Source organism: Paenibacillus sp. J2TS4, assembly GCF_018403245.1.
In the GTDB taxonomy this organism is placed as follows: domain Bacteria; phylum Bacillota; class Bacilli; order Paenibacillales; family NBRC-103111; genus Paenibacillus_L.
Map to the genome: position 1 here is coordinate 115,344 of NZ_BOSH01000008.1, position 57,671 is coordinate 173,014.

The 57,671-nt window shown below is 48.2% G+C and carries 48 protein-coding genes, 1 tRNA gene and 1 riboswitch (2 of these 50 cut by a window edge); of the genes, 18 read left to right on the forward strand and 31 right to left on the reverse strand.

The features are described from left to right. The 5 genes in view from KJS69_RS17730 to KJS69_RS17750 are tightly spaced (at most 35 nt apart) and all read right to left on the reverse strand, a layout consistent with a single transcriptional unit that may run on beyond the window. Positions 1–128: the start of a DUF4432 family protein gene (locus tag KJS69_RS17730; RefSeq protein WP_213585127.1), read on the reverse strand. It extends 907 nt beyond the left edge of the window; only the first 128 of its 1,035 coding nucleotides appear in the window; it begins with the start codon at positions 126–128; the stop codon falls past the left edge of the window. Continuing rightward, on the reverse strand, positions 125–748 hold the full coding sequence (locus KJS69_RS17735; RefSeq protein WP_213585128.1) for a YesL family protein: 624 nt from the start codon (positions 746–748) through the stop codon (positions 125–127). The genes KJS69_RS17730 and KJS69_RS17735 overlap by 4 nt, the downstream gene beginning before the upstream one ends. 18 nt (positions 749–766) lie before the next feature. Continuing rightward, on the reverse strand, positions 767–2,062 hold the full coding sequence (locus KJS69_RS17740) for an ABC transporter substrate-binding protein (RefSeq protein WP_213585129.1): 1,296 nt from the start codon (positions 2,060–2,062) through the stop codon (positions 767–769). Between the two features lie 35 nt (positions 2,063–2,097). Next, positions 2,098–2,928 carry a carbohydrate ABC transporter permease gene (locus tag KJS69_RS17745; RefSeq protein WP_213585130.1) on the reverse strand — a complete coding sequence of 277 codons (831 nt, stop codon included), beginning with the start codon at positions 2,926–2,928 and terminating at the stop codon, positions 2,098–2,100. A 29-nt stretch (positions 2,929–2,957) separates the two neighbouring features. Further along, positions 2,958–3,866: a carbohydrate ABC transporter permease gene (locus KJS69_RS17750; RefSeq protein WP_213585131.1), complete on the reverse strand. Its 909-nt coding sequence runs from the start codon at positions 3,864–3,866 to the stop codon at positions 2,958–2,960. A gap of 449 nt (positions 3,867–4,315) precedes the next feature. Here KJS69_RS17750 and KJS69_RS17755 point away from each other — a divergent pair, with 449 nt between their 5' ends. Continuing rightward, the gene (locus KJS69_RS17755) at positions 4,316–5,149 is read left to right on the forward strand and encodes a transglycosylase domain-containing protein (protein WP_213585132.1); all 834 of its coding nucleotides are present in this window, start codon (positions 4,316–4,318) and stop codon (positions 5,147–5,149) included. A gap of 204 nt (positions 5,150–5,353) precedes the next feature. On the opposite strand, the gene KJS69_RS17760 is transcribed toward KJS69_RS17755, so the two are convergent. After that, positions 5,354–5,424: transfer RNA gene (locus tag KJS69_RS17760), tRNA-Gly, on the reverse strand. 270 nt (positions 5,425–5,694) lie between these two features. Here KJS69_RS17760 and KJS69_RS17765 point away from each other — a divergent pair. Further along, positions 5,695–6,159 (forward strand): GNAT family N-acetyltransferase, encoded by a 465-nt coding sequence (locus tag KJS69_RS17765; RefSeq protein ID WP_213585133.1) that lies wholly within the window; start codon positions 5,695–5,697, stop codon positions 6,157–6,159. Positions 6,160–6,240: 81 nt separating this feature from the next. Here KJS69_RS17765 and KJS69_RS17770 read toward each other — a convergent pair whose 3' ends face one another. Beyond that, positions 6,241–6,981, reverse strand: a complete 741-nt coding sequence (locus tag KJS69_RS17770) for a hypothetical protein (RefSeq protein ID WP_213585134.1) — start codon at positions 6,979–6,981, stop codon at positions 6,241–6,243. Positions 6,982–7,279: 298 nt separating this feature from the next. Between KJS69_RS17770 and KJS69_RS17775 the strand changes: the two genes are divergently transcribed. From KJS69_RS17775 to KJS69_RS17800, 6 genes are all read left to right on the forward strand, one after another. Then, on the forward strand, positions 7,280–8,629 hold the full coding sequence (locus KJS69_RS17775) for a right-handed parallel beta-helix repeat-containing protein (protein WP_213585135.1): 1,350 nt from the start codon (positions 7,280–7,282) through the stop codon (positions 8,627–8,629). Next, positions 8,626–9,369: a nitrous oxide reductase accessory protein NosL gene (locus KJS69_RS17780; protein WP_213585136.1), complete on the forward strand. Its 744-nt coding sequence runs from the start codon at positions 8,626–8,628 to the stop codon at positions 9,367–9,369. The genes KJS69_RS17775 and KJS69_RS17780 overlap by 4 nt, the downstream gene beginning before the upstream one ends. Positions 9,370–9,423: 54 nt before the next feature. Next, positions 9,424–10,242 (forward strand): ABC transporter permease, encoded by an 819-nt coding sequence (locus KJS69_RS17785; RefSeq protein WP_213585137.1) that lies wholly within the window; start codon positions 9,424–9,426, stop codon positions 10,240–10,242. After that, a complete protein-coding gene (locus KJS69_RS17790) occupies positions 10,235–10,966 on the forward strand; it encodes an ABC transporter ATP-binding protein (protein WP_249730580.1) in 732 nt (243 codons plus the stop codon). Before KJS69_RS17785 ends, KJS69_RS17790 begins: the two co-directional genes overlap by 8 nt. A gap of 94 nt (positions 10,967–11,060) precedes the next feature. After that, a complete protein-coding gene (locus KJS69_RS17795; RefSeq protein WP_213585138.1) occupies positions 11,061–11,456 on the forward strand; it encodes a hypothetical protein in 396 nt (131 codons plus the stop codon). A 93-nt stretch (positions 11,457–11,549) separates the two neighbouring features. Then, entirely contained in the window at positions 11,550–12,476 is a 927-nt protein-coding gene (locus KJS69_RS17800; RefSeq protein WP_213585139.1) for an aldo/keto reductase, read from the forward strand. A gap of 236 nt (positions 12,477–12,712) precedes the next feature. On the opposite strand, the gene KJS69_RS17805 is transcribed toward KJS69_RS17800, so the two are convergent. The 3 genes from KJS69_RS17805 to KJS69_RS17815 all read right to left on the reverse strand — a co-directional run bounded on the left by KJS69_RS17805 (position 12,713) and on the right by KJS69_RS17815 (position 16,943). Beyond that, entirely contained in the window at positions 12,713–13,120 is a 408-nt protein-coding gene (locus KJS69_RS17805; protein WP_249730581.1) for a DUF2203 domain-containing protein, read from the reverse strand. 142 nt (positions 13,121–13,262) lie between these two features. Beyond that, positions 13,263–13,916, reverse strand: coding sequence for an HAD family hydrolase (locus KJS69_RS17810; protein ID WP_213585141.1), 654 nt, complete (start codon positions 13,914–13,916; stop codon positions 13,263–13,265). Between the two features lie 1,503 nt (positions 13,917–15,419). Beyond that, positions 15,420–16,943: a cobyrinic acid a,c-diamide synthase CobB gene (locus tag KJS69_RS17815; RefSeq protein ID WP_213585142.1), complete on the reverse strand. Its 1,524-nt coding sequence runs from the start codon at positions 16,941–16,943 to the stop codon at positions 15,420–15,422. 1,001 nt (positions 16,944–17,944) lie between these two features. After that, positions 17,945–18,054, forward strand: a riboswitch (TPP riboswitch). 104 nt (positions 18,055–18,158) lie between these two features. Between KJS69_RS17815 and KJS69_RS17820 the strand changes: the two genes are divergently transcribed. From KJS69_RS17820 to KJS69_RS17830, 3 genes are read left to right on the forward strand one after another with little or no spacing between them, the layout of a single operon-like run. Then, complete coding sequence (locus KJS69_RS17820; RefSeq protein WP_213585143.1) at positions 18,159–19,184, forward strand: ABC transporter substrate-binding protein; 1,026 nt, start codon at positions 18,159–18,161, stop codon at positions 19,182–19,184. A gap of 23 nt (positions 19,185–19,207) precedes the next feature. Continuing rightward, the gene (locus tag KJS69_RS17825; RefSeq protein WP_213585144.1) at positions 19,208–19,489 is read left to right on the forward strand and encodes a thiamine-binding protein; all 282 of its coding nucleotides are present in this window, start codon (positions 19,208–19,210) and stop codon (positions 19,487–19,489) included. Then, entirely contained in the window at positions 19,489–20,253 is a 765-nt protein-coding gene (locus KJS69_RS17830) for an ABC transporter permease (RefSeq protein WP_213585145.1), read from the forward strand. The genes KJS69_RS17825 and KJS69_RS17830 overlap by 1 nt, the downstream gene beginning before the upstream one ends. 145 nt (positions 20,254–20,398) lie before the next feature. On the opposite strand, the gene KJS69_RS17835 is transcribed toward KJS69_RS17830, so the two are convergent. Further along, on the reverse strand, positions 20,399–20,689 hold the full coding sequence (locus KJS69_RS17835) for a CD3324 family protein (protein ID WP_213585146.1): 291 nt from the start codon (positions 20,687–20,689) through the stop codon (positions 20,399–20,401). A gap of 653 nt (positions 20,690–21,342) precedes the next feature. On the opposite strand from KJS69_RS17835, the gene KJS69_RS17840 reads away from it, so the two are divergent. Next, positions 21,343–23,703, forward strand: a complete 2,361-nt coding sequence (locus KJS69_RS17840; protein WP_213585147.1) for a YcdB/YcdC domain-containing protein — start codon at positions 21,343–21,345, stop codon at positions 23,701–23,703. 104 nt (positions 23,704–23,807) lie between these two features. Here the strand turns inward: KJS69_RS17840 and KJS69_RS17845 are convergent, their stop codons facing one another. After that, positions 23,808–24,311, reverse strand: a complete 504-nt coding sequence (locus KJS69_RS17845) for a zinc ribbon domain-containing protein (RefSeq protein WP_213585148.1) — start codon at positions 24,309–24,311, stop codon at positions 23,808–23,810. A gap of 1,059 nt (positions 24,312–25,370) precedes the next feature. Here KJS69_RS17845 and KJS69_RS17850 point away from each other — a divergent pair. Further along, a complete protein-coding gene (locus tag KJS69_RS17850) occupies positions 25,371–25,748 on the forward strand; it encodes a BlaI/MecI/CopY family transcriptional regulator (protein ID WP_213585149.1) in 378 nt (125 codons plus the stop codon). Positions 25,749–25,750: 2 nt separating this feature from the next. Then, a complete protein-coding gene (locus KJS69_RS17855) occupies positions 25,751–27,244 on the forward strand; it encodes a M56 family metallopeptidase (protein WP_213585150.1) in 1,494 nt (497 codons plus the stop codon). A 288-nt stretch (positions 27,245–27,532) separates the two neighbouring features. Here the strand turns inward: KJS69_RS17855 and KJS69_RS17860 are convergent, their stop codons facing one another. Continuing rightward, positions 27,533–28,366, reverse strand: a complete 834-nt coding sequence (locus tag KJS69_RS17860; protein ID WP_213585151.1) for a hypothetical protein — start codon at positions 28,364–28,366, stop codon at positions 27,533–27,535. An 802-nt stretch (positions 28,367–29,168) separates the two neighbouring features. On the opposite strand from KJS69_RS17860, the gene KJS69_RS17865 reads away from it, so the two are divergent. The 3 genes from KJS69_RS17865 (at position 29,169) to KJS69_RS17875 (ending at position 34,109) form a co-directional block, all read left to right on the forward strand. Then, positions 29,169–30,920 (forward strand): ABC transporter ATP-binding protein, encoded by a 1,752-nt coding sequence (locus KJS69_RS17865; RefSeq protein ID WP_213585152.1) that lies wholly within the window; start codon positions 29,169–29,171, stop codon positions 30,918–30,920. Beyond that, complete coding sequence (locus KJS69_RS17870) at positions 30,917–32,734, forward strand: ABC transporter ATP-binding protein (protein WP_213585153.1); 1,818 nt, start codon at positions 30,917–30,919, stop codon at positions 32,732–32,734. The genes KJS69_RS17865 and KJS69_RS17870 overlap by 4 nt, the downstream gene beginning before the upstream one ends. 268 nt (positions 32,735–33,002) lie before the next feature. After that, on the forward strand, positions 33,003–34,109 hold the full coding sequence (locus tag KJS69_RS17875) for an SGNH/GDSL hydrolase family protein (protein ID WP_213585154.1): 1,107 nt from the start codon (positions 33,003–33,005) through the stop codon (positions 34,107–34,109). Here the strand turns inward: KJS69_RS17875 and KJS69_RS17880 are convergent. From KJS69_RS17880 to leuB, 14 genes are all read right to left on the reverse strand, one after another. Further along, the gene (locus tag KJS69_RS17880; protein ID WP_213585155.1) at positions 34,104–35,525 is read right to left on the reverse strand and encodes a HAMP domain-containing sensor histidine kinase; all 1,422 of its coding nucleotides are present in this window, start codon (positions 35,523–35,525) and stop codon (positions 34,104–34,106) included. The genes KJS69_RS17875 and KJS69_RS17880 overlap by 6 nt on opposite strands. Next, positions 35,522–36,208: a response regulator transcription factor gene (locus tag KJS69_RS17885; RefSeq protein ID WP_213585156.1), complete on the reverse strand. Its 687-nt coding sequence runs from the start codon at positions 36,206–36,208 to the stop codon at positions 35,522–35,524. The genes KJS69_RS17880 and KJS69_RS17885 overlap by 4 nt, the downstream gene beginning before the upstream one ends. 148 nt (positions 36,209–36,356) lie before the next feature. After that, positions 36,357–37,724: a VCBS repeat-containing protein gene (locus KJS69_RS17890; protein WP_213585157.1), complete on the reverse strand. Its 1,368-nt coding sequence runs from the start codon at positions 37,722–37,724 to the stop codon at positions 36,357–36,359. 160 nt (positions 37,725–37,884) lie between these two features. Next, positions 37,885–38,844: a polysaccharide deacetylase family protein gene (locus KJS69_RS17895; protein WP_213585158.1), complete on the reverse strand. Its 960-nt coding sequence runs from the start codon at positions 38,842–38,844 to the stop codon at positions 37,885–37,887. Positions 38,845–38,907: 63 nt separating this feature from the next. Continuing rightward, on the reverse strand, positions 38,908–40,524 hold the full coding sequence (locus KJS69_RS17900; RefSeq protein WP_213585159.1) for a hypothetical protein: 1,617 nt from the start codon (positions 40,522–40,524) through the stop codon (positions 38,908–38,910). Between the two features lie 259 nt (positions 40,525–40,783). Next, positions 40,784–42,385 carry an ATP-binding protein gene (locus tag KJS69_RS17905; RefSeq protein WP_213585160.1) on the reverse strand — a complete coding sequence of 534 codons (1,602 nt, stop codon included), beginning with the start codon at positions 42,383–42,385 and terminating at the stop codon, positions 40,784–40,786. Between the two features lie 369 nt (positions 42,386–42,754). Beyond that, positions 42,755–43,675: a Gfo/Idh/MocA family protein gene (locus KJS69_RS17910; protein WP_213585161.1), complete on the reverse strand. Its 921-nt coding sequence runs from the start codon at positions 43,673–43,675 to the stop codon at positions 42,755–42,757. Positions 43,676–43,744: 69 nt separating this feature from the next. Then, positions 43,745–45,250, reverse strand: coding sequence for a leucyl aminopeptidase (locus KJS69_RS17915; RefSeq protein WP_213585162.1), 1,506 nt, complete (start codon positions 45,248–45,250; stop codon positions 43,745–43,747). A gap of 9 nt (positions 45,251–45,259) precedes the next feature. Continuing rightward, positions 45,260–46,279: an aldo/keto reductase gene (locus tag KJS69_RS17920; RefSeq protein WP_213585163.1), complete on the reverse strand. Its 1,020-nt coding sequence runs from the start codon at positions 46,277–46,279 to the stop codon at positions 45,260–45,262. A gap of 236 nt (positions 46,280–46,515) precedes the next feature. Next, positions 46,516–48,330 carry an anti-sigma factor domain-containing protein gene (locus KJS69_RS17925; protein ID WP_213585164.1) on the reverse strand — a complete coding sequence of 605 codons (1,815 nt, stop codon included), beginning with the start codon at positions 48,328–48,330 and terminating at the stop codon, positions 46,516–46,518. Beyond that, positions 48,327–49,127, reverse strand: a complete 801-nt coding sequence (gene sigI / locus KJS69_RS17930; RefSeq protein WP_213585165.1) for an RNA polymerase sigma factor SigI — start codon at positions 49,125–49,127, stop codon at positions 48,327–48,329. Before sigI ends, KJS69_RS17925 begins: the two co-directional genes overlap by 4 nt. A gap of 330 nt (positions 49,128–49,457) precedes the next feature. Beyond that, entirely contained in the window at positions 49,458–49,874 is a 417-nt protein-coding gene (locus tag KJS69_RS17935) for a hypothetical protein (protein ID WP_213585166.1), read from the reverse strand. 282 nt (positions 49,875–50,156) lie between these two features. Further along, positions 50,157–50,702, reverse strand: a complete 546-nt coding sequence (locus KJS69_RS17940; RefSeq protein WP_213585167.1) for a peroxiredoxin — start codon at positions 50,700–50,702, stop codon at positions 50,157–50,159. A 288-nt stretch (positions 50,703–50,990) separates the two neighbouring features. Then, the gene (gene leuB, locus KJS69_RS17945) at positions 50,991–52,070 is read right to left on the reverse strand and encodes a 3-isopropylmalate dehydrogenase (protein ID WP_213585168.1); all 1,080 of its coding nucleotides are present in this window, start codon (positions 52,068–52,070) and stop codon (positions 50,991–50,993) included. Between the two features lie 334 nt (positions 52,071–52,404). Between leuB and KJS69_RS17950 the strand changes: the two genes are divergently transcribed. Further along, a complete protein-coding gene (locus KJS69_RS17950; RefSeq protein WP_213585169.1) occupies positions 52,405–53,598 on the forward strand; it encodes an aminotransferase-like domain-containing protein in 1,194 nt (397 codons plus the stop codon). Between the two features lie 86 nt (positions 53,599–53,684). Here KJS69_RS17950 and KJS69_RS17955 read toward each other — a convergent pair whose 3' ends face one another. The 4 genes from KJS69_RS17955 to ilvB all read right to left on the reverse strand — a co-directional run. Further along, positions 53,685–55,235: a 2-isopropylmalate synthase gene (locus KJS69_RS17955; protein WP_213585170.1), complete on the reverse strand. Its 1,551-nt coding sequence runs from the start codon at positions 55,233–55,235 to the stop codon at positions 53,685–53,687. A gap of 153 nt (positions 55,236–55,388) precedes the next feature. Further along, a complete protein-coding gene (gene ilvC / locus KJS69_RS17960; RefSeq protein ID WP_213585171.1) occupies positions 55,389–56,381 on the reverse strand; it encodes a ketol-acid reductoisomerase in 993 nt (330 codons plus the stop codon). A gap of 172 nt (positions 56,382–56,553) precedes the next feature. After that, a complete protein-coding gene (ilvN, locus tag KJS69_RS17965; protein ID WP_213585172.1) occupies positions 56,554–57,045 on the reverse strand; it encodes an acetolactate synthase small subunit in 492 nt (163 codons plus the stop codon). Then, on the reverse strand, positions 57,042–57,671 hold the final stretch of the coding sequence (gene ilvB / locus KJS69_RS17970; RefSeq protein WP_213585173.1) for a biosynthetic-type acetolactate synthase large subunit. Its footprint extends 1,119 nt past the window's final position; the window shows 630 of its 1,749 coding nt (coding positions 1,120–1,749); its start codon lies off the right edge, out of view; it ends in the stop codon at positions 57,042–57,044. Before ilvB ends, ilvN begins: the two co-directional genes overlap by 4 nt.

Genomic DNA, 57,671 nt, shown 5'->3' on the forward strand with positions numbered 1-57,671 from the left:
TATATTCCTTTGGTCCCCTGTTCCAGTCCATCCGAGAAACGCAGCGGCTTCACACCGCATAACTGGCGGATGTCCCCAATACAGCGCTCCACTAGCCGACGTGTCCAATTCTCTCCGTATATTTTCATGATGCTGAAATCTCCATCGTGCTGGCGTGATTTCCCGATCGTACCGTCTTATCCGTATATTCGACAACAAGGAAAGCCAATAAGCTGATGCCAATGATCGGTATGAACACCGGGATAAAATAGTAGGCCAGCAAAATGCCCGTAAGTATACCAGCCATGGCAAGCGAATGCGGCAACTTCTGCAGTCCCAGTAAGAAAGCCGTCTTAATCGCGGCTGATACACCCTGCTCCTGCAGCGCTAATACAGGAAAGATAAATAGGAGAAGAGAGATATAAACGCTCCCGACAAAAATACTCCACGCCATTAATACAGCATATAGCCAAACAATTGCTGCAAATTGATTCGCAAAACTAAAGTTGGCGATGACGATCAGCAGAAGAAGCATCATGACAAGCCCCAGGCACGTTGCCGGAAGCAGTTGTCTGACAAAGCTCTTCCAGTATAGCGACATGATTCCTTCGCGATCCATTTCATTTCGATGCTGTTGAATCACCCGGCATAAGCCGGCACTTGCGGCAAATACAGTGATTACAGGCAAACTGAGTAAGATCCAAAGAAAATTAAGCAGTGCCAGATTCATTATCCATTCGAAGAATCGATTGACTTTTGCAGACTTCATGCTGATCCCTCCATCCTCCTATTTCTGCAGTAATTTGTTAACTTCTTCCGCAGCCTCGTCAAGAGCTTCTTTCGGTGTCAATTTTTGATACATCGCTTTGACGATGGCTTTCGAGATCGTTGTGCCCACCTTCGCATAATTTTCTGTCGGCGGCGGAGCGATGGCATGCATCAAAGAATCGGCGAACGGCTCGACGAGCGGTGTATTTTTAATGTAATCTTGATATTCCTTCGTCTCCATCGTCGATAATTGGGTCGGCAGACTGCCCATGCCAATGTTCCATGCGGCCGAATTTTCCGGCTGCAGCAGGAACTGAATAAATTCGTAGGCGCCATCTCTATTTTTGCCGCCTGAAGGAACGGTCAAGTACCAGCCTCCCAAGTAAGTAGCTTCTTTCTCGCGTTTCGGCAGCGGCGCTGTTTTAGTTACGAACGGAAAGTCCTTCGACTGGGTGATCCAGAGCGGGAAGCCAATAAACATACCTACTTTGCCTGTTGCGAAAGTCTGGGTGATCAAGTTTTCATCCATCTGCTGCAGAGGCGCTACTTTGTCCTTCTGTATCATATCTACCCACAATTGAAGAGCTTCGGCGCCTTGTTCACTATTGAAAGTAGCTTCTTTCAAATCTGAAGTGAAATAGTCCCCGCCATTCTGCCACAAGAACGTGGACCAAATATTATTGGTAAATAATACTTCTTTGGTAGGCAGCAGCAGCCCCCATTGGCCTTTGCCAGGGTCCGTCAGCTTCTTCGCATAGTCGAGCAGCTCTTCCCACGTCTCCGGTGCGCGAGTCAGCCCCGCTTCTTTGAACAAATCTTCATTATAATAAAGGCCGGCAATCCCTGCGCTAATCGGCACGCCCCACATCTTGCCGTCCATCTCTACTACTGGTCTTACACTTTCGATGAACATGGACGGATCGATTTGGTTTTCCTTATCTTTGGACAGCTCGTCGATCGTCATTAGCCCCTTGGTGCCCCGTAACACCGAAATATCCGGAGGCCCCGCAGTAAACAAATCCGGAGGCGATCCCGCGGCAATAGAGGTCGTTATCTGCTCCATCCGTTGGTCCGGCGGCACGAAGGTTGCGTTAACGGTATATTCATCTTGGGATTCGTTAAACTTCTTCACCAGAGATTGTACAACTTCCCCATTGGCTCCTGCCAGCGCGTATAGAAATTCAACCGTCTTCTTGTCGGTTGGTTTATTGCCCGAATTTCCTTTTCCTTCCGGTGTCTTATTTCCTCCGCCACAAGCCGATAGCATAACCGTAATTGCAAGACCCATTAGCAGGACCGATTTTCCTTTTTTCATCCCATTCACCCCATTTTAGTATCAACAACCAATAATTATCCTTTAACTCCCGATGAAACAGAGCCTTGCACAAAGAACTTCTGAAACGCAATATACACAATAAAGATCGGTAATGATGAAAGCACGGTTGTTGCCATTAACAACGGCCATTGCAGCAGAAACTCGCTTTTAATCAGCGCCAGCCCCACCTGAATCGTTCTCATTTCCGTCGATGTCGTCATGACAAGCGGCCAGAAGAAATCGTTCCAAATGTAGGTAAAGTTGAAGATGACAACGCTTGCAATGGCAGGCTTGGAAATCGGAACAATGATTTTGATCAAGGTTTGCAGCCGGTTGCAGCCGTCCAGATTAGCAGCCTCCTCCAGCTCCTTAGGAATCGACATAAAGAAGTTGCGAATCAAAAAGATAGCAAAGGGATATACCAGAAAAGGGATAATAAGCGCGTTATAGGTATTGACCCAACCAAATAACTTCATAAGCAAAAAATTCGGAACTATCGTAGCCTGATGCGGAATAAGCATCGTACCCAAAACAACAAGAAAGATTACATTTCTACCCGGGAACCGGAGTCTTGAAAGGGCATACCCCGCTAACAGCGAAGTAACAACAACGCCAAGCGTAGAGGTAACCGTGATGAACAATGAATTGTACAAGTAACGTAGTAAAGACGCTTTCTCAAACGCATTTATATAATTGCTCCAATTCAAGGCCTCTGGAATAATGTCAAGACCCGATGTCAATGCTTCTTGCTGATTTTTGAAAGAGGTGGAGACCATCCATAGAAACGGGAACAGTGTCAACAATCCGCCAACATAGGCAAGCACGTAGTTTACCGATTTCTTCAGCCCTTTTCCTTTCTCAACCATGAACGACCCTCCTTCTGTTTACAGAGTGATTAGAAATCCATCTTTTTGTCCATAAGCTTGAATTGTGCCAGTGTTACAATAAACATGATCAAAAATAAAACAAACCCAATGGCACTTGCATAGCCCATCTCAAAATGCTGGAACGCCACTTCGTACAGATAGTACACAATTACGTTGGTACTGCCGAGCGGCCCTCCTGCTGTCATGACATAAACTTGGGCGAAGACCTGAAAAGCGTGAATAACGGTCATAATGACAACAAGCATCGTCGCTGGCATGAGAAGCGGCCACGTAACATGAAAAAACTGTTTTACACCGGTTGCACCATCGATGGAAGCGGCTTCATAATAATCCTGGGATATTCCTTGAAGTGCCGCCAAATATATAACAGCGTAATAACCCATGTTCTTCCACACACTCATAATAATAATCGAATTCATGGCCCACTTCGGATCGTCCAGCCATTGCGGCGCTGTCAAACCGACCGCTTGAAACATCTGGGTGATCGGACCTACCTGCGGATCGAACAAGTATCCCCAAATCATGGCCGCCGCAATCATCGATACGACTACCGGTGAATAGAAGAATCCGCGAATAACGATAATGCCGCGAATTTTTTGATTAAGCAGCAAGGCAATCAACAAGGCCGCCACGATCGACAAGATGGATTTCCCCACGGTGAAATATAAGGTTTGATACACAGACCTGATGAAGTCATTGTCCTCGATCAGCCGGCTGTAATTGCCGAAGCCGATAAACGTCTTGACCGGGTCGACCATATTCCACTCAAAGAAGCTTAAGTAAATAATGTACAAGAGCGGAAAAACCATAAAAATACCCGTCCATAGAATGACCGGCGATAAAAATAAGTATCCGGAAATCGATTCAGAGAAATCATACCCCCGTCTTTTCAAAGACCTTTTCCATTTCGTAATCACCCATACACCCCCTTCCTCTACCCTTTTTTAATTTCACTATGAAATTATATTTTCTTAAATTACGGAATACCGATGTTGGATTCCGTGATTTATGTAAAAATACTATAACATCCGCTTCAATTATTTTCAACATGAAAATAATAACTTTATTAGATTACATGCCCATTCCTGTCGCCCTTTGTTATTTAGCTATTATGACCTGGGACCGGATTTCAAGCTGGACCTTTGTCCAGCTTATTTTTGATGCTGTTCCCATTATAATAGAACTATGCCCTACTGAGAGATAAGGGTCCCCAATGAGTTGTTGCGGGGACATTTCCCTTCCGGCTAACCTTACAAAAATTTAAGGTAATTGTAATACTAATCGATAGGTTTACCCTATCTAAATCATTTATAATAAAGCTACGGAATTTTAATTAGCCTTCCTACTCGGAAAGGAGGCATCTTCGATGCAGCGATTAATTACTTTATCTAAAAACATACGCAGCAATCCTACGGATAAAATTAGAGAACGGCTGGCGTCCTTTTCCTTGAGCCGGCTCCTGGTTTATGGCGCTGCAGCTTTTTTATTGTTCATGACATTCTGGTGCACGATGGTCATGACTGGCTATGTATTAATAGACCAACAGAAGCTTGCCGCCTATAGACATCCCAACACTATGCCGGTGCAAGGAATGTCGATTCCGGTTAACAGGGACTACGTCCATCTGAGCGAAATGCCGGAATATGTTCGGAGCGCATTCGTCGCAGTAGAAGATCACCGGTTTTACCACCATTTTGGAATCGATCCTATTGCCATTGCCCGTTCCGCATGGGTAGATCTCACCGAGGGCAGGAAATCTCAGGGAGGCAGCACGATCACCATGCAGCTGGCCCGCAACATGTTTCTGACCAACGACAAAACGTTTGATCGAAAATGGAAAGAAATCGCTATTGCCACTTACCTGGAATTAAAATTTTCCAAAGACGAAATTCTGGAGATGTATTTGAACAATATATACTACGGCCATGGAAAATACGGGATCGAAGAGGCCGCGAATTTTTATTTTAATAAAACAACCCGATACGGATCTTCTGCCGCAGAATGTGTGAACTTAAGCGAAGCGGCTATTCTGGCCTCCTTGCCTAAGGCGCCGGAATTCTATTCGCCTGTCAATCATTGGGATAAGGCCAAATCCCGCCAACAGCTTGTGCTTCGTCGGATGAATGATCTCGGTCTTATTACAGAGGTACAGCGGCAAATGGCAGCCGAACAGCCCGTCATCGTTCAATCAGCTTCCTAATAAAATTTAAAGCCGCTTCCGGCTACGGAGGCGGCTTTATCACATAGCTTAGCCTGGAATCAGGAACAGACTTACAACCACACCTGCAAACATGACGACAGCAACGATGTCGAACACGGAGATTTCTCTCCCTCTATTCTTCCTCCGTCGATCAGAAAAAAAGAAAAAACCCTCGCTCTGCAAAGGTTTATACTGTAAAAGATAAGCGGGTGATGGGAATCGAACCCACGCTACCAGCTTGGAAGGCTGGAGTTCTACCATTGAACTACACCCGCGCGAACTAACACGCCCATGATCAAGGTCTGCCGGTTTTCGCCATCCACCTGCACAAGTCAGTTGAATGGGTCTGCTTAACTTAAATTATGTTAAGAGCTCGTATAAGACCCTGCCGAGTGACAAAAAATAATATATCATGTCCAAACTGAAATTGCAATGACTAATTTTTAAGTATTTAAACTTTCATTAATGTCGTCGTATAATAATCTATAATACATTATAGGAACTGAATGATTTTCACGGATATCATGTGAAAGGGTGGACCGGTCATGCGATTGCTGGCATTGCAGCACAAAGAGGATTTTACGCCGGATATCCGGCGGATTCTGGAGCAGTGTCTATACCTTCCCGATGAAGATAAGTTGGATAAAATCGTCTGCTTGTATCTTTCCGACTCCTGCCGGTTTTTTTACACCTGGAATGATGGAACGGAGGAAGGGGTTCAAGCGATCATTGGCATTAGCGTTCGCGCGGAAACGCAATGTGCAGTCATTCTTCACATTGCCGTCAAGGAAGAGATGCGGGGACAAGGAATCGGACGGCGGATGATTGATGAAGTCATCTCGCGGCATGCGGTAGCCTCCATCCAGGCACAGACGGATCAGGATTCGGTAGCCTTTTACCAGTCATGCGGCTTTACAGCTACCAGTCTGGGGGAGCTCTATCCGGGGATAGAGCGTTTCCTGTGCGAGAAAAAAATGACATCGTATCCAATTGACCGTCCAAAGGAGTAATTTATACACGGGCAATCTTTATTGAGTCTATTTATTAAATCTATTGCCACAGCGCAGACGGAGCCTCCGTCTGTTTTTGATCTACAATCTTTCTAATATAGCGGCTTGCCGCTTGCCAATTTTGAGCGCTTCCAGCCGTTTGTAGCCTTCATGCCGAATCTTTTGTTTTTTGTCGGCAATAAGAACGAGCACGGAAGATGGATGGACTAGATGGAGCAATTGGTCCAGCATCCGATGCAGGGGGTCCTGACCTTCCCCTTCTCCCTCCCATTGAGCCGTCTGTCCGTAAGGCACGTCGGTAATAATGAGGTCGGCACGTGGGCAGAATGCGGAGGCCCGCTCCCCTTCGGACAAGATATCGGCTTGAAAGCTTACTGCTGGAATCGGGTTTCTTCTCTGAACTACACCTTCTCTAATTCGACAGGCCGCCTCCAATGCTTCTTTATGAGAAGCCTTTCCGTACTCCTGAACGTACTTGCCGATTTCGCCTATCCTTCGCTCTATTCCTTCGATCGTCAACAGGGATAGGTTTTGCCGGGAAAGCAGCACCGCTTCCTCCCGTATATCGGAAGCGTATACGGCCTCTACCTGATCTCCATGCAGCAAGCCGATCACGGTCAGCAAGTAACCGCAACCGGAGCACGGATCGTACACTGTATAGGGTCCGTTTACTCCCTTCTTCTGTAAATGGACGAGCCCCCTTTGAAAAAGTTCGCTTCCCAGCCTGACCGGAAAGGAAGTCATCCCTAGACGGCTCTCGATGACTTTGCCGCTGGCCAAGTCTTCATAGTTCATTTTAGTCGTAACGTGTTTATATTCCATAATCCATTCCCTTCCTCTTATTCCGCGTTCTAACAAAACTCACCCTGGAGACATCTTTCTCTCTTCACTCCATGAGCTATCCAATCTATATTGCCAACTTCTCTTCTTCAATCATTGCGGTAATCCCCTTTATCTTATCAACTATTTCTTTGACAAGCGACACACTTTGTTAACAACAATAGCTCTATTGAGTCATATCTGGCCGACCGAATTTGTAATAGACTCTAAAACAGCAAGGAACGCATACGCGTATGCGTTAAGTTAAGTGCGTTCTATTTTCTCCGGCGGAGGTGAATGGATGATATTGTTGCAGCGAAGCAAGCCGCGTTACCCGCTGCTAGGACTGGCCGCATTATGGATGGCGCTGATCTTTCCCTCCTTGTTACAGGCGGAAAGCGCTGTTGGTGCCGGGACTCCGCTGCAGCCGCTGATCGATCAGACGGAATCCGGAGGAACACTCGTGCTGGAGCCCGGCCATTATATCGGACCGGCAGTCATTACCCGACCTATCCATATAGAGGCGGCAGGGGCAGGTGTTCGAATCGACAATGATGGCGAGTCGCCGGCGATCACGCTGCAAGCGAGCGATTCGTCTATTACGGGCCTGCAGATCGTTGATGAAATGCGTGACCGAAAGATGGCCTCCGTTCTTGTGTCGGGCAGCCGCAATCGGCTGGAAAATCTCCACATTACGACTAGAGCCAGCGGAATTCAACTGCGGGAAGCACATACCAACGTGCTGGAAGGCTTGAAGATCGAACGTCCGCAGGAAGCGGGAACCGTTCGTCTGTCGAGCCGGGGGAACGGAATTGATCTGTGGGGCTCCCACGATAATCTCATTACTCAGAATTATGTCACCCACATGCATGATGGAATCTACCTGGAGAGCAGCGAATCGAATCGTGTGGAGAATAATAAGGTAGATTTCTCCCGTTACGGGTACCATTTCATGTTCACCAAAGACTCGTTTCTAATCGATAACGAAGGGGAGTATAACGTCACCGGGGGGATGGTCATGAGCTCGGATAATACGGAGGTGACCGGTAATTCGTTCACCGAGCAAAGTGAGAACGTCAACTCTCAGGGGCTCCTTCTGTACGATGTGAATCAGACGATTGTAACCGGTAATCGTGTAGAAGGCAATCGTGTCGGCTTTTATATCGAGCAAGCCAAAGATAGCAGGCTGGAGGATAACTGGATCGCCCGGAATTTCATCGGAATGGAGATGCTTCAATCGGAGAATAACGAAGTTTCCGGAAACCATTTCATCTCCAATGTCAACCAGGCACAGGCAACAACAAGTGCCAACAATGCAGTCCGCGCCAATTATTGGGACGATTTTCAAGGAGTGGATCTGGACGGCAGCGGCTTTAGCGATCTGGTGTATCGGACCCATCCTTTTTTCATCACCTTGACCCAAAGCGCCTCGGCTTATCAGCTTTTTTTTCAATCGCCCGGGATGGTTTTTCTGCAAGGCCTCTTTCCCATAGATTCCGCGCAATCGTTAACGGATGAGGCTCCCCTCATGAATCCCGTAATCGATACCGGGGGGAATGGCGGGTTAAACGGAATAACACTGGCGATTTGCGCTTTGCTTTTTGTATTCAGTATTATAATTATTTATGTGTGGGGGATTAGAAGACAATGAAAAAAATGATGCTGCTTATTTTATCGTCGCTGGTTGTGCTGGTCGCAGCCGGCTGTGGAAAGAAGGAAGACTACAAGCCTGTTGCGATCAACGAGGGAGTGGATCGCTGTGAAGTGTGCAACATGCTGATAGAGGATGATCACAATGCGACCCAGCTCATTCTAAAAGACGGCAAGCCGCTCAAATTTGACGATCTCGGCGATCTTTTCGTATGGACGAAGGAGCATGGACTGGACGAGGTCGGACAACGATTTGTTCGTGATTATCACAGTCTGGAATGGCTGAAGCTCGAAGAGGCCTACTATGTATATGATAAAACGTTCCAGACTCCGATGGCTTTCGGCGTCTATTCCTTCAAAGATAAAGCAAGCGCAGAAAAATTTATTGAAGAACAAGGCAAAGGGACGCTGATGTCGGCAAGCGAGCTGGACAGCCATTCCTGGGAGCCTAATATGGATATGATGAAAGGCCACGGCCACGATCATGAGGGGCACGGAAACGGACAGTCAGAAGGTTCTGAAGAGTCTCATGGCAGCGATAATAGCCATGGAGACGGTCATAAAGATGGTCTTGGGGACTCTCATGGCGATGGAGCAGAGCCCTCTCACGGAGACAGTCATAACAACGAAGGAGCCAAGGATGAGCATAAAGAAGGCACAGAACACTCTGATCCTTCCGATCATGGGGAGCACAAAGAAGACGCTGTTCTCAAGAAGGACAATGAGCATAGCGAAAAATAAAGAAGTGCAAAAATCATTACTTACTAATGCCTTCCTAATTGAGGATGTGATTTCATGCATTGGCTGACAGTGGCCGCACGCGAGGTCAAGCTTGGCTTCCGCAATCCTTGGGCCTATTCATTCATGGCTCTGTTCTCCTTCTTTAGTCTGGCGCTGCTATTGATCCAATCGCAAAGTCAAATGAGCGGCTACACCAGCTCTACGGGAACAATGCTCAATTTGATTTTGTATCTGCTGCCATTGATGACCTTGCTGCTGGGCTCGTTCTCCGTGACAGCGGAAAAGGAAGAGGGCGGATGGGAGCTGCTATCTACCTACTCTATAAGCACCTCCTCTTATTTGTTGGGCAAATATGGCGGGCTGGCCGTTGTTCTTTTTGCCATCGTTGGTTTTGGTTACGGGTTCTCCGGGATCATCGGCGCATGGATCGGCAAATCGTTCGCGGCGGATACATTCCTCCTCTTCCTCGCCTTCTCTGCAGGGCTGATCCTGCTCTTTCTGGCTTTGGCGATCGGAGTGGGAACGCTGTCGAAGAACCGCTGGCAGGCCTTGACCTATGGAGTAGGAATCTGGTTCTTCCTCATTATAGGCTGGCCTACTCTACTCCTTTCGGTCCTGGGCTTTCTGCCTTATTTATGGATTAAGCCTGCGCTAGTCGGCTTGACGTTCTTAAATCCGGCCGAGCTGATCCGTATTTTTATGATCGTCAAGATGGGAGGAGGAACCGTCTTCGGAGCCGAATACTATCAATGGGTGGATTGGATTCAACAACCATCCGGCACTCCGATCTTTATCGCAGTGTGCCTCGCATGGATAGGAGTCTGTCTCGGAGCGGCTATATTCGGATGGGAAAGAAGGCGATACCGTGGATAGACCCATGCTTGAGCTTCGTGATGTGAGCAAGCAAATAGATAAGCGTCCTATTGTCCAGCCTATTAGCCTCACCGTTCCCCCGGGGGAAGTTCTCGCCTTGTGCGGCGGGAACGGAGCAGGGAAAAGCACGATTCTGAGAATGATCGTAGGAATTACCCAACCGACTGCGGGAACCATTCAGGTGAACGGCTACGAGCGGAAAAAGAACCGCAAGGCTTATGCCGACAGCATTGGTTATATGCCTGACGATTTTCTGTTCGGCCAATCGTTGTCCGCCAAGGAAACCTTGCTTTTCTATGCCAAGCTGCGCCGCATTCCCCCAAGCAAGGCCTTGCAAACGTTGGAAAGGGTCGGCCTGCAACAGGTTCAGCACAAATCGGCCACTTCCTATTCTAAAGGAATGCGGCAAAGATTGTTGTTTGCCCAGGCACTGCTGGCCGATCCCGCTCTGCTCGTGCTGGACGAGCCGACCAACGGGCTGGATCCGTTCTGGATGGAAGCTTTCGTGCAATTTATGAAAGAGCTGAAAGCATCAGGCCAGACGGTCATCTTCTCCACCCATCAGTTGGAGGTGGCTGAGGAAGTAGCCGATCGCGTGCTGTTCCTGAACGAAGGCGAGGTGCTCCGCTCCGGATATACTCGTGAATATAAGGAGGAGTACGGGACAGCGGGCTTGAACGCCGCTTTCGCGGACCTGTTCAAGCAAAAATCGGGCAGGACTTAAATCTTCATGGGCACTTTCCTTCGCAATGGAAGGACGGCTTTCTTTAGTGCCACTTATATAGCCCTGCCACTTTATAAGAAATAGGGGGTCCATAATGAGAAATCGTACCTTTCAGCTCATGATTACGGGCTTGCTGCTTGCTGTTCTGGCGGCATGCGGTACCGTGCAGACTGATCTTCCCGACGGAATAGCCGTTCCCGAGGACAATATTTTTATAACTACCCAACCGGAGCCTCCAGTCGCCAAGCAGGAGACGACTTTAACCGTCGAGCTAAAAAAGCTCCCTGAGCCGGACGATACGACGGTCGATCTGGAAATTCGCAAGGAAGGATCCGTCCGCGGGAAATTTATCAAGACAAAGCCCGACAAAGGAGGAGAAAACTTCTCCACACAGACAACGTTTGACGATGCAGGAAAATATGAAGTCATTATCCACATCTATGCCCCTGACGTTCATCAAACCGTTCCGCGAGATTTGGAAGTTCAATAATGGAGAGAGGGAATTTCCATCTGCCAACCACACTCCGGGCACTTGAGAGTTGCTGGAAAGAACGGTAACATAAACGTGAGGAGGGATGTAAAGATGCATTATCGCAGGCTTGGTAAAACCGATCTTAAAGTTTCCGTCATTGGAATCGGGACCTGGCAATTCGGGGGAGAATGGGGCAAAGATTTTGCACAGGATGAAGTAGACCGGATTCTCGGGCGGGCCAAAGAACTCGGCATCAATCTAATAGATACAGCGGAATGCTATGGCGACCATCTATCGGAACGATTCATTGGAGAGTTTCTGCATAAGGACCGGCGGGAGGACTGGGTCGTCGCCACCAAGTTCGGGCATGAATTCCATGGACATCTCCATCGGACGGACCGTTATTCCGCTGAGGATGCGATCAAGCAATTGGAACAATCTCTCAAGGCGTTGAAGACGGACTACATTGACCTGTACCAGTTTCACTCCGGTCCGAATGAAGCTTTTGATAACGACGAGCTCTGGACGGTGTTAGACAAGCAGGTGCAGGCCGGAAAAATCCGCCATCTGGGAACCTCCATTGCCAAGAATGACAATCTTCATCAGACAGAGCAAGCAACGCGCGTGAATTCCAAGGTCATTCAGGTCATATACAACCGGCTTGACCGCCAGCCGGAGGGCCAAGTTTTCCCTTCCTGTATCGAACAAGATCTTGGAGTCTTGGCACGGGTCCCGCTGGCCAGCGGCTATTTGAGCGGCAAGTATAAGCCTGGCGCCGTATTTGAGAGCAACGACGTGAGGCATCGACATGACCCTGAGCAAACAAAGAAAAAACTGGCTCAAGTGGAGGAAATTCGCTTGAAGGAAGTGCCGGAAGGAATGGATATGGCTCAATGGGCGCTTGCCTGGTGCCTTAAACATGATGCGGTCACAAGCGTCATTCCCGGCTGCAAGAATGCAGAGCAGGTCGAGGCTAATGCAAGTGCTGTCCAGTGGGTGAGCGAGAAGCACCCCCAGGCGTGGAAGGCGGATGCTTAACCCGCCCTTGCTGTGTAAGCACCGCTCGGGATGATTTCTATCTGTCATCTATGAAAATCAGGTTAACGGTTATATCCTGAAGCGATAGTGGGCGAATAAGAACTACCCTTGCTATGGCCAAATACTATTGAGGGCCGCATTGAGGGCCACAAGGAAAGGCTTTCCTTTTACTCTCTGGAGTTAGGGAAAGCCTGTTTATTGGGCGGCCAGTGCTTGTCACAGTCTTGAGCCTGCTGCTAGGGCCCATCCTCTTCCAAGGGCTTTCTTCCAGCAAATCCATCCTCAGGACCATGATAATAGCTAATTTTCTCCTCTCCTTGCTTCCAGCAAAGCAGCACTTCCTCCCCATTCATCACCGACGGAAAATCAACGAGACCCAATTCAATATCTTTGAGCTCGGCTCCTTTATGAGTAATGCTGTTAGCAATGGTTTGCGCTTCAATTTGAAGAAATTCAAGCTCGCACTCCAAAGAAAAGAAAGGGTCCGACCGGTTTTCATCTGTGACAGGAGCAGTCTGCTTCAGGTGACGTAAATCGGCGTACATTCGCTCAAATTGATTTTTAATATTTTGCAATGCCTCCACTTCCTGGCGGATAATCGGCAGTATGGCATTGGCTTCCTCGGGTGTAAACCATTTTTTCACTGCCTCTTCCTCCTTTCTATCCTGCATTCTATATCTGCATTGCGGCAAAATTTTTTCTAATCTCCCCGGTCTTTTCCAGTCAATCCTCTGCCGAAGCTGTATTCACGGTTTGGAATCTTGGCTTGAAACCATGTCCATTATTTTAAAGATAATCGAACAGCTCGTCCATTCTGCTAATACAACCAATAACCGGCACATCATTGCTTTTCAGCTCGGCATTGTCCCCGCAATAAGAAAGAAACTGTGAGCCGCCTGCTTGCGCGGCTTTGCCGTCTATCCAGGAATCGCCTATAAACAACCATTCCTCAGGCGGAATCTGCGGATATAACTTATGGACATACCGGACTCCATCCGGAGCCGGTTTAAGCCGGATCATCTGCTCCCGGCCAATCACATGATCGAAATATGATTCCACCCCGGTTTCGACCAAAGCCGTCATAGCCGCAGAATATGCGTTGTTCGTCAATATAACTAAAGGATAACGGCCATGAAGCTCAGCCAATACTTCTCTAACTCCCGGCTCTAATCCCGCTCCCTTCATTCCTGCCTGCTCATATTCGGTCACGACCTTCCAGACACCCGGGAGCCATTGCTCTTCCCCGGAACCATATTCTCTGGCAAGCTCTATTAACTGGGAACTGGTGCAGCTAGTCCAACTAATGGAATCCGGCAGCAATCGATGCTCCTGCAAATAGGAATAAACCCCTTGTTTCATTCCGGGAAAATCAATCGAGGAACGAAGCACTGTATTATCCATATCAAACATGATCCCCCGGATGGACAGATGGTTAAGCAACCGATCATTCCTCCCCTCAATCTCTAATCCTTCTTTAATCACATAGGGCAAATTTAACATGAGAAAGCATAGGCTTTCAATATCGCAAGCAAATGTTTCCCGGAAGAGTTATTTCTATAATAATAAGGTCTTCAGAAAATAGTGTGTCCTAAATCTATATAAATTGAACTAAAGATTTCATAGATGGAGTGGAGAAAGAAAGATGCTTCCAGGGCGAGATTTGGCTTTGTATTCCTACCATCCGAAGGCCCATCCAATGAATAAGGAACGATTAGTTGAATCGGGGTCCCCGAAAAGTAATGTATAAACCTTTTTCGAAGCAAAGTCAGGGGGATCGACCGCGCCTAGAGGAGGGTTTAGACGCCGACCGTGTTACGGTGCGGACGGATTTCACTACGAAGCATATCCTCACTTTTTGGGGAAGGAGGTTGAAATTTGAAGCTTCAGAGGCACTCTCCTTCGGAACGGAATGATCGCTTTCTTTAGTGCCACCTCTTATATAGAATCTTCCCATAGGAAGAATTGGAGTGCAAAAGTGCCTCTTAAATCAACCTTTATCCTGAGATTCGGGATTCAAGTGCAAAAGTACCCTTTAATGGGGGCAGAATCGTCGCTTTTCAGTAAACGCAGAAAATAGAGCGCATTTTTACACCTGCTATCGCAAAATGACTAAAACGGTAGAATTGGGGTGCATTTTTGCACCTTAGTTCTGTTACCTGCCTAAGTACAGAGAATTATTAAATACATAGTACCTTTCGCATCGGCTCCTTCTTGCGGAGCCAGGTCGCATCGATTCTTTCATGTATACCAGCGGCAACCATGACGCTGCAACTTTAAAATGGAGTCCGGCATGCCTGAGAGAACGAACGGGAAGTATGTGAGGCAGCGATCTTATCAAACACTGATTCCGGTTTGGAGCCATCACAAGTCACCTATGGTTTTCTTGTTGGTCCGTTGACCAATCGACTCCCACCTCAAGCATACTCTATCCTCCATCCGTTTCCATCTTTGTTCGCAATAACAATAATAGATGGTGCTCTGGTTTAATATACTACCGCCAGAGGACAGCACAGGCGGTAGTATGGCAGTCTATTATAAATCCTCGACAACTGACGGCAGCTCGTCTGGTTCCGTTCAAGAAGTTACGGGAAGCATGTCCAATTCCTGATCAAATGAATCAGCAACCAGACTTCAGCCCCGAGCTGACAGGGGATCAGGTAACCCCGCCTTTCTAGCAGTAAGCCTGCTATTTCCTGCTATTTAAAACTTCTTAGCTCGGACCAGTAAAGCCAAATCAACATTTTTAAAGTCCATTCCATGTCCTGCATTCTAGCAACCTCCTTTTCTTCCGACTCGATCCAATATATGAGCGCTGAAGAAGAAAGGATTGGGGACAGGTCTACTCTATGAAAAAAGTAGCTCCTGCCCCATCGGAGCTGCTAGATTAATAGTTGGCAGATAGATAGATAAAGCAGCTGCTCTGCGATCAGATTATGGACGGAATTATCGGCTGGCCTGCCTATATTCCCGGCAGCGGTTCAACCAACGGACAACCAACTGCGGATTCGAGCCAAAATGGATATGGGAGTAGCCGGCTACCAAGTTTCCTTCTTGATAGCCTTCGGCTTGCTCCCCTTTACGCCCTTTTGTCCAGTAAGCATGAGCCCCCTCGCCCGCTGGCGTAAAGACCGAGTAGTGGAATTGGTGTCCTCGAGCCGTCTCTTCTTCCCCGAGCAAAAAATTCCGTTCGGTCCCCCGAATTTCCCGATAGCCCAGCGCCTGCAGCCGATCCTTCATTTCGGTAAAGCCGGGAATGAGTCCCACCATCGGATAGCTCTGACCGTCCCGGGTGCGGATTTCGTCGGTTAAATACATAAAACCGCCGCATTCCGCCAAGGCAGGCATCCCGCTTCGTATTCCTTCTCTAATGGAAGCCTTTGTCTCTTCTTGTGCAGAGAGGACGGACGCGAATTCCTCCGGAAAACCGCCGCCGATATAAAGGCCGCTCGCTCCCTCCGGAATCAGCTCGCCCCGGAGCGGCGAGAAGTAGACGCATTCCGCTCCATACGCCTCCAGCAGCTCGATATTCTCCGGGTAGTAAAAGTGAAAGGCGGCATCCTTCGCGATAGCTATGCGAAGGCGCGGTTCCTCCTCTTGCGATGTCCCGGAAATGGAGCGGGTGAAACCGCGAGAGCCAGCAAGCGGAGCGGCGGGAGGGTCGGAGGGCGGCGGCGAGCCCAGGTTCAGCGGCGGGCAGGACGAAGCAGGCGCCGGTGCGGGCGGGAACATAGTCCGCTCCGCCCGCACCGGCGGCGACTTCGCCAGCGCGAGCAGCTGATCGAGCTCGAGCCCGGCCTCCGCGAGATCGGCGAGCCGCTCGAACAGCGGCTCCAGCTCGCCTCGCGCGAGCGCCGGGATCAGCCCGAGGTGCCGCTCGGGCAGAGCGACGGCGTCATCCCGCCGCAGCCAACCGAGTGCGGGAATTCCGCACTCCTGCTCGATGGCGGCTTGAATGAGCCGATAGTGCCCCTCGCTTCCGATGCGGCCTGCGATGACTCCGGCAATCCGGATGTCATCGGAGAAGCGCTGGAAGCCCTGCACGATCGCCGCCGCCGAGCGGGCCATGCCGGCGCAGTCGACGACGAGCACGACCGGGCAAGCCAGCAATTGGCTGATCTCCGCCGTGCTGCCCGCGTTGCTCGTCGGGTCTTTGCCGTCATAGAAGCCCATGACCCCCTCAATGAGGTTTATGTCCGCTTCCTGGGAGCCACGGACATAAACCTCCTTCACTCCATCGGGGGTCAGCATCCAGCTATCCAGGTTCCGTGACACTCTCCCTGTAATCGCAGTGTGATAGCTCGGATCGATATAATCCGGTCCACACTTGAATCCCTGTACTTTATAGCCTCTTCTTCTTAAAGCCGCCATAATCGCCAGCGTAGCCGTCGTTTTGCCGCTTCCGCTGCCGGTTCCGGCGATGACCAATCGATGATCGGATGGTTGTACGGTTTTCAAATCGGTTTTCAATTCCATTCCCTCGCTTTTATCTATTCAATTGGTTTCTCCTACCAAAATAACAGTATATTCATAGCTTCACAGCCTTTAACCCAGTATACTTGTTCCCCCATGACTTGTCATGGACGTTCCGCTCGAAGAACGTTTTATCGACAAAATGTGCTTTGCTTTTTGAACTCGCGCTTCCCTCGACGCACATTGCGATACTGGCAGGAGGATAGTCATTATTTCATTCTATTGGAATAGGCAGAATAATTAGAAATCGTTAGAAAAAAGAAGATTAAACAAGATAGATGGAATAATATTCGACAGAATAGAACTTAATAGAATTTTTAGAATATTTACATAATATTGATAATTTGATAGGATCACATTAAGAACAACGAATTAAGAAGTTCAATTTCGCATTAGAATACTGAAAAGCATCCAGAATATCCATGCCACATCTCCTCGAATGGCTATTTATCGGAAGGGGAGCAACCGGGCGTCAATGATTCGCCAAGCCGAATCTAAACGCCATCCTAGTCCTTGAGCCCACTCCGTTAAATAAATACACCAACTAGAAAGGGGATAGTCCAATGGAGTAGCGTAAGCGAAGCATGCTGTAATCAGATTGCACAGAGGAAGAAGTCCCGTGACAGCTTTTTCCGTAGTCTGTGGGCATGTGGGGAACTCAGAAACTCTTTCTTGCAAAAGCATGCAGAGCATGTAGTGAAAGGGTTAAATTGAAGAAAGGATTGGACATGCTGGGCATGTGAATGGCAGGAGGTAAGCAAGAACAAGTGAATAGTAGAAATCCAAATTAGGCTTCGTTTATTTTGCTATAAAATAAACGGAGTCTTTTAATTTTTTGTTTGAACAAGCCCGGACATGAATGCAAATGGGGTTAGGGGAGCTTGCGGTGGACACTTTGTCCTATTCGCGCTATAATATAAGTCGCAATGGCCGTTGCATTTGAGGTTATGAGATGGAGTTATGAATTTTATTTTAGCCCGATCTTCATTCGCTTTACAATTGTATATTCGGGGTGCTGGAATAGGCCGGCTGAGATTGTATCCCACAAGATACTGACCCTTAACCTGATCTGGGTAATGCCAGCGGAGGGAATTCAACGCATTGTCTATAATGCGTCGCCAATTGTGCTAACTTGCGCCCTTAGATCAGGGGCGTTTTTTTGTGCTTCGATATACGATTGCATTTTATTTCATCAGGAGGATGACTTAAGTCATGAAGGCTTTAACGTTGAAAAGGATATTGAGCTTAACATTAGCTTCACTTCTTATTCTTACCGCATGCACTAATAAGGATAAGGATGCGGAGAATTCGCAGGCAGAGCCGGATAAATTAACCGACGTCACCCTTGTGCTCAACTGGTATCCGAACACCAATCATACCGGTCTGTATGCTGCGCGTGATTTAGGATATTATGAAGAAGCAGGCTTGCGTGTAGATATCGTTCCTCCCGGAGTTAACGGATCAAGCGCCATTGTCGGTGCAGGCGAAGCAGCCTTCGGTGTGAGCATTCAGGAAAATGTGACCGAGGCGCGCATCCAGGGAGTTCCTATTGTTTCCATCGCGACACTAATGCAGCATAATACATCCGTCTTTGCTTCTCCTGTAGATAAAAATATTACAAGTCCGAAAGATTTTGAAGGCAAAGTATACGGCGGCTTCGGTTCCCCTGCGGAGGCGGGCATTTTGCAATCGTTAATGCAGGCCGACGGCGGGGCCGATGCGGACAAAGTGAAGAGTGTCAATCTCGGGGAAGCCGATTTTTTTACCGCCATCGAACGGGATGTTGACTTTTCCTGGATTTTTTACGGGTGGACCGGAATTGAAGCGGAGCTTCGCGGGGTTCCTCTCAACATCATTCATTTGACCGATTACTCCGACAAATTGGATTACTACACCCCGCTTTTAATTACTAACGAAAAAACGATTCAGCAGCAGCCCGAACTGGTCAAAGCTTTCTTAGCCGCCACCGCCAAAGGCTTTCAATATGCGGTCGATCATCCGGAGGAAGCGGCCAAAATATTGCTGCAAGCGGCGCCGGAGCTGGATGAAGAGCTGGTCATGGCCAGTCAGAAATGGATTAGCCCCCGCTACCAGGATGACGCTCCGCAATGGGGAATCCAGAAAAAATCGGTCTGGGAAAACTATGCCAGTTGGATGAGAGAGCACGGGTTGATCGAGGAAGAGTTTGATGCTGAGGCGGCCTTCACGAACGAGTTTTTGCCCGAAGCGGCACAATAATTTTAAGAAGGGATGTCCGAATCATGGCGAATGCCCTATTAAGCTTTGAAACAATACCGAGGGTCGAGGATGCTGCCCCTTATATTGATCTGGCGGTAGAAATTATACGCCAGTCGGGTGTTAAATATGTCGTAGGGCCAATGGATACGATGCTGGAGGGAGATTTGGAGCAACTGCTCGACATTGTAAAGCGAGTAAACGTGGAGCTTGCCGCGCTCGGCGGGGGCGGCATTACTTCGATCATCAAGATCCAGTTTGATCCGGATGGCATCTCCATGGAACAAGTGACGGAGAGGTATCGGTAATGACCGGCCCATTCCGATGGAACAAATGGCTGCCCCCTGCCGTGGCAGCCTGCCTTTTTTTAATCATATGGCAGCTATCCACCGTATGGTTTGATGTTCAGAAATGGATTCTGCCGAGTCCCGTCCAGATCATACAAGAAGGCATCGCCCAATGGCCAAGAGTGTGGATGCATACTATGGCTACCCTCCAGCTGACCCTGATCGGATTTGCAGCCGGGATCGGGATCGGCTTCATCACAGCCATCCTCCTGCATTTGTTCCCGTTGATCAAGTCGGCCTGCTATCCGTTTCTGATCCTGACGCAAAATATTCCGATTATTGCGCTGGCTCCTTTGCTGCTCATCTGGTTCGGGCTCGGCCCTTTTCCAAGAATCATCATAATTATCATCGTGTGCTTCTTTCCGGTGACGATCTCGACATTAAACGGCTTGAAACAAACCGACACGAACATGCTGCGGTATATGGCCATGTCTGGAGCATCGAAGCGGCAAATTTTTGGGAAGCTGGAGCTTCCTCATGCAATTCCCAGTCTATTCTCCGGGCTGAAAATATCGGCCACCTACAGTGTGATGGCTGCCTTCATCGCGGAATGGCTCAGCGCCAGCGAAGGAATCGGGACGTATATGCGAACCGCCAACTCGGCTTTTCGCGCGGATCGGGTCTTCATCGGGATCGTCATTATCGTCTGCTTCAGCATGATCTTGTTCGGCTGTATCGTTCTGCTGGAAAAATGGCTGCTGCGCTGGAAAACCAGCCAAGGATAAACTCCTGCGGCTTTCTTGATCTCTGACCAAGAAAGCCTGTGTTTACCGTCGAAATTTATCGATCGAGAAGAAGCAGATATCTCCGGCCTGTTTAATAAAATGTCAAAAGGCGGCTAAATGTCAATAGAACACTTAGCCGCCTTATCTATCTGGACGCGTTCGAAGCGCGCTCTCTGTTTTTACCGATAATTTTCCGGATGCTGTCTTCGGACAGGTGATAGGTTTGAATCAACTCTATCATTTTGGACCCGTTCTTGTATTGGCGGTAAATTTCTTTATTTCTCCGCTCCAGGAGCAAGCGGGCCCCGTTATTTTCACCCCAACCTGCACGTTTATTCTCTCTTTTGGGGATATAAATGATTTCTCCTTGAATATATTCCTGCAGCTGCTTCAATAGGCTAGGGGGAAGAACATCCTTTCCATTTTTGTAGCTCACAGATGAAAACCTCCTCATTAATTGTCCTGCCATTGTAACGGTTCGTAAAAATAAGGTTTGCCGCTTTCATCTTGACACCTCCTTTTCAAAATTATGTATAAACCCAACGTTCGATAAGGAAAAAAAAGAACAAAAAAAACACGATAACCCAATCGTGCCTGTCGATGATGCCTATTTCATTCAGGTGACGGTTATAGACGATGCAAAGCTATTCAGTTAGAACCCCTTGGACGAGACGATTATTCAGGAACATTGCCATCTTCTCCTTTCACCTTTAATTGTTAATTACCCTTTCCTATTATATAACGTATATGGAAGCTCATCAAGAACTTATTTTCGCTTATTAGGAAGGGGCCCGGAGGCCCCGACCGATGAGATCCCGCTTTAGGCGGAGATCACCTCAACTAAAGTAATCAACCCGATCACACTCCTTTCCATGGAATTTGCCGGCACAATAAATTTACCCTTTTAAGCCGGGAAGTACAAGCGAAAGAATCGTTATAGTCGTTCTTTCCTCGTTCTTTGAAACTCCTGCAGCTACCACAGACCCCGCATTAATTTCGATAGAGCCTGGAACATATTTGTGCAACAATTTTTTCTCTTCTGACGTCCATTACTATGGAAATAATTACTACGTTAAGGAGGCACCCTTCATGAAAGCGAAGAAAACGATACTTGCTTTTGGTTTAACTACCGTCATGATGTTGTCTTTATTACCTTCCGCCATGGCGGACAAAGCGTCTCCCGCCATGCCGGGTTCGGAAGATACTGTCACCATCCTTCCGTTTCCAGGGCCGGAATGGTCGGATGCGGGAACAGGGAAAGAAGCCGAGGAAGCGTCAGCCCGAGCCAAAATCAATAAAGATCGGGCCATCGAGCTGGCTAAAGCATCCGCCGAAGTTCCTGCAGATTATTCCGTACAGAACATCAGTTTCAATACATGGAGCTCGACAAGCAAAGCCGGTGCGTGGAACATCAGCTTTGTGAAGGAGGAGCAGGACCGATTCTATGGAAACATCCAGGTCACGGTGGATGCAGAGTCGGGACAAATTATCTATATAAGCAAATATGCTAACGATCCCGCCAATCGCCCCTCTTTCCCGCCCAAGGTAGAGCTGGAACAAGCGAAGGACATTGCCGGAAAGCTCCTGCAGCGCTATAACCCTTCACTTCGGGATACGGTTCAATATAACGGGGAAATGGAAAAATGGGCGAAGCCGCCTCTCGATGGCAATGTTTCATACACGATTAAATATGACCGGGTCGTGAACGGAGTTCCGTTTCCCGGGAACTATATTCAATTTACGATTGATTCCAACGGGAACATGACCCAATACGAGTATCATTGGGATGAGCAGCTTTCATTCGAGGAAGCTTCCTCTGCCCTGAAGGCGGAACAAGTGCTGCAAATTTATCAAGAGCAAGCCAAGCCTTATCTGAGCTACCTTTTCTCCGGATATAGGAAGAACAAGGGACAGCCTGAGCCTATGCTGGCGTACTCGCTCAAAACAATGCTCCTTGATGCAAATTCGGGGCAGTTTATCCATGAAAACGGCAAGCCGATTTCTGATCCGGTCCGCTATTCTCCTATAACCGATAAACCGCTTGCGCCAAAACCGGAGGCTAATCTGGAGCTAACGGAGCAGCAAGCCGAGGAAAAAGCACGGGCCCTGCTTTCTCTGCCAGAAAACGCGGAATTGACCGACTCGTATTATCATGAAGACGTGGAGAGAGGAGCCGCAAGCTGGAATCTGAACTGGCAAGCTCCCAAGGAAGATGACAAGGAGAATTATTGGATTCACGCTTCCATTAACAGTGCTACAGGGGAAGTGACCTCTTACAGCAAAGGCAGACCGATTACGCTGGCAGACGAAACAAAGGATCCGCAAGCCGAATTCAAGATCGAAACAGCCAAGCAAACTGCCATCGAATTTGTCAAAAAAGTCTATCCGCACTATAGCAATCAATTAGCACTTGACGAACAGTCGCTGAATGATTTGCCTTTAGATAGAATGACTTCTAACAGCTCGTTATCGATTAACTTCAAGCAGTTAATTAACGGTATACCAACCGAGACGGACGGCCTCAGCGTTCAGATGGATACCGTTACGGGTGAAGTGAATGGGCTGTGGATGAATCTGTACACCTCTCCTCATCCGACGGACGTTCCCGAACCGATTAGCGAGAAGGAAGCCTTGTCCCTCCTGTTGTCGAGCTATGACCTGCAACTACAGTACATGGTTCCTTTCCAGTCGCGATATCCGATTCCTATCATGCCTAAGGACAACCCTTCGTCGCAGGAGAAAGAGAAGGTGCAGGTCAAGCCGGTCTATCGCTTGGTGCCGAAGCATCCTCTCGATGGCCTGTTCCTCGACGCTTCGACAGGAGAATGGCGCAATCAGGAAGATGGAGCACCCGCTAATCCGGTAAAGCAGCAGGCGACCGATCTCGACAATCACTGGGCTCGCAAAGAGCTGCAATTGATGATCGATTACAATGCTATCGATGTTGTGGACGGCAAGGTTCTGCCCGACAAAGCGATCACCCGCGGAGAAATGATCAAGATGCTCGTCATCGCCCGCAACGGCGGAGGATTCATCCCTTATTTTGATACGAAGCGTAAGGCGACTTTTGCCGACGTGAGCAGTTCCTCCCCTTACTTCTCTTATGTCGAGGCGGCGGTTGATGCGAACCTGATCGATCGGAATCAAGCCTCGTTCCAGCCCGATGACCGCATGAACAGAGAAGAACTTGCTGCGCTGCTCGTCCGAGCGTTAGGCTACAGTAAGCTGGCGGAATATCCGAACTTGTTTCAGTTGGACGCTACAGACGCCGATCAAATCGAGCTGAAAGGGCAGGTCGCTCTCGTTCTCGGCTTAGGGATTCTAACGACAAGCGATGATGGACAATTCCATGCCAAGCAGGAGGTCAGCCGCGCTCAGGCTGCAACCAGTTTCTATCGCTATTTAGAAAAAAGATCGACACTTAGAGATATTCCGGTGGAATATTATTGAGTCGTAATACGGAAGATGAGAAACGCGAAGCCCTCTGAGGCCTCGCGTTTCCTTAAGTATAGTTTTCCACCAACATCCTTGCCAACAGACTGCCATCTCCCCCACTATAACGGCTCCCGGGAGTCGGGATTTTCCCATTCTGCGGCCTGCGGAAGCTCCCTTAATTCCAGGCTTTGCCCACAATAGTAGCAGTACCTGGAGACCGCATCATTCTTAGTTCCGCAAGAGGAACACTCCGCTTGCGGAGGAGTCTTCTGCTCGAATCGATAACCGCAGGACGGACAGTAATTAGCTTCCAGAGGAACATTACGCCCGCATACGCATTCCTTGATTTGCTTGACTTCCTTAATTCTGATCTCCAGCTCCCGAATCTCCTGGCGAATTCGGACAATTTGCTGGCTGGCCTCCTCGATGAACGGCTCCGCCTGGGAGAGATCCTTACTCCCATATGCATTGAACACTTGCTCTCCGATCGCCTCGAAATACGTTTCCACTTCGCGTTCTTTCGTCGAAATTTGCGCCTTCATGCGAGTAATTTCAACCGTTTGCTGCGCCATTTTGGCCGCTTCCGCAGCGCCCTCCTTGAATTTGTTCAAAAATCCTTTCATTTTCATTTCCCCCTTCCGATGAATGAAATGTCCGAATATTTATAGCTCAATCTTGAAACCAGTGCTCTGACGCCCAATCTCCTCCTGGCGAAGGTGGATCTTATTCAGGTTCTTCTTAATGGAGGTCTCACATTTGAGCTCCCCTATGCGGGTAATAGTGCCCCCAAGATTGCAGTTGCCCAATTAGGAAGATTGAGAGCAAAAATGCCTCTTAAATCTAATCCCGACATAGGGATTCAAGTGCAAAAATGCCTCTTAAATCTAATCTTTTCCCGAAAATGGGGATTCAAGTGCAAAAGTACCCTCTAATTTTGGCGGAGTCGCCGTTTTTGACAAAACGTTGAAAATAGAGCGCATTTTTACCCCTTAATCGCAAATTTGGCTAAAACGGTAAAATTGGGGTGCATTTTCGCACCTTAATATTATTTTCTATATAAATGGCACTAAAGAAAGCGATCATTCCGTTCCGAAGGAAAGTGCCTCCGAAGCTTCAAACATCATACTCCTTCCCCAAAAAGTGAAGATGAGCTTCGAAGCAATTCCAGGTACTTTTCGGGGACCCCGAAACCAACAGATTCCTTATTTATGGGATGGGCCTTCGGATGGTAGGAATACAAAGCCAAAACTCGCCCTGGAAGCATCTTTCTTTCTCCACTCCATGATCTATAATTTCTTTAGTACCGTGTATATACTTAACTGCAGCCCCCCTTTTTACAGCTTATGATCCTACATGCCAATCTATGGTCGCAGGCAATTCCTTTTATAACCAAATTTTCCTTTCCCTTTCGTTGTCCTATTCATTACACTTAACTCTTGCTTATAAAAATAAAAACACTGCTTGACGAACTTTTCTCCTTGGGTACCTTTTGGCCGTAAAGAGTGAAGATATCTGAAATAACGATTCGCCGGAAAATTGATATCAATTATTTCATTTGATCTTTGTTAACATCATCATGTGAAATTAATGATTTCAGTCGATATTGTTGACACCGCGAGACTACAAGTGTAATATAATCTCATAAACTACATTTGTAATTGTAATCACTGGAGGGGTTTAATTTGAAAGAAATTCCGCGCATTTCCGAGTCGGAATGGGAAGTTATGAAAGTGTTATGGTCCTCAAATCATCCACGAACAGCTAATGAAATAAGTGAAATTCTAGTAAGCGATATTAACTGGAGTCCTAAAACCGTCAGAACATTGATAACACGACTGGTTGATAAACAAGCCGTTGGAATTGATCAATCTGGAAAGTCATATCTTTATTTTCCTTTGATTGATAAAGAACAAGGGTTACAAATCGAAACGCGATCTTTTCTAAAGAGAATGAAAGGGATAGGATTAAAGCCTATTCTTGCTCAGTTTATTAACGAACAAAAGCTATCTGAACAAGATATTATGGAGTTGAGGAAGCTTCTAGATCAAAGGGGGAGGTAATTTTGCAGCTGTTAACCTCTTCATTTAAAACCATTTTGACGACTTCGGCAATGGCCATTGTTATGATTTCTTTCATCTTTTTAATCAAATTTATGCTTAAGGACAACTTAAAACCTCGCTGGAGCTACCTTTTGTGGATACTGCTTCTTGTCAGGCTGACCATGCCTTGGTCACCGGAAAGTTCGATAAGTGTATTTAACCTTATTTCACTTGAACATATGGACAGGGTTATTGATGATCATCAATCAGCCTCATTACCTTCTATAGAGACAGAAAGTTATAACAAGGGAGCAAATAACATTCGAATCGAGATACCATCATCCAATGAGAAAGGAAAAGATTCAGGAATTTCATTTTGGAATGGATTGTCCATATTGTGGGTAATTGGTATTGGTTTAGTCACCCTATATACCATGATTGCTTATATTAGATTTGCAATTTACCAAAGAAGGGAATCCAAATCGTGCCATGATGTGACTTTATTGAAGATATTGGAGGATTGTAAACAGTCTCTTTCTATCCATCATAAGATCCGACTGCTTGAAACCGATGTAGTAGCTACTCCAAGTCTTTATGGCCTAATAAGACCAAAGATTCTTATTCCCACAGAGCTGAAAGGTGAGCTTAATGAACAAGAATGGAAGTACATCTTCCTTCATGAAATGTCCCACATTAAGCGTAAAGATGTTTGGGTCAATGGCTTAATGAGCCTAATTCTGCTTGTTCATTGGTTTAATCCAATAATTTGGATAGCGTACTTTCGAATGCGGGAAGATCAAGAAATCGCATGCGACTCCCTTGCGTTAAGCAGAATCAGTCAGGAAGAAAGTCGGAGCTACGCCTCAACATTAATTAAGTTGCTAGATTACTGGAAGCAACCCGCTATGTTATCTGGGGTAGTGAATGCAACAGGGAATATAAAGTATTTAAAACGGAGGATTTCAATGATTATATCAAAAAAACATTCGTACCGTTGGTCCCTTCTAGGCATGCTCACACTCGTAATCGTTGCAATATTCACCTTAACGGGGGCAAAATCAAATATAGACGAACAACAAAGGGTCGAACAAGTCGTTCATGATTATTACCGAAGTTTACAAGAAAAGAATAGTGAACTCTATTTAAGTTCTATCGCCCACTCACAACATCCCAGCACGAAATATTTTGCAAACAATTTAAAATATTCTGGAGATAATACAACTGAATACGAGATCATACGGACGGAAAAAATCAACAATTCAAAATATGAAGTATCCATTTCTAAAATAGTAGACGGGCTGGAATATCCAATAATTCCTTATGATGTTATCCTTGAAGAGGATGGTTGGAAATATGATCCCAGTACAATAACTATATACCCTAAAGAAGCGTTATTCCAAAGTATTGAAGAAAATGGAGTGAAAATCGCAGAAAATTCCGGATTTTTCCGGGATGTTCTTAGTGAGAACGACAATTTTATTATCAAAAAGTCAGAGAAGTCGCCTTTATACAACTAATAGTTTTTTTATGATAATTAGTCGGTCAAAATAGGTACGGCGAACACATTATGAATTATGTATTACCTTGTTCAAGACTCAATGTTCTCGAAAGCAAGCATTCCATCAAAACCATCATACTGGGTCCGATGAATCCATGAGATCGAAAAAATTTGCCACTTGGTTATGGAAACCAAGTGGCCATTTGCATACATTATTTCGTCTTCTTCTAACATCCTATATATACAACCACTCGCCCATTTTCGAATAAAAAGAAGACGTTTGGCTTAATTGGAGTCGTAGTGCCATCTACCAAACTACATTATATTTTCCGGTTAACCACGGATAATTAAAATTATATACATTAACTGCATGATATCCATAAATGTAACTAAAGACTGTATATTCTTTTTCGAAGGCGTCAAGAGTTTTACTAGTGTAGAATACTCGTTCATCATTATCCTTAACCACATATAATTCTGCTATTACCCAGTTCAATTCATTATCAGGTTGATCATTTGAACCAGGAATAGACTCCACACCTAATGCGTTTGGAGAATAAATAGGTACGGACGGTGTTCCATAATTGTAAGTTAAAAAATCTTGTACTCCAATCTCGTTGTGTTTCGAAATTTTCTTTATTAAGAAACTTTCATTTTCACTCACAACATTATCATAGAACGGAGAATCCTTCTCTAAATAAATACCTAGATTATTAAACTCCCGGGTTAATACATCCTTTGGATAAATAATGATTCTTGAATTATCAACTTTCCACTCCCCATTTTCTAGAACAACATCATATGGAATTATAGGGTATTCTTCTCCATCTAATGTTTTAGAAACATGTACTTCAAAATTTAAATTATTGATCTTTTCTATTTTTACTATTTCATATTCAGTATTTGAATCTGTATTAGTAAGATTTTTTGCGAAATACTGTTTATCAGGACTGATAGAATTAGCCACAGACGCTAAATAAAGATTCCCATCTTTTTCGATCAAACTTCTAAAATAGTTATGAACGACCTGCTCCACCTCTTGCTGTTCTAGATCATTCGAAGCATAAGTCCAACTCGAAAAAATAATTGTAGATACAAAAAGAAAAACGGTAAATAACGACACCATTAACTTTTTCCCCATAATAAATCCTCCCATTTCATTTTTTTATTATTTTTACCTAATTCGTACCGAAACTATGTATTCACCTCCAATATTTGAACTTATCATATTATACAATAATATAGGAAATATTTGTTTAACATATCAATTTTTGGTATTAAATTACCATTGTTTTGAATCTAATGTAACATATTACCTTTTTTGTATAATTACTGTATAGTCCTTTTGGATAATAGATTAAAGATGATGTGAGACCATATACCCAATTAATGGATAACCCTAATTGTTTTGAGGAGTTGTAATGCCTTAGAAATAGATTTAGCAAGTCAGTTCTACAAAGACTACAGTAACTGATTTAGTTGAGATTAAATACGTAGGAGGTACTTTTGTCGCGGATTACCAAAATTTAATAGAACCATTTTATTGAAGGATTCATCAATGTTCTGCATTCAATCTCAGGTCCGTAGTTACTAGGGGTTGTTGTCTAGGCATTTACTGTCATAAATATGTAAGTAATCGGCTAAGCTTTTTTTATTAGAAGGAGTCGTTCTTCGATTGGTCCGTCCTCTTAGACTTCGCTCTTATTTATTGGAATCGCTCTGGAGTTGTCAATGACTCCGTTATTCCTCGGTGAAAACATAAGATGGGCAGCCGCCAATGCCAATCTATGGTTGAAGAAAATTCCTTTTATAACCAAATTTTCCTTTCCCTTTCGTTAACCTATTCATTACACTTAACCTATGCAGCATGCCCCACCCTGTCTTTTTGAAGTTAAGGAGACAATAACGGCTGCTAATGCCATTTTATCGAAGGAGTCCATCCCATGTTCCGCATTCAAATTCCGGTCCGTCATTATTGGAAGCTGTTGTCCGGCTACCTGCTGCCACAAAAAGCTAGAGTCATCGGATTGGCTTTTCTTATCGGGGGCGGGATCGTTCTTCAACTGGTCCATCCTCAAATCTTACGTTATTTCATTGACACCGCTTCTGCGGGAGGAGCTTTACAAAATCTGATTTCGGCCGCGATTTTATTTATTGGAATCGCTCTGGTCCAGCAAGCGGTTAACGTCGCTTCCGTATATTTTGGAGAAAATATTGGATGGACGGCCACCAACGCGATGCGGGGAGATTTGGCCTCCCATTGTCTCAAGCTGGATATGTCCTTTCATAAATCTCATACAGCCGGGGAGCTGATTGAACGGATAGATGGCGACGTCAATTCACTGGCCAACTTTTTCTCCAATTTCGTCGTTGTTTTGATGAGCAATCTGCTGCTGCTGATCGGAATTCTCGGACTTTTATATATGGAAGACTGGAGGGTTGGGCTGGGCCTTACCGGATTCGTGGCCATCGCGCTGGTCACGATCCAAAAGATCCGCTCCTTCGCCGTCCCCTTCTGGACAAAAGTCAGGCAAATGAGCGCCCGGTTTTACGGCTTTCTTGGAGAGCATCTGGAAGGAACCGAGGATACCCGGTCGAATGGGGCGACTCCTTATGTGATGAGGCGTTTTTTACTGCTTCTACGCGAGTGGGTGCCGGCCCGCGTCAAGGCGGCCATGGGATCTGCGGCTATGTGGATCTCTACTTTGCTGGTTTTTACTATCGGCAATGCGATCACCTTCGTTCTATGCGCCTACCTGTGGAAAAGCGGCAAACTGACCCTAGGCGCCATTTATATGATCTTCTATTATACGGAGCTGCTTATTAAACCGATCGAAAGAATCCGAACCCAACTGGAGGATTTGCAAAAGGCTGACGCCAGCATCCACCGCATCCGTGAGCTGTTTGCCGTTACTTCTAAAATCAAAGACGGAGACCGGGAACTCCCCGAAGGAGCTTTAAGCGTCGAATTGGATAGTGTTTCCTTCGGCTACATAGAAGAGGAACAGATCCTTCGCCGCGTCTCGTTCCAATTGGAGGCCGGCCGCACACTGGCCATTCTCGGCCGGACCGGCAGCGGCAAGACGACGATCGCCCGGCTGTTGATCCGATTTTACGAGGCCCAGCAGGGAACAGTGCGGCTGGGAGATGTTCCGGTGACCGATGTCCGGCTGCACGATCTTCGCCGGAGAATAGGCGCCGTAACCCAGGATGTGCAAATCTTCCAAGGCACCGTCCGCGACAATCTGACCTTCTTCGACCGTTCGATTTCCGATTCAGCCATGATCGATATTATCCGGGAGGTCGGTTTAGGAGATTGGTTCTCCGCTCTACCGGACGGCCTGGATTCGTCGCTGGATACCGGGGGCAGCGGCTTATCTGCTGGAGAAGCACAGCTGCTTGCTTTGGCCAGAGTCTTCCTGACCGACCCCGGGCTGGTCATCCTGGACGAAGCCTCTTCCCGTCTCGACCCTGCAACGGAATCGCAGCTGGAGAAGGCGATCAGCAAGCTGCTTCAAGGGCGCACCGCGATATTGATAGCCCATCGGCTGACGACCGTCCAGAGAGCGGATCAGATTGTGATTATGGAACGGGGACAAGTGCTTGAATACGGGGATAAGGAATGGCTGATGCGGGATCATACTTCGCATTATTATCAACTGCTGGTCGCGGGCAAAATGGAGGTGACCGCATGACAACCTTCCAATTTATGATCAAGCTGATCCGGTATCGTCCCGGCTGGTATGTGGCGAACATTGTTTTCTGGTCGCTCATCTACTTGTCCCCGATTATTCCGGGATTATTGATCCGCGAATTTTTTAACCGGCTGGAGCAGCCGGACGGGGCGCGTTTTACCGTCCTGGCCATCATCGCCTTATTGGTGGCGGCCGCGCTGGCCAAAGCGTGCTTCATCCTCTGCGGGTTCTTCATCGATACGGTTCATCGATTTATGAACGGATCTTTGGTCCGTCGGAATTTATTCGCACATGTCCTTAGGCAGCCCGGAGCCCGGTCGATCCCCTGCTCGCCCGGGGAAGCGATCAGCCAGTTCCGGGATGATGCCGATCAGGCGGAGAACGTAGTCAGTTGGACGGCTGACGTCGTTGGAATGTCGCTATTTGCCATCAGCTCTTTCTTTATTCTGCTGAACATCCATTCCCGGCTGACCCTGTGGGTATTTATGCCGCTGATCGTTATTTTCTCACTTGTCCACCTGCTGACCTCCTGTCTGCAGGCGTATCGCAGCGCCAGCCGGGAAGCGACCAGCCGGGTAACCGGTGCTATCAGCGAAATGTTCACCTCGGTGCAGGCGATTCAAATCGCTGCGGCGGAAGACCGGATCATGGAGAACTTCCGGAAGCTGAACGACAACCGCAGAAGGACGATGCTGAAAGACCGGGTATTCAGTCAAGGGCTGGAGGCGACTTTTGCCAATACGGTCACGATCGGGACGGGCTTCATCCTTATTCTTTCCGCTCAATCGATCCGGGAAGGCTCCTTTACGGTCGGGGACTTCGCTCTGTTTGTTTATTATCTGGGGTTTGTTTCGGACTTCATTATGTTCTTCGGCCGCTTTCTGGCCATGATCAAACAAACGGACGTCTCCCTACGAAGAATGACCGGTCTGCTCCAAGGAGCTCCGGCCGAGACCATCGTCCGCCATCATCCGCTTCACCTGAGAGGCCCGCTGCCCGATCCGGCCGGTCCGATCAATCCCACGACCGATCCGACGACTGGTCCGTCCGAGAGTACGGGCTGGCCGGACCGTCGTCTGGAAACGTTGGAAGCGACTGGCCTTACGTATCGGTATCCGGAAACCGGACGCGGAATCGAGGACATTCGACTGCGTCTTGTCCGAGGTTCCTTCACGGTCATTACCGGAAGAATAGGCTCGGGCAAGACGACGCTCGTGCGGACGCTGCTTGGGCTGCTGCCCAAAGAAGCCGGAGAAGTGAGGTGGAACGGCACGACCATCGACCAGCCGGACACCTTCTTCGTCCCGCCCCGCAGCGCATATACTTCACAAGTCCCGAAGCTATACAGTGACACGCTGCAGGAGAACATTGTAATGGGTCTCGGAGAGGAAGGGATGACTATCGACGAAGCGCTCCATCTAGCCGTCATGGAGCAGGACGTCGATACATTGGAGAATGGCCTGAATACCGTTATCGGTCCCCGCGGCGTCAAGCTGTCCGGAGGACAAATCCAGCGAACGGCGGCCGCTCGAATGTTCTACCGGAGTGCCGAGCTGCTGGTCTTCGACGATTTATCGAGCGCACTGGACGTTCGGACCGAAGATGCCCTCTGGGAACGGCTATACAAGCATACGAACGCCACCTGTCTGGTCGTCTCCCACCGCAGAACCGCCCTTAAGCATGCCGACCACATTATCGTTATGCGGAACGGACGAATCGAAGCCGAAGGGACGCTGACGGACCTGCTGGAAACCAGCGAAGAAATGCGGAGGCTATGGAGCGGTAAATGGGAAGAAACGGAGGATCAGGCTTGACAACCTGCGGTCTCACGGACAAACTGAAGGAGAGCTTTATTGCCAGATCCATGGGTGAGCGCTGGCAGTCAAACTCCTGGAACAAGGTGGAATATTATGTCCCCAGTGAAGGGGAATAAATGTAAGAGAGTACATGTTCATTCGAAAATCTGGTTAATATCCGAGAAGAGTGCGAAAGTGCATGTCCATTCCCGCCATTTCTTATCAAGATCCATAAGTGCGGGGCACTTTCTTGAATGTATCATGGCGCAGGAGGTCACCAACCGTAATGAGCAAATCTAACAAAGTAGATGTCAACAAGCTGGATCGCTGGATGAAGCCGGACACGGAAGTCCAATCCGGGATGCAGTGGCTGTCTCCGCGGAACGAGCCGTTCCGGATCAGCGGTTTTCCCTGGCTTAATCAGGACGGCCGCTATCGGAGGCTGCCCGCTGCCCCCAACTGGCCCATTCCGCCCGCAGTAGATTCTCTCGCTAATTGTACGGCCGGCGGTCAAATCCGGTTCCAGACCGACTCGAGGAAGCTGGCGATCCGGGTTCAGTTGTCCGGACCGGCCAATATGTCCCACATGCCCTCGACCGGTCAATGCGGATTTGACTGCTATGTGGAGATCGACGGGGACAATCGCTACGGCTGTACAACAGTATACGATCATACCCGGACCGACTACGAGGTCAATCTGTTCGACGTAGACGATAAGAGGATGCGCAGCATCACCCTGTACTTCCCCCTGTACCAAGGGGTGGAATCCGTAGAGCTTGGGCTGGAGACGGACGCGGTCCTCCAGGCACCCGTCCCTTATGCAAGCGACAAGAAAGTTATTATTTACGGAACGTCCATTACTCAAGGAGGCTGTGCTTCCCGCCCGGGAATGGCCTACCCGAATATTATGAGCCGCTCCATTCCGTTGGAGTTCATCAATCTCGGTTTCTCCGGCAATGGACGGGGAGAACCCGAATTAGCCCGGATTCTGTGCGAAATCGAGAATCCAGGCTGCTATGTGTTAGATTATGAAGCCAACTGTGTCAGTCCAGACAAACTTCGCGAGACGCTGCCCGAGTTTATCCGCATTTTGCGCGCGAGCCATCCCGAAGTGCCCATTGTAGTCCTGAGCAAAATCCGTTTCTCTCGTGAACGGTTGAATCCCTCTCTTCTGCAAAATCGTCTCATCAATCTACAAACCCAAAAGGAAACCGTAGAAAGATTGCGAGCGCAAGGAGACCATAACATTCACTTCTATGACGGCTCCACTCTACTCGGCGACCGTTACGACGAATGTACGGTGGATGGAACCCATCCTACCGATTTAGGTTTCCTGCTTATGGCGGACGGGTTGACCCCCTTTATTCGCCAGCTGCTGGCAGAGCTATTATAGCTCTGCCCCAGCCCGATTGGGCTTTCCTTCTATTTTGCCAATAGGGAGCCAGATCGTAACCACCGTTCCTTCCCCCCATACGCTGCTTATGCCCATTCTTCCCCGGTGCAGCTGGACGATCTCTTTGCAAATGGACAATCCCAGCCCGCTTCCCGGATAACGGGTCGTTCCCTTGAAAAACTTCTCCGTAACCCGCTTAATATTTTCCGCCTGGATGCCTTCTCCGGTATCCGCGATCTGGATTCGAACCTCATCCGCTTCCCTGGCCGTCGACAGCCGGATCGTTCCTCCTTCCGGAGTGAACTTAATAGCATTGTCCAGCAAATTGACCATCACTTGCTTAAGCCGGTTGCGGTCTGCCGCCAATTCGAGCGGACCTTCGCCTAATTGGACCTCGATCTTTAGCTTGTGGCGATTTCCACTGGCGATGAACTGCTCCCCGATTTCCTCCATCAACCGATTCACATCGACTAACTCGCAACGAATGCCGATTCCTCCCGATTGGAGCTTGGAGAAATCGAGCAAATCCTCCACCAGGCCTATCAATCGGTCGGTCTCTTTGGAAATCACTCCGAGCCCGAGCGTCGTCTCCTCCTTCTCCTCCAAGCCTCCGGAAATGAGCGTCTCGCTCCAGCCTTTGATCGATGTTAACGGAGTGCGTAATTCATGCGAAACCGAAGATATAAATTCGTTCTTCAGCTTTTCATTGCGCACGATTTCATCCGCCATATAATTCAAGGTTTCGGCCAAGTGGCCGACTTCATCGTCATACCTCTTTTCAGCTTTGGTCGAGAAGTCTCCCCCTGCCATGTGCTTGGCCACCGTTGTCAGTTCCCCAATCGGACTGACAATTCTCCGGGCCAGCAGCCAGCTGACGAATAGAGAGAGGAAAATGACAGCAGCTCCCACTCCAACAGCCACGCCAGTAATTTTATTAAGAACCTCATCTATTTTTTTGATCGACGTCGTATAACGGAGAATCCCTATCATTCGAGAGTCTTGCATCAATGGCTGAGAGAGCGCCAGTATCCGCTCCTTCGTCTCCGGCTCGATGCCCATCCAGGTCCCTGTAGAGCCTTTCAAGGCCGCATTGATATCGGGCGTCGGCATTTTTTTGCCCGGAGGGAAACCATAGGAATCGATAACCAGATTTCCGTATAAATCAATCACTTCCACCCGAGTAAAGTCATCCGTTTCATTTTCGAAAATATATCTGGACTGTTCCCCAAGCGAAAAATCGTCCAAATATTGACCGTAAAATCTGGCGGATACCGCAGCCCTCTCATTGAGAGCCTGGGTTGCGCTCCCGTAGTAGTACTGTCTGACCGTACCGACAAACAGCACTCCCAATAACAGAACCACACCCAGAATAACGATGCCGTACCCAATCATCATTCTGCCTCTGATCGTCTTCAATTCGGATGTCCCTTCCACATGTATCCGTATCCCCAGACCGTCTCAATATAGTGGGGACGTGACGGATCTTTTTCAATTTTTTGACGAATTCTGCGAATATTTACATCCACCGTTTTGAGATCACCGATATAATGCTTTCCCCAGACGGAATCGAGAATCTCATCCCGGCTTATACTTTTGTTAGGTCTCTCCATAAATAATTTCATTATAGAAAATTCGGTCGGAGTTACGTCAATTTCATCCCCATTCTTATACAATTTTCGTTCGTCCAGAGAGATGGAGAAAGGACCGGATTCCACCAGATTTCTTGCCGACTGGGAAGAATTCAATCTGCGATGCAAGGCCTGGACCCGGGCGACCAGCTCCGTCGGGCTGAACGGTTTAACTACATAATCATCCGCGCCCAACTGCAGCCCCGTCACTTTATCCGTATCCTGCGTCTTCGCCGTCAGCATAATAATCCCCATGTCAGGATAGAGCTTCCGGATTTGCTCGCAAACCTCGAAGCCGCTAATAGTGGGAAGCATCACGTCCAGGATGGCGATTTCGACCGGTTCCTGTTCCAACTTAGCAAGAGCCTCTTCTCCGGTCTCCGCTTCAATGACCTCAATGCCGCTGCGGCCTAAATTAATTCGGACAAACCCACGGATAGATTCTTCGTCTTCCAAGATCAGTACCTTCATCCCAACCGTCCTTTCTATACTGTAACTTATGGTCATCATGCAGACCCTGATTATTTATTGCGGCAAGCCAACTCTGGACTTCCAATCGCCTTTCTCCTTATAGGCGTCATGATTGAACTTATGGAGTTCCAATGATAAATAGCTTCTGCTAGTGAACAAAATGAAATAGATCTCGAATTTGCTGAGGGTCTATTCGCAATTTTTCATATTCCTTGGCCGCTTGTTCAGGCAGCTTCGGATGTTCTGTAGGAAGAAGGGCAATGAATGTTTTCTCATTTCGCTCTCCAAGGGGAACGATCTCCGACTGCTTATCCTTCCTGTCCCGCTCCTTCTCTTGCTTGTCATCCCGGGGAAAGTAAGCGAGCGTCAACAGCTCTTGCTTGTATTTCCTATCTTCACCGACATATTCGAAAAGGAACGATCCGGAAGAAGCATCCTCTTCTTTCGTAATCGTAATCCGGTCATGCCAGCCGTCGGGAAAATCAAAGCGGAATCCCGCAGAAAAATCGTAAAAGTTGTCGTGAACCCGCTTTAACCCGTCCAATCCATCCCATTGATGCCAGGAATGAATCCAGGGGACGGCTACCATCGGCAGCTCTTCTGTACCCGGCGGCTGTCTCATCAAGTCAATCTCAATAATTCCATCTTGATTGATATCCTCGCTCATTACGGTATAAGGGTTATAGATCCCTCCGCCATCCTTCGCCTTGGCCCCGCCGAACACATCGCGCAGGCGTCCCTCTTCCATGACCAGCAGAGTGGTGGTGGAGGAATGCGCTCCTACTCCGGCATCAATAAATACGCCTTTACGGGATTCCGTAGCGTTCCCAAGCAAAATCTGCGTATACCCGTTAATGGTTCCGTCCAACGCGATCCGGTCAGCCGGACGGAGCTTCCCTTCCAAATAGTGATACAGCTCCGCTTTGGCAATAGACTCGTTGCGATCAAGTTGAATCAGCACAACTTCAGATACCTGATCGTTATTCAAATCGCCGACTACTAACTCGCTGTACGAGTTGCGTCCGATTTCTCTTATCTTGCCGTCAGGGAAGCTGTAGACGGTTAACTCCTTCTTCACTTCTTCTCCGCCGCTCCAGCCAACCAGCATATCCTGAACTCCGTTACCCGTAACATCCTGGAAATCCAAATAATGGACCGCACTGCCCAACTCCTGAATTTCGGCAATTTTCTCCCAGGTTCCGCTCTTTTTGCTCAGGATAACGGCCCCAAGCTCAAACTGATTCATCTCTTTTTTATAAAAGGCGATCGCTTCATTCAAGCCATCCCCATCCAGATCAACCTCGCTGATGGCCGCCGTTCCTTTAGGAAAATGTGCCGGTAGCGTCAGCTTAGCCCCGGCGGGGAGCTGCTCAAGAACGGCCAGTCTCATCTCCTGCAGGTCTGCCGTCACGGACGGAGCCCTCAATAAATCAACAGGCGGTACGGCAAAGCTGCAGCCGGTCAATAAACCAAAGCAGCAGAGGATTGCGGCGCTGAATATCCATTTGTTGTACATTGACACCCTCCTTACAATCCGCCTTTCGAACGCTTAGATCCGTGTTGTCCAAACAATAGCCAGCTTCGGGGAAGCATATTTATGCTATCCGATCAAGGTCCGGTAAATCAAAACACCCGGCCGCCCCAAGTTGGAAAAAGCGGCCAGGTATATGAACAGGTTAAGACAATTCGGGGATGGTAACCAGGGAGTACCCTTCTTCCTGCAAATAATCGATCAATTGGGGAAGAAACTCCACCGTATTGCTTAAATCTCCAGCTTTGCCTCCAAAGCTGTGCAGCAGCACAATTCCATCAGGCTTCAACTGACGCTCTACAATCTTCATCATCCCCTCCGGAGTGGTTCCCGCCCAATCCCGGGGATCGACCGTCCAGCCGACTACTTGATAGCCTTTTTCGTCGACAATGGCTTGAACCTTATCGGAGACTGCACCATAGGGGGCTCGGAACAACGTTGCCCCCTCTCCAACGGACGACTCCAGAACCTGATTCAATTGCTCAATCTCCTCGCGGATTTGCTCATCATTTAGCTCCGGGAGCTTCTTATGGCCCCAGGTATGATTGCCAATGACATGGCCTTCGTCCAGAATTTGCTGAATCATCTCCGGATGCTTCTCCGCCTGAAGCCCTACAAGAAAGAACGTCGCTTTAACGTTTCGTTCTTTCAAAATATCCAATATTTGAGGAGTCCATTTTAAATCCGGACCATCATCGAAGGTGAGAGCGACTCTTTTATTGTCTGCAGGATCGTCAGCCCCGTTGTCCTGCGGAGCAGGGGATGGACGATTCTCTGCTTCAGAAGGCTCCACTGACGGTGTAGGAGTCGGAACCGGTGTGGCAGATGGCAGCGGCTCTACGGACGGCTCCGCTGTCGGAGTCGATGAGGGGATCGGCTCAGCCGAAGGAGACGGCTCCGGCTCTGGTGCAGGTGATGGCGACGAATGATCCGTCGGCCGCACGCTTCCTTCAGGCTCCTCCCATCCGGCAACCGGACTTCCCGCAGTTGCTTTATCCCCGCCTGCGGTTATCAAAGCCTCAACTCTATTATACCCTATAAAAATAACGAGAATAAATAACACAAACAAACTGAAACGACGCCAGTTGATTTTTCTTCTTTTCATGATTCCCCTACTCCCACTATCCATTCAATTTTATAAGCTTCAACGGGTACTTATGAGGCCTGATTACTTACGCTCTGTGAATGTCTCCTTCACTAATTCCATTCTTCCATTGCGTACCGACCAAATCGATTCAACGGTTGCCAAATCTTCTGTATGTATGGCTCCCGCTACAATTTGCGTGCCCTTAAGTTGATAGATCCCATCCCCCTGGGTATCCACTGGGACTAAAGAAATGAATTCACCGACCTTTCCTTCCGTTGGCTGCATCAGCTTTCCTTGTGGATCGTAAACAAGCGCCCGCACGTAGCGCTCTTTAGAAGGGTAGACGTCCAGGGTTTCTTTCCTGGAAGAATCCTTGTTCGTAATTTCAGCTTTGTAGCCATTAACAAATTTAACATCCAGCCGTAATCCTTCATTAAGCTGCTTCTGATCTACAAGGGGGCGCATTTCTCCACCGGCAAAAGTGAGCAAGCTGTAGGTCGCTCCTCCTCGCTTTCCCGAACGGGAATTTCCTATAGAAACAAGAATATCCTTGACTCCATCGTCGTTGAAATGGCCAATCCATAACGACGGATTATAGCCTGCGTCGACTTCTCCAACCGATGTAGAGCTCCATTCTCCGGTCGAACCGGACAATATCATCAATTTAATCGATGAGTAGGCCTCATTCATGGCATCTTTTTTGCCAACGAGCAAAATATGATCCCGGTTGCCGTCACCGTTAACATCCGCGTACCTTGTATCCAGAATTACTCCGGATACGAGCTCCGACTCGTTAGGAAGCCATTCTTCAAATTTGTCATTAATCGCAAACTGAGGCGACTGCTCATTATCCCAATCGTAAGGCTTCACATCGAGCTCCGTTAACCGAAACAACCCGCTCTGAACAGCCCAGTGCGAAGTAATCGTAGCCAGCCTATCGCTTGAAGTATATCCATATACAAATTGGCGGCCTTCTAATAAATAGGTGCCATCTGGCCGTTGGATGGGCTTCAAAGCCGAGTAGCCTTCTACCTCACCCTTCATAGACTTCAGTAATTTGCCGTTATCATCATAAATCCCCTGCTTGATATGCTCTGATTTGCGGGCTTCGATATCGATCGTTACCGTCTCTCCAGCGGGAATGCGCGTCAATTCTGCCTTGAACCCCTCTTGAAAGTCAACTTGATAATCGAGCCCGGCATTTAATTGCTCCGGCTGCACCAGCTTGGCCGCCTGCCCGTCCTTAAACGTCAGCATACTGTAATATTGCGTTTCTCCGTTCGGATCACTATCTATCGTAATGAACAGATCGGGGATGCCATCCTGATCAAAATCGACCCACTCCATCTGTGGATTGTATCCTTCGAGGGACGTTCCGATAGGTACCTGGATATAGCGGTTATCTTGCAAATCCTGAACGATGACCTGCACGTCCGATACCGCCAGATCCGCTGGATGCCTCTTAACCCCCGTTAACGAGATGAAATTGGAGTGTCCGTTTCCCGTAACGTCCTTTTCCATAAAGGCCAACAGAATCCGTTGTTCCTGGCCTTCATCTTCTTCCGGCAGAGCTCGAGCAATTTCGACAGGGCGGTCGGGTTCCGGAGAAGTGCTCTCGGGGAACCACAGCATCATCGCTCCAGCCGTAATAGCGCCGCTTATGATGGCAACGGAGGCATACCTGAGAAATCCTTTCATAAATACATTCTCTCCATCCGTTTTCTTCGTTCGATAGTTTTATAGTAAGGCGAATAGAGTCGAAAGTAGTTACGGAATCATTACAAATAAATACAAAAAACAACCCCACATAGTGACGTATGCCTTCGAAGCGTATTCCAATTCCTTTGCGGGGAGCCCCGGAACTTATAAATTCCACTATGTAAAAAAAGCCCCTCCTGAGGCAATGGAGGTACAGCTCCCATTGCTCGAGAGAAGCTCTCCAAGCAGAGTTGTGCAATTAGAGATGCTCATTGGCATGGAGTGGAAGACACACCTCAACGGTAGTCCCACTGGTCTCCTTGCTTTTGATGTTTAATTGCCCGCGATGGCTTTCTACAATTCGCCAGCATGTCATCAGACCCAATCCCGTTCCATTATCCTTGGTCGTAAAAAAAGGCTCTCCGATCCGCGACATAAACTGCTGCGGGATGCCGATTCCTTGATCCATAACGGAGACCACCAATTTATCGGGCGCTTTCAATTGAGCGGATATTTTGACAATTCCCCCGTCCGGCATAGCCTCCAGCGCATTTTTTAACAAGTTAATAAACAGTTGCTTTAGTTGGTTCTCGTCGCATCTTAATCGCGGTAAATCGGGATCGAGCTTAGTAATAATCTGGATATTGTTCATTATCGCCTGGGTATTGATCAAGGAAATGACACTTTTCAAGATCGAAATCAGGGACGTGTACCGAAAATTAACGTTTTGCGGCTTGGATAATACCATGAATTCATTAACTATGCTGTTAATTCTATGTAATTCTGACAGCATGATGTCGTAAAATTTATGATTATCCTCGTTCCTGGATTTGAGCAACTGGGTAAAACCCATAAGGGAGGTCAGAGGATTGCGAATTTCGTGAGCCACACCTGCCGCAAGCTGCCCGACAACCGACAGCTTCTCCGAACGGCGGATCAGCTCTTCTTTTCTCCTCTGCTCTGATGTATCCCTAAGTACGCTCTGAATAACCGCATGGCCCATGAAGTGATGAATGTAGCTCGATACGAATTCCAATCGCACGGCCCGACCGTCTGTCCTCACCACACGTACTTCGTCGGAGCTCAATGGTTCCAGAGACGTCCCGGCTTGCTCCAATCCTGAGCTTATCTTGCTGTGATCCTGCGAGTCTACAAACTCATAAATCGACCGTCCTGAAAGCTCGGAAGGGCTGGAAGCCCCAAGCAGTTCCGTGGCTGCCTTGTTAATATAAAGCATTGTCCCTTTGGAATGAACTACAATGGGAGCGGGCGACCACTCCAGCAGCTCGTTATACAATTGATCCGCATAAAAATTCTCCTCTTGCCTCTTCCTGGCGTTCCTCGCTTCCCGGGTAACCCAATACCCCGCAAGCCCTGTTATCCCCATTAATACAATGGAATGAATAACGTACAGCCAAACCTCATAGGAGTCAAAATCGCCAATGACCAGCCGCAATCCATATGACCCTACCAGCACACCTGTAATGAACGTCGCTATCCGTATTCCCCAATATATGACCGCATGCAGTGCGATGACAAAGAGGAGGACGATAAAGGGACTCTCGCCCACTCCTGTCGCTGCGATTAACCATAAAATCTGTCCGTATCCCCATACAGTCGCAAGCTTGCTCAGCAGAGGGTAGAGCCTCGTCTTCTTCCTCACTGCCAGGGAAGTGGCATGCAGCAAAATTAAAGCGCTTGCCCCGTAGAGAACAACAGGAGCAATCTGATTTGCCTTGAGCCCGAAAACCGGGATCAAAGGCGTCATATAGAATAGGAACGCAAGGATAAGCCACAAACCAATACTCACGACAGAGCTGCTCACTTTAAATAGGTGAGGCACGGATTGTTTATTTCCCACATCTATCATCCTCGTATTTTTCCGACCTGTACCCGAGGGATTACGACCCGTTATCCTGCCGCCCAAATGATGGGACAGAGGCGATTCGTTTAGACAACAGCCAAATAGGTTGGAAATATTCATAAACATTAGTTGAATTTTGTCATTTTTCAACCTTATTATATAGTACTTTAGCATTAGAATGAACTTCTTTTTGAAAATATTACTAGAAACTGCAGCTCCAGCAAGTAAGATGGCCTAATTAATGGAAAAACCCTCACGAGCCAGCGCTCTGTGAGAGTTATAATCAGATTCCATTTGGAACGGGTCCTCAACTTAGAACTGCCGTTGCCCTCGGTCCGCATTCAATTTTGCTTAAGTCTCGATTCTTTATCCGGATAGCTTTTCTATCAGAAAATGGGAAGGAAGAACTTGATCGCCACGAATTTGACAGTGCTCAGGGTCTGGCAAGCTATTCAAAAAATGCTCCACCACTCCGGTAAATCCTCTGCGCTGCAGCACCGAATCCCAGCTCCCGAACCGGGCAGCCCGTTCCCCTGAAGTGCTGCAGGTAAAGATGGCCTCTTCCATATTGACGACGCTCACCGAACGGCCGCTACCGTACAGCTCGAGCCTCTCCAGATCACTTCCCGCCTGCCGATTCATACTAAAGAAACCGGATTGACTTCCCCAGGACAGGCTACCCGATGCATGCACCAGTCTGCCTTCTTCGTCGTCTTTTTGAAAATACCCGCTTATTCCATGGGTACCGCAGCCCAACCAAAGCAGAAGGTCGATGATATGGATCAGATCATCATACAGAGTCAGCTTGGCGCCGGAGCGTTGTCTCGAGGTTCTATGCTTCTGAGCCAGACATTGGTCAAAGCCCCCCGCTTCCTCCATCCACTCCTTAGCCTGGACATACATAGGAGCGAATCTTCGGTTAAAGCCGACGCATAACAGCTTGCCGTATCGTTCGGCCGTCTCGACCATGGCAACGGACTCTTTAATATTATTCGACAGCGGCTTATCCACATAGACGTGAATGCCTTCGCGCAAGCACTCTGTCACGATTTCATAATGGGTGTCCGTCGGACTATGGATGAACACCGCTTCCGGCGCTCGCTTCCACAGATCCTTCAAGCGGGTGAAGCGATGCTGGATCCGGTACTGACCGCCTACTCTCTCGACCGTTTCCTGCCTGTTCGATACAATTCCGACAATCTCCGTCCGGCTGTGTCCGGTAAGGATGGGCAAATAAGCTTTTTCCGCTATATTTCCGAGCCCGATAATCCCTACGCGTGTTTTCATAGCTGTCTTCCCCTCTTTAGAGTATGTAAGTGGCGCGATTCGGCTCGGATTGCTAGCTGCTGCCCCGCCTTAATGCAGAATGTAATGCAAAAGGGTACGGACCATAGCTCCGGTGCCTCCCTGAGGATCCAGCCCCCGCTTCTTCTCCAGCCAGGCCGTTCCTCCCGTATCCAAATGAATCCACGGTGTCTTCTCCGCGAATTCTCCGATAAACAAGCCGCCGGTGCTTGCCCCCGCCCATCGATTAGACGCAGCATTCTTAATGTCAGCGACGGTGCTCTCCAGCATCTCCCTGAACTCTGGATAAGCCGGCAGCGGCCACAGCTTCTCTCCGCTGCGCTCTGCAGCTTGCAGCAGCTCCTTAAGGAAGGCGTCGTCATTGGTTACCGCCCCGGTAGCCACATCTCCCAGGCTGACGAGAACAGCCCCGGTTAACGTCGCCACGTCGATAATCCGTTCGGCTCCCAGCTGTTTGGCATAGGTGACGCCATCAGCCAGCACTATCCTTCCCTCTGCATCGGTATTAATAACCTCGATCGTCTTTCCGCTCAATGTCGGTATAATATCTCCCGGCTTAAGCGCACCGCCCGAGGGCATGTTCTCAGCGGACGGGATGACAGCCAGCAGATTAACCTGCGGCTTCAATTCTCCGATCGCCTTCATAACTCCAAGCAGCACTGCCGCACCGCCCATATCGCTGATCATTTCCTCCATGCCTTCCGCTTTTTTCAGAGAAATGCCGCCGGTGTCGAAAGTAATCCCTTTGCCAACCAGTCCGAGCGAATTATTCCACTCCGGGAGCCCCTGGTATTTCAATACAATCATCCGCGGCGGGTAAAGGCTCCCTTTGCCGACATTATAGAGTGCGTGCATACCCAGCTCGAGCAGTTCCCGCTCGTCATGGACGATGCATTCCAGCCCATATTCCGCAGCTAACCGCATGGCTTCGGATGCCATAGTCTCCGGCACTAGCTCATTGCCTGGGAGATTGGTTAAATCCCGGGCATAGTTAGTGGCCGCAGCGTACACATAAGCCGTCCGAACCACCTCACGGAGACTTTCTTCACTCAAGTCACCTGCCAAGAGGTATCGGACATGCTCCAAACGGGTCCGGGCGGAAGCCTGCTTCTTATAGCTCTTCCTGGTGTAACTTCCTAAGACGAAGCCCTCGGTAAGCGCCCTGATTAAGGCTAGCCGCTCGTCCCCCGCTTTATCTGAGTCGACAGAAGCGGTCAGTCTGCTTATTCCCCGCCCAAGCGCCTTCTCTGCCGCCGCTCCTGCTGCTTCGCGCCAATCTTGAATAGAGCCGTCAGGGCCCAAGCCCGCGACAATAATATAAGAATACGGACTTCGTCCTAGAGAAGGCAGCAGTTCCACTTCTCCAACACCCGCGGTAAATACTTGGTTATCCTGCAAGGACCGGATAATATCGGCCAGCTCTTGCGGCAGCTGCGAAGGAGGACCTTCCTTCTGACGCATGAAGCAGACAAGCGCCTCGTCCCCGCCAACTGAAACAGCCTCAGACGATAAGGACCACGAAAATAAGGAGTTGGAATCATCATTCCATCCATTCATCTCATCACCTCAACTGGAAAAATAGGAAACCGATTGTTGAATTACAGATTGCATAGGAAGATGATACGGGCATTTTTGCTCACACAGCGGCTGCTCCCGGCAGGGCTCATAATCGGCACAAGAGAACAGCTTTTCTTTGTGCTTCTCATAAAAACCGTCTCCCTTAGGAAGAAGACCGAATTTGTTGCGAATCCGGCTGGAGATCATTACATCCGGAATCGGAATGCCGATTGGACAAGAGCAATAGTTGCAGCGTCTGCAGTTATGCTCTCCCAATTCGGCGGCCAACGACTCCAATTGCTGTCTCTCCGCTTCGCTCACTTCTTTCTCCTGAGCCTGGATGTTTTGACGCACCTCTTCTACGCTGACCATTCCCGAGATCGTCACATGGACATCCTGGCTGTAAGGATAGCGAATCGCTTTCTCAACCGGTTGAATAAAACCTCCGGACAATGGCTTCATCGCTACTTTGCCCATCTGCAGCCGGGTCATCGTCGGAATCAGCTGCTCCAGCGCAAAGGGCTGAGCCAGATTAAGATGGAACAACACCTGATCGAAGCAACCGGACTCAATCCATTGGGTCAATAAATCGGGCCGATGCCCCGTCAGTCCAATAAAGCGGATTTTTCCTGCTTCTCGCGCCTCCACGGCCGCGCGATAGGCCCCGTCTTCCGACATCGCCTTCTCAAACTCATGCTCATAATTGACATAATGAATTTGCAGCAAATCAATCGTATTCGTTTGCAGCTTATTTAGACTCTCTTCAATTTCTTGTCGGGCTGAATCATAATCTCTCTTATTGGTTTTGGTCGCCAGAAAGTACTCCTGCCGCCGATGGGCTATCGATTTGCCGATTATTTCTTCACTATTTCGATAAGCCGCAGCAGTGTCTATATAATTGATCCCGTGATCCAGCGCATAGTTAAGAGCTTTATCCGCTTGCTCAAAGGGAACTCCCGGCAAATTCATCGCACCGAATCCTAACGAAGATACTTTATATCCCGTTTTTCCAAAAAGGCTGTAGCGCATGGCTTTGTTCTCCTCCCCCATTATTGCCGTATCGATTCCCAGGCATTCATTCTCATGATTACAACTAAGTAACTAAACAAACAAGTCTGCTACTATTTTATCATATGATTATTCTATTGGAGCCATGTGAGCACAAAATAACACCACAGACCGGACCATTACTTTGCGGGGAGCCACGGAACTTATAAATTCTATGTAAAAAAAGACCCTCCCAGGGTCTATCACTCCTTCTTTTTCTATGATTTAGTCGATTGGTCGGCCATTTCAGGGAGATAAATGCCCCTTATGAAATCCGCTTTCGAACTTTCTCTCCACTCTTTGTCCCGCCTGTTTTCTGCACCGTTCGTACTTCCTGGACTATCCTTCCCACTGCTCTTGTTAGTCTCATTGTCATTGTCCCGTTTCTCATTAGAGCTGTAAGGAGGTTTTTGCCTATGGCTGTCGTCTCGTTCCGATAGATCCTCTTTTGGAGTATGATCTTGGCCACCGATGGGATCACCTTTAGAATTCCATGGCATTTTATCATGGCCATTAGCCGGAAGTTGAGGGGAGGAAGGGTTGGAACTAACCTCCGGGAAGTTTTGGATGGGGTTATTTTTATCGTTACGCTTGTCTTTATCCTGATTCTTATCCTTCTCTTTATCGTTATCCTTGTCTTTGTCCTTGTCTTTCTCTTTATCGTTATCCTTGTCTTTGTCCTTGTCTTTCTCTTTATCGTTATCCTTGTCTTTGTCCTTGTCTTTCTCTTTATCGTTACCCTTGCCTTTGTCCTTGTCTTTCTCCTTATCGTTACCCTTGCCTTTGTCCTTGTCTTTCTCCTTATCGTTCTCCTTGCCCTTGTCCTTGTCTTTCTCTTTATCGTTACCCTTGCCCTTGCCTTTGTCCTTATCCTTCTCTATATCGTTACCCTTGCCCTTGCCTTTGTCCTTATCCTTCTCTATATCGTTACCCTTGCCTTTGTCCTTGTCTTTCTCCTTATCGTTCTCCTTGCCCTTGCCTTTGTCCTTATCCTTCTCTATATCGTTACCCTTGCCCTTGCCTTTGTCCTTATCCTTCTCTCTATCTTTGTCCTTGCCTTTGTTCTTATTCTTTTCTTTCTCTTTATCGTTGCCCTTGTCCTTCTCCTTCTCCTTATCTTTATCTTTATCTTTACCGTTCTCTAGCAGGATCGTTTGTTCAGAAGGATTGGCGTTGTCGTTCTTCAAATGCTGCAGCTTTTTGTCGAGCCCTCCGCTCTTCTCCTCTTGCCACAATTCATTAATGCTGTCCCTTGTCACGGAATTGGAACCGATAAGCTCGTTCAAGCCTCCTGCTTCCTGTGCCATAGCATGAATAGATGTTTGCTTGATGTCATTGATACTGATGGAATACCCGTTGTTTTTGGCATTCAAATAGATAGCATATTTGCCTGATGAGATTCCTTCCTCCGTAGCCGCTTCACGAACTTCTTCAGGTGTGGAAAATGCAGCAACGATATAATCTTCCGCCTGATCCGGATGGTTCTCACTCACATGCTTCATAATAATCTCTTTCACTTGACTGCTTAACGTATCATCCTGAAGTTTGCCCGCGTTTGCAATGACAGTACTAGCTACAATAATATCCGCCGATCCCTGGCTTAGAACATTCTGTTCGGCGTTCCAGAGAAGCGCCTCGGTAACCTCACTCAACGACCTGCCGGAATAACGGATCCCCTCCAACAGCTTATTACCATCGGAATTCAGGCCGACCAACGAACGAACTTTTTCAGCACTGTCGATTCCTAACTCTATGCTTGGATTAATATCGATCGAAACATAAGCAACAATTTCCTTGGCCCCTGCTCCTCCTGCAAATAAGGTTACAAAAACAAGTATAAAAGCAATAACGGCCGCCATTGAAGAGAAAATGGCTACAGAAGAGCCCACCGAGCGGCGCCGGGGAGAGGAGAACCAAATTTCTTCTCCTATATGGCAGTCATTTATTTTACGCTCTATTTTTTGAAATGCGCCTTCGGGGGTCATGACGATAACGGATCCCTGCATAATTTCTACAACAATTCCTCTGTTCATTCCTCTTCACCCCTTTCCATCGTGCGATTATCCGGCTGCAAATATTGTTTTAAATGAGGATAGGGCCCATGAAAAATAAGGGCAATCGCAATAATGTATTTGCGATTTCGCTCAAGTGTTTTTCTTGATATTTTTACTTTATCCAGCAGTTCTTTGATCGGCAGCATCCGCTTCTGCAGCAATTGACTCATCAGCTCAGAATCCTCTGAAAGCAGCCTGCCGATATGATGTAAAGTTTGCCGGGAATCAATATGCTTTGGCGAGATTTTCACCAAATCGGAGAAACAGATATCAAATTTGCCCAGACTTCCGTTCAATTCCTGAATTTCATTTCCCCTTTCCTCTGCATCCTGCTCCTTGTCGTACTCTTCCAGCGCCTGGCGGATTTCGACAGGATTAATAATGTTATCCTCATCATCCTCCACTTCAAATACGCTGTAGGGAATATGTTGGGAAAACCGCTGTTCCTTACGAATATAATCAATCAATCTCCGGCGAATGACGGTTTCGGCAAACCCGAGAAAAGATTTTCCCGCTGTCGCCGAATATTGGTTAATGGCCTCGTTAAACGCAGCCAGACCAATGCTAAATTCATCATCTCTGGACGGATCAATATATTTTTTACAGAAACGGCTGGCCACTTTAGCTACAAACGGCTGATAATCGGCAATAAATTGATTTCTTACCCGCAAATCGCCCTTCTGGATCTGCTCCACCATTTGTTCTGGCGGAACGGCATCCTTCGAACGGTGAGACTGACTTCTACCTAAAAACCGTTTCAATAGTACCAGTAACAAATAGTCCACCTCACACTATAACGATTCGATACTCCCGTGATCCTTTGGGGGGGTATCCAAATGATGGGGGCTTACAAAAAATTAGCCCTTATCTATATCTATGTCATCGTCAAATCTGCATCTTCCTTTTATGGGACTCTATGATTATATCATATCCCCAAAACAGGCTATAGCAAGAGGGCTTTTGGGCGTTGCGCCCGGCATGTTCAGACCTTCTTGACAAAGGCTGCGGAAAAGAGCTTTTGACTGTCCACGACAAAAAACGCCTCCGAGGAGACGTAGAGAACGCTTTAGATGAATGCTCCAAAAATGGTATTTTTGAACATCCTCTTATGTAGCGTTTTTTTGAACCAGCTTCCGTTTACGATTGCTGAGTACCTGCAGACGTTTTTTCAACTGCCCCACCCATTCCTGATCCTCCATTTGTTTGGCAACAGTTAGTAAGTCCAGGGCCATATCAATTTGATTACGGACGATTTCGATGGGCTCTTCATTTTCTGTATTGACACAATTTTCAAAAATCTCTTGACTGTTCTTGCCTTCGGCATACTCAATGAAGTCGACTTCCGACGCGCCGTCAGAGTAAGCGTATTCAGCCAAAATCTCATACTCATTCTCAGCCAAGTGATGAACCTCCACCCGGTGGCATACCGGACAGAACAAAATGGGGACGTTGTGAATATGGGTTCGGACATGCTTCAAGGTACCTTTGGTTCCGATCATACTTGCACCACAGCAAAAACTCATTTGTATCCCTCCTCATCGCCGTCTTCCATGTTAAACCCTATTCGGCAACAACACATGGCATTCCTGCGTTTTCGACCGGCAATGAAAAATAATTAATAACTAGTGTACAACAGCAGTGTTAAAAATTCTATGAGAAAAGTATGGATATTTATTATAAGGGACTGCTGCCACAGTACGCATATAAATGCACTTAAAAACAGCTCTTTAACGGAACGAATAGAAACAGCCCGTAAGATTCTGCAGAATCTTACGGGCTGTCCGGTATATGTGTTTAGATGTAACTTATACAGTGAGGTTCTTGTCGCCAGGCTTCCAGTTCATTGGGCAGAGACCGCCGGATTGGAGAGCTTGAAGCACGCGAAGAGTCTCCTCTACACTGCGTCCCACATCGTTATGGTTAACGACTTGATATTTAATGATACCGTCCGGATCGATGATGAACAGACCGCGAAGGGCAATTCCTTCCTCTTCGATCAATACGCCATAGTCACGAGCTACGCTCTTGGTCAGGTCAGCAGCCAGCGGGAAGTTAATCTGGCCCAGGCCACCAGCTTCTTTAGGAGCGTTGATCCATGCACGGTGGGAATGCTGGCTGTCGATGCTCACGCCGAGAACCTTCGTGTTGAGACTCTCAAACTCGTTAGCCGCATCGCTCAATGCTGTAATTTCGGTCGGGCATACAAAGGTGAAATCGAGCGGATAGAAAAAGAGCACAAGCCACTTTCCTTTGTAGTCGGACAAAGAAGCTTTACCAAAGTCTTGACCGCTTCCTTCTGCGGTTTCCATCGTAAAAGACGGAGCGGGTTTACCTACTAAACGTTCTGCCATGAATGGGTTCCTCCTTCAGGTTAAATAGATGAAAGTCATCCGAAGTCATCCGGCCGGAGCCGTCTTGCCTCTGATAACTATTCTCAATTTATACTGGTTACAAATAAAATCCTATCATTCGCCCAATCGAAAGTCAAGATTAAAATTATTATTAAATAGAAATTATTATAATTAGTGTGTGGAGGGTGTGTAAATTAGGATTGGAATGTTGCCAAGTTCCATCCTCCCGAAGCCCATTCAGGCCCTTCCGGACAAATATCCAAAAGGGCCTGACCGACTAAACTCTATTTATTTACGAATAGCGGACACAATCAATTCACCCATTTGTTGGGTGCTGATAGCTTGAGATTTATCTTTCGCAATGTCCGACGTACGATGGCCTGCATCCAGCACTTCCTTGACAGCACGTTCGATCGCTTCCGCAGCGTCATGGTAACCGAATGTCAAGCGGAACATAAGAGCAACGGACAAGATCGTCGCGATCGGATTGGCAATGCCTTGGCCGGCAATATCAGGGGCCGATCCATGCACAGGCTCGTACAGTCCGAAGCTGCCCTCTCCAAGGGATGCGGAAGAAAGCATACCGATCGAACCGGTCAGCATAGCCGCTTCGTCGCTCAGAATGTCGCCGAACATGTTCTCGGTGACGATGACGTCGAAGCTCGAAGGACGGCGCAAAAGCTGCATCGCGCAGTTATCGACCAGCACATGCTCCAATTCGACATCCGGATAGTCAGGAGCGATCCGATTGACCGTCTCTCTCCACAAACGGGATGTCTCCAATACGTTCGCTTTATCGACGGAAGCCAGCTTCTTGCTGCGCGTTCTTGCGATTTCGAACGCCTGACGGACGATCCGCTCCACTTCTTTAACATTGTAAACGCATGTATCCACTGCTTCCTCGCCGTTATCCCCTTGGCGTCTGAGCTTCTCTCCGAAGTAGATCCCCCCGGTCAGCTCACGAACGACGATCAAATCGGTACCTTCCAGCACTTCCGGCTTTAAGGTGGAAGCTTCCTTCAGGCAGTCAAAAATAACAGCGGGACGAATGTTCGAGAACAACCCGAGAGCTTTGCGGATGCCAAGAAGTCCGGTTTCCGGACGCAGATCGTGCGGATTGTTATCCCATTTAGGTCCGCCAACGGCGCCCAGCAGCACGGCGTCAGACTTTTGACACATCTCAAGCGTATCCTGAGGAAGCGGAGTCCCTCTCTCATCAATAGCAATACCGCCGAACAAGCCATGCTCGGTTTCAAAACGGTACCCGAAAATTTCCTCTGTCTTTTTTAACACTTTTTCCGCTTCGGCTACGACCTCCGGACCAATTCCGTCCCCGGCGATGACCGCGATTTTTTTGACTTCAGCCACAACGACCACTCCTTACGTCTGGACATTTAATGTTCCATCTTTTAAGTATTTTGATAACATCTAAAGTGCTCAGCACTTCTAAGGCAACAAAAAGGATAGAGCCCGCTCCTTATCGCACAAAGACTTCCTCTTTTTTGCCGATTAAATAACAAACTACCTCTTTTGTAACACAATTTCATTGATTTTACAAAGATATAAAAGCTATTGTCATCATAGGAATTAACTATAACGATAGTTTTCACCTCATATTGTTATCTTTATGAAAATTTCCATTGTCACCTGACGATCCGTCCTCTACAATTATATAGAATGAACATAGAGGGAGTCTTGTCCAATGGATTATCAATTTTCGGAAACATTAAAACACTTCAAGTCTAGCGCAGTAAGAGATATTCTTAAGCTGACCCAAGGCAAATCTATCATTTCATTCGCAGGCGGCCTGCCAGGGGAAGAGCTGTTTCCTGTCGAAGCCGTCAAGGACGCTTTTGGCGCCGTACTGGACCAAGGTCCCAGTGCTCTCCAATATGGCCTGACGGAAGGCTATCTTCCGCTGAGAGAAGCCCTTTGCGAAAGAATGCTTAAGAAGAACATGACGGTCACCCCTGACGAAATGATCCTGACGACTGGCTCTCAGCAGGCGATCGATCTGTTAACCCGAATCTACATAGACCCGGGCGATGTCGTATTGGTACAGCAGCCGACCTATCTTGCCGCGCTGCAAGTTTTTCAATCCCGCGGGGCGCGGATCGTATCGGTCAAGGGAGACGAATCCGGGATGGATCTGGCAGATGCGGAGGCCAAAATCAGGCAGCACAAGCCGAAGCTTCTGTATGTAAGTCCGACCTTCTCCAACCCTACCGGCTATGTGTGGAGCATAGAAAGAAGGAAGGGCATTCTCGAATTGTGCCGCAATCATAATGTGCTCATTCTCGAGGACGATCCTTATGGCGAGCTCCAATACGATTTGGACAGTCACTATCCGACGATCTTTTCCTTGGACGAGCATCCGCATGGTTCTGCCGTCGTCTATACGAGCACTTTCTCGAAGACGGTTGCCCCCGCTCTCCGCACCGGCTGGGCTGTCGGCGATCCGGCGATTATTCAGAACATGGCGCGGGCGAAGCAGGCCTCCGATCTGCATTCCAGCACGATGGATCAGCAAGCGCTATACCAACTGCTGCGCCGCTTCGATCTGGATGCCCATATCGTTCTGATCCGCAATCATTACGGACAACGATTGCGCTTAATGAACGAGCTGCTCAACGGCCTGGATATCCCCGGGCTCCGATGGAACCAGCCTAAGGGAGGAATGTTCCTGTGGTTGGAATTGCCCGATGGCTGCAAAGCGGAGGAACTGCTCGTCAGTGCCGTCGAGGAGGGCGTCGCCTTCGTGCCGGGAACCCCGTTCTATGCCGATGAGCCCCGTACGAATACATGCCGCTTCAACTTCACTCACAGCGGCCGTGAAGAAATGGCTCTCGGCATAGAACGCTTCTCCCGGGCCATGAGCAGCTTCGTCCCTTCATAAATTTCATATGAAATGTATAAAACCCCTCGCCTTATAAGGCCGAGGGGTTTTATACATGACAACGATAATGAAATTATTTATATCATTTAAATCAGCGACATTTTGTCACGGCGGCCGGATCCCGGAGTTTTGCGCTTATCAATCAGCCGGTTGATAGCATCGATGTAGGCTTTGGCGCTCGCCTCCAGAATATCGGTGCTGACCCCCCGGCCCTGTACGGAAATGTCGTCCTGCTGAAGCACGACATATACTTCTCCGAGCGCGTCCTTCCCTTGAGTGACCGATTTGATGGCGTAATCGCCCAACTCTACTTCCTCACCGGTTGCCTTGTCAATCGCTTTATAGATAGCGTCGACCGAGCCGTTGCCCAGTGCCGCTTCTTCCAGAACCTCTCCTTCAATCGTATCAATCCGTACGGTAGCGGTAGGCACCGATTGGTTGCCATAGGATACCTGGATCGTATTGAGGACATACGTTTCCGGAATGGTAACGAGCTTCTCCTCGATTAGTGCCCGGATGTCTTCATCGGAAACATCCTTCTTCTTGTCAGCCAAATCTTTGAACTTGGAGAAGGCGGTGTTGAGCTGTTCTTCGTTCAACTCGTAGCCGAGATCGATCAGCTTCTCACGGAAGGCGTGGCGGCCCGAATGCTTGCCAAGCACCAGCTTGCTTTCCTTCAGTCCAATCGTCTCTGGAGAAATAATTTCATAGGTCGTCTTTTCCTTCAGCATTCCGTCCTGATGAATCCCCGACTCATGGGCAAAAGCATTCGCCCCAACGATAGCTTTATTGCCAGGAACGACCATCCCGGTCAGCTTGCTGACCAACCGGCTTGTGCGATAGATTTCATTCAAGACAAGCGAGGTTTTGGCCTGGTAGTAGTCCTGGCGCGTCTCCAGAGCAAGCGCTACTTCCTCAATCGCGGTATTGCCCGCGCGCTCTCCGATCCCATTGATCGTCCCCTCAATCTGTTCGGCTCCGTTCTCAATCGCCGCGAGTGCGTTAGCTGTCGCCATGCCAAGATCATCATGGCAGTGAGCGCTCAGCTGAATCGTTTCGATTCCTGGAACCTTCTCTCTCAGCGTCTTGAAAATATTGCCGAACTGAGCAGGGGTCATGTACCCCACGGTGTCCGGGATGTTGACTACAGTTGCGCCGGCACGGATAGCCATCTCTGTTACTTCACACAAGAAGTCAAGCTCCGTTCTGGCTGCGTCCTCGGGAGAAAACTCGACTTTGCTGAAGTACTTTTTCGCATAGCGAATAGCCGCTTCTGCGGTTTCCAATACTTCGTGCTTCTCCATGCGAAGCTTGTATTTTCTGTGTATCGGCGAAGTAGCGAGAAAGAGATGCAAGCAAGGATCCTGTGCATCTTTAAGCGCCTCGCGCGCCGCGTCAATGTCTTGTTCGCGGGAACGGGACAATCCGATCACGCTGGCATTCTTGACGGCATCTGCTACAGCTCTGACGGCTGCCAGATCACCGGGAGATGCCGCCGGGAACCCCGCTTCAATCCGGTCTACTCGAAGCTTTTCCAACTGAAGTGCGATCTCCACCTTTTCCTGGGTATTCAGATTCACGCCGGGAGACTGTTCACCATCCCGCAATGTGGTGTCAAACACATAAATCTTCTTCATCCCTGTCACCTCCTGATCGCTTTATTACCGAAGATTATTGCCCTGTATTTGAAAATCAGGGAACACACCGACAGCTGGATGTTGACAGCGGCACATTCCCTGATTTTCTAAAAAACGCCTTACTATGATTTATATGCCATGACTAGGGCTGGATTACTTCTGAATCCATTGCATCATATCACGCAATTGAGAACCGACTTGCTCGATCGGATGCTCGTTTTCTTTGCGGCGGGTAGCTGTAAAGAAGGCACGATTGGATTGGTTCTCGACGATAAAGTTGCGTGCGAATACACCCGTTTGGATTTCTTCCAGAACTTTCTTCATTTCTTTCTTCGTTTCCTCAGTCACGATACGAGGTCCGGTCACATAATCCCCGTACTCCGCTGTGTCACTGATGGAGTAACGCATACGAGCCAATCCGCCTTCGTACATCAGGTCTACGATCAGCTTCAGCTCATGGAGACATTCAAAGTAAGCAACTTCCGGCTGATATCCAGCTTCGATAAGGGTTTCGAAACCAGCTTTAACCAGAGCGGATACTCCTCCGCACAATACGGCTTGTTCTCCGAACAGATCGGTTTCAGTCTCTTCACGGAAGGTTGTTTCGATAACTCCGGCACGAGTAGAACCGATTCCTTTGGCATAAGCCAAACCGATTTCATGAGCTTGTCCAGTTGCGTTCTGCTCCACAGCGATAAGAGCAGGCACACCGAAACCTTCAACGTACGTACGGCGAACGAGGTGACCCGGAGATTTAGGAGCGATCATCAGAACGTCTGTATGCTCATCCGGCACGATTTGCCCGAAATTGATGTTGAAGCCGTGAGAGAACATAAGAGCGGCTCCCTTTTTCAGGTTAGGCTGAATTTGCTCTTTGTATACTTTAGCTTGAAGCTCGTCATTGATAAGCATTTGAACAACGTCCGCACGGCGGGTAGCTTCGTCAACTTCGAATACTTCAAATCCGTCGTCTTTAGCTGAATCCCAGGATTTCCCTTTCCGAAGACCAAGAATAACATTCAATCCGCTGTCACGAAGGTTTTGCGCCTGAGCATGGCCCTGGCTTCCGTAACCGATAATTGCGATCGTTTTGTTCTGAAGCGCGCTGAGATTTGCGTCTTGTTCATAATACATTTTAACTGCCATGAGAATAATTGCCTCCTTTAGTTTAAACCCTTGAGTGGGTGTTGCAACGGACCGTTGGCGACCGCGCAGGTCCAGCGAACGATCCGCTCGAACACCCACTCCGGGGTGTGTTGATGTGGTTGCGCCATATGGCGTAAAGCTTGTTCTCTTGTGTTAAGGGTCTGTTCGCGGCTTAATTCAAGGAGCCGCGTACCATTGCCGTTACTCCGGTCCGGGTCAGCTCGCGAATGCCGTACGGCCTGAGCAGTTCTACCATCGCATCGATCTTCTCGCTATCCCCAACCACTTGCACTATAAGCGTATGAGGCCCGATATCGACTACGGCAGCCCTGAACGGTTCGACAATGCCCAGAATTTCGGGCCGCATGCCGGGCTCCGCATTGATTTTGATCAGGGCCAGCTCCCGGGCTACCATCGGGTGATTGCTCAGGTTGCTGACTCTAATAACGTCGATGAGCTTATACAGCTGCTTCATTACCTGATCCAGCGTCCGGTCATCGCCTACCGTTACGATAACCATCCGGGACAGACCCTGCTCTTCCGATTCCCCGACCGTGATGCTCTCGATATTGAAGCCGCGGCGGCCGAACAAGCCGGCTACCCGTTGAAGGACTCCTGGCTGATTGTTAACTAGAACGGCGATCGTGTGTCTTGTCTCATTCATTCCGAATCCCCCATTATCATCTCATCTATCGTGCATCCTTGAGTGACCATAGGATAAACATTCTCTTCCTTGCGCACTACAAAGTCAATCAGCACCGGTCCGGGAGTATCGAGCGCTTCCTGCCATGCTTTGCGCGCCTCCTCCTTCGTAGTGGCGCGAAGACCTTTAACTCCGTAAGCTTCTGCCAGCTTGACGAAATCCGGGCTTCCCGCAAGATCGATATGACTGTATCGGTTGTCGTAAATAATCTCTTGCCATTGACGGACCATACCAAGAACCTGATTGTTGATGACGACAATTTTGACCGGAATGTTGTTGATGGCGCAGATAGCCAGCTCCTGAGAGCACATCTGCATCCCGCCGTCCCCATTAATAGATACGACAAGCTTATCGGGGTTGCCCATCTGGGCTCCAATCGCCGACGGGAAGCCGAATCCCATCGTCCCCAGTCCACCGGAGGTAATCCAGGAGCGAGGCTGGTTAAACTTGTAGTATTGGGCGACCCACATTTGATGTTGGCCTACGTCCGTTGTCACAATTGCATCGCCTTTGGTCGTATCATTAATCATTTCGACAACAAATTGTGGCTTCAATTCGGTATCTGAATCTTTATATTTGAGCGGGTA

Bases quoted from the DNA above. Each gene is read 5' to 3' on its own strand.
- KJS69_RS17735 (WP_213585128.1), bottom strand. From the start codon at position 748: ATGAAGTCTGCAAAAGTCAATCGATTCTTCGAATGGATAATGAATCTG.
- KJS69_RS17740 (WP_213585129.1), bottom strand. From the start codon at position 2,062: ATGAAAAAAGGAAAATCGGTCCTGCTAATGGGTCTTGCAATTACGGTT.
- KJS69_RS17745 (WP_213585130.1), bottom strand. From the start codon at position 2,928: ATGGTTGAGAAAGGAAAAGGGCTGAAGAAATCGGTAAACTACGTGCTT.
- KJS69_RS17755 (WP_213585132.1), top strand. From the start codon at position 4,316: ATGCAGCGATTAATTACTTTATCTAAAAACATACGCAGCAATCCTACG.
- KJS69_RS17765 (WP_213585133.1), top strand. From the start codon at position 5,695: ATGCGATTGCTGGCATTGCAGCACAAAGAGGATTTTACGCCGGATATC.
- KJS69_RS17770 (WP_213585134.1), bottom strand. From the start codon at position 6,981: ATGGAATATAAACACGTTACGACTAAAATGAACTATGAAGACTTGGCC.
- KJS69_RS17775 (WP_213585135.1), top strand. From the start codon at position 7,280: ATGATATTGTTGCAGCGAAGCAAGCCGCGTTACCCGCTGCTAGGACTG.
- KJS69_RS17780 (WP_213585136.1), top strand. From the start codon at position 8,626: ATGAAAAAAATGATGCTGCTTATTTTATCGTCGCTGGTTGTGCTGGTC.
- KJS69_RS17785 (WP_213585137.1), top strand. From the start codon at position 9,424: ATGCATTGGCTGACAGTGGCCGCACGCGAGGTCAAGCTTGGCTTCCGC.
- KJS69_RS17795 (WP_213585138.1), top strand. From the start codon at position 11,061: ATGAGAAATCGTACCTTTCAGCTCATGATTACGGGCTTGCTGCTTGCT.
- KJS69_RS17800 (WP_213585139.1), top strand. From the start codon at position 11,550: ATGCATTATCGCAGGCTTGGTAAAACCGATCTTAAAGTTTCCGTCATT.
- KJS69_RS17820 (WP_213585143.1), top strand. From the start codon at position 18,159: ATGAAGGCTTTAACGTTGAAAAGGATATTGAGCTTAACATTAGCTTCA.
- KJS69_RS17825 (WP_213585144.1), top strand. From the start codon at position 19,208: ATGGCGAATGCCCTATTAAGCTTTGAAACAATACCGAGGGTCGAGGAT.
- KJS69_RS17830 (WP_213585145.1), top strand. From the start codon at position 19,489: ATGACCGGCCCATTCCGATGGAACAAATGGCTGCCCCCTGCCGTGGCA.
- KJS69_RS17840 (WP_213585147.1), top strand. From the start codon at position 21,343: ATGAAAGCGAAGAAAACGATACTTGCTTTTGGTTTAACTACCGTCATG.
- KJS69_RS17845 (WP_213585148.1), bottom strand. From the start codon at position 24,311: ATGAAAGGATTTTTGAACAAATTCAAGGAGGGCGCTGCGGAAGCGGCC.
- KJS69_RS17860 (WP_213585151.1), bottom strand. From the start codon at position 28,366: ATGGGGAAAAAGTTAATGGTGTCGTTATTTACCGTTTTTCTTTTTGTA.
- KJS69_RS17865 (WP_213585152.1), top strand. From the start codon at position 29,169: ATGTTCCGCATTCAAATTCCGGTCCGTCATTATTGGAAGCTGTTGTCC.
- KJS69_RS17870 (WP_213585153.1), top strand. From the start codon at position 30,917: ATGACAACCTTCCAATTTATGATCAAGCTGATCCGGTATCGTCCCGGC.
- KJS69_RS17875 (WP_213585154.1), top strand. From the start codon at position 33,003: ATGAGCAAATCTAACAAAGTAGATGTCAACAAGCTGGATCGCTGGATG.
- KJS69_RS17885 (WP_213585156.1), bottom strand. From the start codon at position 36,208: ATGAAGGTACTGATCTTGGAAGACGAAGAATCTATCCGTGGGTTTGTC.
- KJS69_RS17890 (WP_213585157.1), bottom strand. From the start codon at position 37,724: ATGTACAACAAATGGATATTCAGCGCCGCAATCCTCTGCTGCTTTGGT.
- KJS69_RS17895 (WP_213585158.1), bottom strand. From the start codon at position 38,844: ATGAAAAGAAGAAAAATCAACTGGCGTCGTTTCAGTTTGTTTGTGTTA.
- KJS69_RS17900 (WP_213585159.1), bottom strand. From the start codon at position 40,524: ATGAAAGGATTTCTCAGGTATGCCTCCGTTGCCATCATAAGCGGCGCT.
- KJS69_RS17910 (WP_213585161.1), bottom strand. From the start codon at position 43,675: ATGAAAACACGCGTAGGGATTATCGGGCTCGGAAATATAGCGGAAAAA.
- KJS69_RS17915 (WP_213585162.1), bottom strand. From the start codon at position 45,250: ATGAATGGATGGAATGATGATTCCAACTCCTTATTTTCGTGGTCCTTA.
- KJS69_RS17920 (WP_213585163.1), bottom strand. From the start codon at position 46,279: ATGCGCTACAGCCTTTTTGGAAAAACGGGATATAAAGTATCTTCGTTA.
- KJS69_RS17925 (WP_213585164.1), bottom strand. From the start codon at position 48,330: ATGAACAGAGGAATTGTTGTAGAAATTATGCAGGGATCCGTTATCGTC.
- KJS69_RS17935 (WP_213585166.1), bottom strand. From the start codon at position 49,874: ATGAGTTTTTGCTGTGGTGCAAGTATGATCGGAACCAAAGGTACCTTG.
- KJS69_RS17940 (WP_213585167.1), bottom strand. From the start codon at position 50,702: ATGGCAGAACGTTTAGTAGGTAAACCCGCTCCGTCTTTTACGATGGAA.
- KJS69_RS17950 (WP_213585169.1), top strand. From the start codon at position 52,405: ATGGATTATCAATTTTCGGAAACATTAAAACACTTCAAGTCTAGCGCA.
- KJS69_RS17955 (WP_213585170.1), bottom strand. From the start codon at position 55,235: ATGAAGAAGATTTATGTGTTTGACACCACATTGCGGGATGGTGAACAG.
- ilvC (WP_213585171.1), bottom strand. From the start codon at position 56,381: ATGGCAGTTAAAATGTATTATGAACAAGACGCAAATCTCAGCGCGCTT.
- ilvN (WP_213585172.1), bottom strand. From the start codon at position 57,045: ATGAATGAGACAAGACACACGATCGCCGTTCTAGTTAACAATCAGCCA.